This is a genomic window from Methylobacterium dankookense, from assembly GCF_902141855.1.
In the GTDB taxonomy this organism is placed as follows: domain Bacteria; phylum Pseudomonadota; class Alphaproteobacteria; order Rhizobiales; family Beijerinckiaceae; genus Methylobacterium; species Methylobacterium dankookense.
On record NZ_CABFVH010000028.1, the window covers coordinates 1 to 57,453 of the forward strand.

The 57,453-nt window shown below is 69.5% G+C and carries 46 protein-coding genes, 2 tRNA genes and 1 pseudogene (1 of these 49 only partly in view); 32 read left to right on the forward strand and 17 right to left on the reverse strand.

The features are described 5' to 3' along the window. The coding region (locus MTDSW087_RS18975) for an EF-Tu C-terminal domain-related protein (protein ID WP_452305326.1) at positions 1–99 on the forward strand (99 nt) is incomplete at its 5' end. A gap of 146 nt (positions 100–245) precedes the next feature. Here MTDSW087_RS18975 and MTDSW087_RS30900 read toward each other — a convergent pair. Further along, a pseudogene (locus tag MTDSW087_RS30900) lies at positions 246–486 on the reverse strand (IS481 family transposase); the annotation flags it as partial. A 265-nt stretch (positions 487–751) separates the two neighbouring features. Between MTDSW087_RS30900 and MTDSW087_RS18980 the strand changes: the two are divergent. The 11 genes from MTDSW087_RS18980 to rpoC all read left to right on the forward strand — a co-directional run bounded on the left by MTDSW087_RS18980 (position 752) and on the right by rpoC (position 16,262). Continuing rightward, positions 752–1,669, forward strand: coding sequence for a DUF1444 family protein (locus tag MTDSW087_RS18980; RefSeq protein ID WP_144766478.1), 918 nt, complete (start codon positions 752–754; stop codon positions 1,667–1,669). Positions 1,670–1,722: 53 nt separating this feature from the next. After that, positions 1,723–1,799, forward strand: a tRNA-Trp gene (locus MTDSW087_RS18985). A 220-nt stretch (positions 1,800–2,019) separates the two neighbouring features. After that, positions 2,020–2,316: a preprotein translocase subunit SecE gene (gene secE, locus MTDSW087_RS18990; RefSeq protein WP_144766479.1), complete on the forward strand. Its 297-nt coding sequence runs from the start codon at positions 2,020–2,022 to the stop codon at positions 2,314–2,316. Between the two features lie 49 nt (positions 2,317–2,365). Continuing rightward, entirely contained in the window at positions 2,366–2,899 is a 534-nt protein-coding gene (gene nusG / locus MTDSW087_RS18995) for a transcription termination/antitermination protein NusG (RefSeq protein WP_142583013.1), read from the forward strand. Between the two features lie 227 nt (positions 2,900–3,126). After that, entirely contained in the window at positions 3,127–3,576 is a 450-nt protein-coding gene (rplK, locus tag MTDSW087_RS19000) for a 50S ribosomal protein L11 (protein WP_142583014.1), read from the forward strand. Positions 3,577–3,586: 10 nt separating this feature from the next. Next, positions 3,587–4,285, forward strand: a complete 699-nt coding sequence (gene rplA, locus MTDSW087_RS19005; protein WP_144766480.1) for a 50S ribosomal protein L1 — start codon at positions 3,587–3,589, stop codon at positions 4,283–4,285. 127 nt (positions 4,286–4,412) lie between these two features. Beyond that, a complete protein-coding gene (locus MTDSW087_RS19010) occupies positions 4,413–6,056 on the forward strand; it encodes a B12-binding domain-containing radical SAM protein (RefSeq protein WP_144766481.1) in 1,644 nt (547 codons plus the stop codon). A 508-nt stretch (positions 6,057–6,564) separates the two neighbouring features. Further along, entirely contained in the window at positions 6,565–7,083 is a 519-nt protein-coding gene (rplJ, locus tag MTDSW087_RS19015; protein ID WP_144766482.1) for a 50S ribosomal protein L10, read from the forward strand. Positions 7,084–7,139: 56 nt separating this feature from the next. Beyond that, a complete protein-coding gene (rplL, locus tag MTDSW087_RS19020; protein WP_144766483.1) occupies positions 7,140–7,514 on the forward strand; it encodes a 50S ribosomal protein L7/L12 in 375 nt (124 codons plus the stop codon). 243 nt (positions 7,515–7,757) lie between these two features. After that, positions 7,758–11,885 (forward strand): DNA-directed RNA polymerase subunit beta, encoded by a 4,128-nt coding sequence (rpoB, locus tag MTDSW087_RS19025; RefSeq protein WP_144766484.1) that lies wholly within the window; start codon positions 7,758–7,760, stop codon positions 11,883–11,885. 168 nt (positions 11,886–12,053) lie between these two features. Continuing rightward, complete coding sequence (rpoC, locus tag MTDSW087_RS19030; RefSeq protein ID WP_144766485.1) at positions 12,054–16,262, forward strand: DNA-directed RNA polymerase subunit beta'; 4,209 nt, start codon at positions 12,054–12,056, stop codon at positions 16,260–16,262. An 81-nt stretch (positions 16,263–16,343) separates the two neighbouring features. On the opposite strand, the gene glpK is transcribed toward rpoC, so the two are convergent. Both glpK and glpD read right to left on the reverse strand, forming a co-directional pair. Continuing rightward, the gene (glpK, locus tag MTDSW087_RS19035) at positions 16,344–17,837 is read right to left on the reverse strand and encodes a glycerol kinase GlpK (RefSeq protein ID WP_144766486.1); all 1,494 of its coding nucleotides are present in this window, start codon (positions 17,835–17,837) and stop codon (positions 16,344–16,346) included. Between the two features lie 19 nt (positions 17,838–17,856). Next, positions 17,857–19,383: a glycerol-3-phosphate dehydrogenase gene (gene glpD / locus MTDSW087_RS19040; RefSeq protein WP_144766487.1), complete on the reverse strand. Its 1,527-nt coding sequence runs from the start codon at positions 19,381–19,383 to the stop codon at positions 17,857–17,859. A 252-nt stretch (positions 19,384–19,635) separates the two neighbouring features. Here glpD and garD point away from each other — a divergent pair, with 252 nt between their 5' ends. Further along, positions 19,636–21,198: a galactarate dehydratase gene (garD, locus tag MTDSW087_RS19045; protein WP_144766488.1), complete on the forward strand. Its 1,563-nt coding sequence runs from the start codon at positions 19,636–19,638 to the stop codon at positions 21,196–21,198. Positions 21,199–21,286: 88 nt separating this feature from the next. Then, positions 21,287–22,414, forward strand: coding sequence for an L-talarate/galactarate dehydratase (locus MTDSW087_RS19050; protein ID WP_144766489.1), 1,128 nt, complete (start codon positions 21,287–21,289; stop codon positions 22,412–22,414). 14 nt (positions 22,415–22,428) lie between these two features. Here the strand turns inward: MTDSW087_RS19050 and MTDSW087_RS19055 are convergent, their stop codons facing one another. Genes MTDSW087_RS19055 through MTDSW087_RS19070 form a run of 4 tightly spaced genes read right to left on the reverse strand, consistent with a single transcriptional unit; the run spans position 22,429 to position 26,459 of the window. Then, positions 22,429–23,505 carry an ABC transporter permease gene (locus MTDSW087_RS19055; protein ID WP_186383904.1) on the reverse strand — a complete coding sequence of 359 codons (1,077 nt, stop codon included), beginning with the start codon at positions 23,503–23,505 and terminating at the stop codon, positions 22,429–22,431. Then, positions 23,502–24,425 (reverse strand): ABC transporter permease, encoded by a 924-nt coding sequence (locus MTDSW087_RS19060; protein ID WP_144766490.1) that lies wholly within the window; start codon positions 24,423–24,425, stop codon positions 23,502–23,504. The genes MTDSW087_RS19055 and MTDSW087_RS19060 overlap by 4 nt, the downstream gene beginning before the upstream one ends. A 10-nt stretch (positions 24,426–24,435) precedes the next feature. Continuing rightward, positions 24,436–26,022 carry a peptide ABC transporter substrate-binding protein gene (locus MTDSW087_RS19065; protein ID WP_144766491.1) on the reverse strand — a complete coding sequence of 529 codons (1,587 nt, stop codon included), beginning with the start codon at positions 26,020–26,022 and terminating at the stop codon, positions 24,436–24,438. Then, complete coding sequence (locus MTDSW087_RS19070) at positions 26,022–26,459, reverse strand: GlcG/HbpS family heme-binding protein (protein ID WP_144766492.1); 438 nt, start codon at positions 26,457–26,459, stop codon at positions 26,022–26,024. Before MTDSW087_RS19070 ends, MTDSW087_RS19065 begins: the two co-directional genes overlap by 1 nt. Positions 26,460–26,548: 89 nt before the next feature. Here MTDSW087_RS19070 and MTDSW087_RS19075 point away from each other — a divergent pair, with 89 nt between their 5' ends. Continuing rightward, positions 26,549–27,673 carry a hypothetical protein gene (locus MTDSW087_RS19075; RefSeq protein WP_144766493.1) on the forward strand — a complete coding sequence of 375 codons (1,125 nt, stop codon included), beginning with the start codon at positions 26,549–26,551 and terminating at the stop codon, positions 27,671–27,673. Between the two features lie 9 nt (positions 27,674–27,682). On the opposite strand, the gene MTDSW087_RS19080 is transcribed toward MTDSW087_RS19075, so the two are convergent. Both MTDSW087_RS19080 and MTDSW087_RS19085 read right to left on the reverse strand, forming a co-directional pair. Beyond that, complete coding sequence (locus MTDSW087_RS19080) at positions 27,683–29,545, reverse strand: ABC-F family ATP-binding cassette domain-containing protein (protein WP_144766494.1); 1,863 nt, start codon at positions 29,543–29,545, stop codon at positions 27,683–27,685. A 60-nt stretch (positions 29,546–29,605) separates the two neighbouring features. Then, positions 29,606–30,514, reverse strand: coding sequence for a UDP-3-O-acyl-N-acetylglucosamine deacetylase (locus tag MTDSW087_RS19085; RefSeq protein ID WP_144766495.1), 909 nt, complete (start codon positions 30,512–30,514; stop codon positions 29,606–29,608). Positions 30,515–30,842: 328 nt separating this feature from the next. Here MTDSW087_RS19085 and MTDSW087_RS19090 point away from each other — a divergent pair, with 328 nt between their 5' ends. The 5 genes from MTDSW087_RS19090 (at position 30,843) to MTDSW087_RS19110 (ending at position 34,667) form a co-directional block, all read left to right on the forward strand. Next, entirely contained in the window at positions 30,843–31,529 is a 687-nt protein-coding gene (locus tag MTDSW087_RS19090) for a Crp/Fnr family transcriptional regulator (protein ID WP_144766496.1), read from the forward strand. A gap of 4 nt (positions 31,530–31,533) precedes the next feature. Then, complete coding sequence (locus MTDSW087_RS19095) at positions 31,534–32,598, forward strand: ABC transporter ATP-binding protein (RefSeq protein ID WP_186383905.1); 1,065 nt, start codon at positions 31,534–31,536, stop codon at positions 32,596–32,598. Further along, positions 32,595–33,512: an ABC transporter permease gene (locus MTDSW087_RS19100; protein WP_144766498.1), complete on the forward strand. Its 918-nt coding sequence runs from the start codon at positions 32,595–32,597 to the stop codon at positions 33,510–33,512. The genes MTDSW087_RS19095 and MTDSW087_RS19100 overlap by 4 nt, the downstream gene beginning before the upstream one ends. Beyond that, positions 33,509–34,273 carry an ABC transporter permease gene (locus MTDSW087_RS19105; protein ID WP_144766499.1) on the forward strand — a complete coding sequence of 255 codons (765 nt, stop codon included), beginning with the start codon at positions 33,509–33,511 and terminating at the stop codon, positions 34,271–34,273. The genes MTDSW087_RS19100 and MTDSW087_RS19105 overlap by 4 nt, the downstream gene beginning before the upstream one ends. A 232-nt stretch (positions 34,274–34,505) precedes the next feature. Then, positions 34,506–34,667, forward strand: coding sequence for a Flp family type IVb pilin (locus MTDSW087_RS19110; RefSeq protein WP_144766500.1), 162 nt, complete (start codon positions 34,506–34,508; stop codon positions 34,665–34,667). A gap of 129 nt (positions 34,668–34,796) precedes the next feature. Here MTDSW087_RS19110 and MTDSW087_RS19115 read toward each other — a convergent pair whose 3' ends face one another. Beyond that, a complete protein-coding gene (locus tag MTDSW087_RS19115; RefSeq protein ID WP_238178873.1) occupies positions 34,797–36,959 on the reverse strand; it encodes a glycosyltransferase family 2 protein in 2,163 nt (720 codons plus the stop codon). Between the two features lie 2 nt (positions 36,960–36,961). Continuing rightward, on the reverse strand, positions 36,962–38,008 hold the full coding sequence (locus MTDSW087_RS19120) for a hypothetical protein (protein ID WP_144766501.1): 1,047 nt from the start codon (positions 38,006–38,008) through the stop codon (positions 36,962–36,964). Between the two features lie 306 nt (positions 38,009–38,314). Here MTDSW087_RS19120 and MTDSW087_RS19125 point away from each other — a divergent pair. After that, positions 38,315–38,389 (forward strand) — tRNA-Val (locus tag MTDSW087_RS19125). Positions 38,390–38,662: 273 nt separating this feature from the next. Here MTDSW087_RS19125 and MTDSW087_RS19130 read toward each other — a convergent pair. Together MTDSW087_RS19130 and MTDSW087_RS19135 are read right to left on the reverse strand one after the other, a co-directional pair. After that, positions 38,663–39,376 carry a GntR family transcriptional regulator gene (locus tag MTDSW087_RS19130; protein ID WP_144766502.1) on the reverse strand — a complete coding sequence of 238 codons (714 nt, stop codon included), beginning with the start codon at positions 39,374–39,376 and terminating at the stop codon, positions 38,663–38,665. Between the two features lie 79 nt (positions 39,377–39,455). Then, the gene (locus MTDSW087_RS19135; RefSeq protein ID WP_373321934.1) at positions 39,456–40,754 is read right to left on the reverse strand and encodes an MFS transporter; all 1,299 of its coding nucleotides are present in this window, start codon (positions 40,752–40,754) and stop codon (positions 39,456–39,458) included. A gap of 271 nt (positions 40,755–41,025) precedes the next feature. Here MTDSW087_RS19135 and MTDSW087_RS19140 point away from each other — a divergent pair, with 271 nt between their 5' ends. The 4 genes from MTDSW087_RS19140 to MTDSW087_RS19155 all read left to right on the forward strand — a co-directional run bounded on the left by MTDSW087_RS19140 (position 41,026) and on the right by MTDSW087_RS19155 (position 45,174). Next, positions 41,026–42,291 (forward strand): CaiB/BaiF CoA transferase family protein, encoded by a 1,266-nt coding sequence (locus tag MTDSW087_RS19140; RefSeq protein ID WP_144766504.1) that lies wholly within the window; start codon positions 41,026–41,028, stop codon positions 42,289–42,291. Next, positions 42,288–43,073: an enoyl-CoA hydratase/isomerase family protein gene (locus tag MTDSW087_RS19145; protein WP_144766505.1), complete on the forward strand. Its 786-nt coding sequence runs from the start codon at positions 42,288–42,290 to the stop codon at positions 43,071–43,073. The genes MTDSW087_RS19140 and MTDSW087_RS19145 overlap by 4 nt, the downstream gene beginning before the upstream one ends. A 39-nt stretch (positions 43,074–43,112) precedes the next feature. Then, positions 43,113–43,643 (forward strand): gamma carbonic anhydrase family protein, encoded by a 531-nt coding sequence (locus MTDSW087_RS19150; protein WP_144766506.1) that lies wholly within the window; start codon positions 43,113–43,115, stop codon positions 43,641–43,643. 235 nt (positions 43,644–43,878) lie between these two features. Continuing rightward, entirely contained in the window at positions 43,879–45,174 is a 1,296-nt protein-coding gene (locus MTDSW087_RS19155; RefSeq protein WP_144766507.1) for an MFS transporter, read from the forward strand. 103 nt (positions 45,175–45,277) lie between these two features. Here MTDSW087_RS19155 and MTDSW087_RS19160 read toward each other — a convergent pair whose 3' ends face one another. The 3 genes from MTDSW087_RS19160 to MTDSW087_RS19170 all read right to left on the reverse strand — a co-directional run bounded on the left by MTDSW087_RS19160 (position 45,278) and on the right by MTDSW087_RS19170 (position 47,541). Then, entirely contained in the window at positions 45,278–45,772 is a 495-nt protein-coding gene (locus MTDSW087_RS19160) for a DUF2478 domain-containing protein (protein ID WP_238178875.1), read from the reverse strand. 173 nt (positions 45,773–45,945) lie between these two features. After that, the gene (locus MTDSW087_RS19165; RefSeq protein WP_144766508.1) at positions 45,946–47,187 is read right to left on the reverse strand and encodes a DUF2325 domain-containing protein; all 1,242 of its coding nucleotides are present in this window, start codon (positions 47,185–47,187) and stop codon (positions 45,946–45,948) included. A gap of 117 nt (positions 47,188–47,304) precedes the next feature. Then, entirely contained in the window at positions 47,305–47,541 is a 237-nt protein-coding gene (locus tag MTDSW087_RS19170; RefSeq protein ID WP_144766509.1) for a hypothetical protein, read from the reverse strand. 450 nt (positions 47,542–47,991) lie between these two features. Between MTDSW087_RS19170 and MTDSW087_RS19175 the strand changes: the two genes are divergently transcribed. Further along, the gene (locus MTDSW087_RS19175) at positions 47,992–48,354 is read left to right on the forward strand and encodes a hypothetical protein (RefSeq protein WP_144766510.1); all 363 of its coding nucleotides are present in this window, start codon (positions 47,992–47,994) and stop codon (positions 48,352–48,354) included. 261 nt (positions 48,355–48,615) lie between these two features. Further along, positions 48,616–48,870, forward strand: a complete 255-nt coding sequence (locus MTDSW087_RS19180) for a hypothetical protein (RefSeq protein WP_238178876.1) — start codon at positions 48,616–48,618, stop codon at positions 48,868–48,870. Between the two features lie 76 nt (positions 48,871–48,946). Here the strand turns inward: MTDSW087_RS19180 and MTDSW087_RS19185 are convergent, their stop codons facing one another. Further along, the gene (locus MTDSW087_RS19185) at positions 48,947–50,077 is read right to left on the reverse strand and encodes an acyltransferase family protein (protein WP_144766512.1); all 1,131 of its coding nucleotides are present in this window, start codon (positions 50,075–50,077) and stop codon (positions 48,947–48,949) included. Positions 50,078–50,711: 634 nt separating this feature from the next. Between MTDSW087_RS19185 and MTDSW087_RS19190 the strand changes: the two genes are divergently transcribed. The 5 genes from MTDSW087_RS19190 to MTDSW087_RS19210 form a co-directional block, all read left to right on the forward strand. Further along, complete coding sequence (locus MTDSW087_RS19190) at positions 50,712–51,125, forward strand: sugar 3,4-ketoisomerase (RefSeq protein ID WP_144766513.1); 414 nt, start codon at positions 50,712–50,714, stop codon at positions 51,123–51,125. Then, entirely contained in the window at positions 51,122–52,222 is a 1,101-nt protein-coding gene (locus tag MTDSW087_RS19195; protein WP_144766514.1) for a DegT/DnrJ/EryC1/StrS family aminotransferase, read from the forward strand. Before MTDSW087_RS19190 ends, MTDSW087_RS19195 begins: the two co-directional genes overlap by 4 nt. Then, positions 52,219–52,875: an LbetaH domain-containing protein gene (locus MTDSW087_RS19200; RefSeq protein ID WP_144766515.1), complete on the forward strand. Its 657-nt coding sequence runs from the start codon at positions 52,219–52,221 to the stop codon at positions 52,873–52,875. The genes MTDSW087_RS19195 and MTDSW087_RS19200 overlap by 4 nt, the downstream gene beginning before the upstream one ends. Then, entirely contained in the window at positions 52,872–55,034 is a 2,163-nt protein-coding gene (locus tag MTDSW087_RS19205) for a glycosyltransferase family 2 protein (protein ID WP_144766516.1), read from the forward strand. Before MTDSW087_RS19200 ends, MTDSW087_RS19205 begins: the two co-directional genes overlap by 4 nt. A 493-nt stretch (positions 55,035–55,527) precedes the next feature. Further along, positions 55,528–57,453 carry the 5' portion of an autotransporter domain-containing protein gene (locus MTDSW087_RS19210; RefSeq protein ID WP_144766517.1) on the forward strand. Its footprint extends 1,875 nt past the window's final position, so 1,926 of the gene's 3,801 nt are visible here — the first part of the coding sequence; the start codon lies at positions 55,528–55,530; its stop codon lies off the right edge, out of view.

Below are 57,453 nucleotides of genomic sequence, written 5' to 3' on the forward strand. Positions count from 1 at the left end.
CTGATCGTGCCGGTGGCCATGGAGGAGAAGCTGCGCTTCGCCATCCGCGAGGGCGGACGCACCGTCGGCGCCGGCGTCGTCGCCGCCATCAACGACTGATCGAAAGCAGCCCGCATCGGACGATGCGGCGCGCAACGGGATTGAAGCCGGCCTACGGGCCGGCTTCTTTCATGTGTGCCGAAGCGTTCGAACGGTTTTCGTACAGGGATGATACCGCGTCCGGTCGCTCAGACCGGACGCGGTATCAGATGCGGAACGGTGGCCTGAAGCGCATAGAGGCAACCGTCCAGCGGCGGCTTCCCGCGGCGGCTTCGGCCCGGTGCGTCGATCGGCGACCGAGCTGCGCGCTTTCCGTCTGGCCGCGGTCTCCGGATCGATGCCGTAGCGCTTGGCCGCCGCTCTCACACGCCCTTGACGGAGCGGCATGGCCCGATGGACCGCCTCCGTCGTGCGGGCGCTGCCGTCGAGGATCTCGCCCTGAGCCATGCCCCTCCGCGCAGGCGTGGAATCGCCACCATCAAAACCGGGGATCGAACGGTTAGAGCATTGTCCGCGGAAGTGGTCGCCGGTTCCGCAATCCAACGACCATGAAAAATGTTCGAAAGCGTTAAAATTCTTCCATAAATCTTGGAACTGAGATTTGGCCGCGCAAGAATCAAATATTTAGCCTGCTGAATTTTGATACAATATTGACTTTCCGAGCGTGGTCCGGGGATGATCGGGATGTCCCTGCACCCGATGGAACGCTACGATGGTATTCCCGTCCGTCCCCGGCTTCCTCTCGCGCCGCGCCGTCATCGGGGCTTGTGCCGTCGCGTTGTCGACGAGGACGGCCGGCGCCGACGCGCTCCATGACGGTCGATTCCGCGACGAGGTGGTCGCCGTCCTGCGGGTGCTCTACCCGGGCGCGCCCATTACTCTCGGCGGCGATACCCGCGAAGTGACCGTCGGCACCTCGACCCTCTATCTCGGCAACCTCTATGCAATGGTCGATGGGCTCGCCGGCGAGCCCCGGCGACGCAGGCTCGCCACCTATCTCACGGAGGCGATGCCGTCGGGACCCTCGCCGGCTGGAGGCAGCAGCGACGCAAGTCCCACCTTCGAGCCGTTCACCACCGCACAGCGGCGCCTGCGCATTCAGATCATTCCAGGCGATTATCTGAAGCAGGAGGCGAGCATCGTGCACGCGCCGCTGTCCCAGCGGCTCCTCATCGCTTACGCCCTCGACGAAGCGAATCGCTACCAGGTCGTCACGGAGCCGATGTTCGCCAGCTGGGGCGTGGACCGGACGGTGCTCGACCGGATCGCGCGCCGGAATTCGGAGGCCGAGGCGGTGCGCGTCCCGATCGAGGTCTCGCCGACGGGCGAGCGGGGCCGGTTCGCCAGCTCAGCCACGGAGGACGGCTACTCCGCCGCGCGCCTGCTGCTGCCAGGATTCATGGACCGGATGCGTGAACGCCTCGGAACTGCCGCGATCGTCGCGGCGGTTCCGACCCGCGAGATCGTCATCGGTTGGACACCCGACAGCGTCAGCCGCCAACCGCTCGCGTCCGCCGTCCGCAAGCTCTTTCGGAACGGACCCTACGCGCGCAGTGACGAGTTGTTCCGGTACGACGACGCGGGTCTACGCCCGCTCGATGTCCGCGAGCGGGCCGAGTACGAGCCCTGATGCGGAAGGCCCCTTGCGTCCGGGCTCGCGATCGGGCAAGGAGCGTCGCGCCTAGGAGTGTAGCTCAACTGGTCAGAGCGCCGGTCTCCAAAACCGGAGGTTGCGGGTTCGAGTCCCTCCACTCCTGCCATCCCATCCTGTCCTGCTCTTCGCGACGTCGGGCCCTGTCGACAAGGCGCGCGACTTGCGCTAGAGCGGGCGCAATCCGAGATCGCTGTTGACCGTCGGTGCGGGCTGGGCACGAGCCCCCGGCACCCGATGGCCCGTTCCCGGAGACGGTGTCCGGGCCGGCTCGACCACCGACGTTTTGAGAACAGACAGTCTCTGAAAGAGCACGAAGCCCCGGCGCCATGGCATCGAACGAAGCAACCAAGAAGGTGGATCAGGCCCGCGGCACGCCGCGCGGTTCCGCCGTGCCGACGCCGCCCCGTCAGGTTCCCCCGCAGCGGCCCGCGCCGAAGCGCGTCGGCCCGGTCGAGTTCCTGTCCCAGGTGCGCGACGAGGGCCGTAAGGTCACCTGGCCGACCCGCCGCGAGACCACGGTCACCACGATCATGGTCTTCGTGATGGTGGTCCTGGCGAGCGTGTTCTTCACCGCGGTCGACCAGGCCATGCGCTACGCCGTCGGCCTGATCCTCGGCCTTTGAGTTTCAGCGCGGGGCCTCGCTGCCCCGCCGTCCGGAGTTGAACCGAACCGTGTCGAAGCGCTGGTACATCGTCCACGCCTACTCGAACTTCGAGAACAAGGTCGCCCAGTCCATCAAGGATCAGGCGGCCCAGCGCGGGCTGACCGACCTCTTCGACGAGGTGATGGTGCCGACCGAGAAGGTCACCGAGGTGCGCCGCGGCCGCAAGGTCGATGCGGAGCGCAAGTTCTTCCCCGGCTACGTGCTGGTGAAGTGCGACCTCACCGACGAGGTCTACCATCTCATCAAGAACACGCCCAAGGTCACGGGCTTCCTCGGCGCCGACAAGTCGAAGCCGGTTCCGATTCCGGATGCCGAGGCCGAGCGCATCAAGGGTCAGGTCGCCGAGGGCGTCGACCGGCCGAAGCCCTCGATCTCCTTCGAGGTCGGCGAGACGGTGCGCGTCTCGGACGGTCCTTTCGCCAGCTTCAACGGCACCGTCGAGGAGGTCGACGAGAGCCGCTCCCGCCTCAAGGTCGCCGTGTCGATCTTCGGGCGCGCCACCCCGGTGGAGCTGGAATACGCCCAGGTCGAGAAGGCCTGATCGCTTTCGGACTTTCGCGGCCGCCCGCCTTCGGGTAGGTCGCCTTTCCTTCCGGTGGGGTCCTGCCCCGCCGCGAACGCCGTCGCCGGCCTCGTCCGGCTGCGGCACCATACGCGGGAGGCCCGCCCGGTTCGCCGCCGGGAGCATCGGTCCGCACCGCGACCTGCAACCGCCCGTCCGCCCGCGCCTAGGCAGTGCGGCGACGCGCATTTCTTGGGAGCAGTCCCATGGCGAAGAAGATCACGGGCTACGTGAAGCTTCAGGTCCCGGCCGGCGCCGCCAACCCGTCGCCGCCGATCGGCCCCGCGCTCGGTCAGCGCGGCCTCAACATCATGGAATTCTGCAAGGCCTTCAACGCGAAGACCGCGCAGATGGAGAAGGGCACCCCGATCCCGGTGATCATCACCGCGTATCAGGACCGCTCCTTCACCTTCGAGATGAAGCAGCCCCCGGTCACCTTCTTCCTGAAGAAGGCGGTGGGCCTGAAGCTCGGCAAGAAGCCGGCCTCCGGCTCCAAGACCCCCGGCAAGGGCCCGACCGTCGGCAAGATCACCGAGGCGCAGCTTCGCGAGATCGCCGAGAAGAAGATGCCCGACCTGAACTGCGACTCGGTCGAATCGGCCGTCGCGATGATCCGTGGCTCCGCGCGAGCCATGGGCCTCGAAGTCGTCGCGTAAGGAGGGCAGCATGGCTAAGGAAGGCAAGCGCATCCGCGCCGCCCGCGAGGGCATCGATCCGACCAAGCTCTACGGCTTGTCCGAGGCGATCTCGATGGTGAAGGCCAAGGCCAACGCCAAGTTCGACGAGACCGTCGAGATCTCCATGAACCTGGGCGTCGACCCGCGTCACGCCGACCAGATGGTCCGCGGCGTCTGCAACCTGCCGAACGGCTCCGGCCGTACGGTCCGCGTCGCGGTCTTCGCCCGCGGTGCCAAGGCGGACGACGCCAAGGCGGCCGGTGCCGACATCGTCGGCGCCGAGGATCTCCTCGAGATCGTCCAGGGCGGCAAGATCGAGTTCGATCGCTGCATCGCGACCCCGGACATGATGCCGCTCGTCGGCCGCCTCGGTAAGGTGCTCGGCCCGCGCGGCCTGATGCCGAACCCGAAGGTCGGCACCGTCACCATGGACGTGAAGGGTGCCGTCGGGGCTGCCAAGGGCGGCGCCGTCGAGTTCCGCGTCGAGAAGGCCGGCATCGTCCATGCCGGCATCGGCAAGGTCTCCTTCGACGAGCAGAAGCTCGTGGAGAACATCAAGGCCTTCGCCGACGCCGTCGCCAAGGCGAAGCCGGCGGGCGCCAAGGGCACCTACATCCAGCGCATCGCCGTCACCTCGACGATGGGCCCGGGCGTGAAGGTCGAGCCGAGCACGGTCCTGACCGCCTGAGCCGAAGCGCTCACCGCATGCGATGAAGCCCGGCCGGCGACGGCCGGGCTTTTTCGTGTGCGCCTTCTCACATGGAACTGTCTCCGAGGGGGGCGCCTTCCGATGCGGCTGTGCTAGATAGCGGCCCATGAGATGCACCCTGCCGGTCTCCTCCACGCGACGCATCCTCTGCGTCTTTCCCGCCTATACGCCGTCCTTCGGCACCTTCTCCCACGCCTACCCCCTGATGGGGGGGGTGAAGGCCTTCATGCCGCCTCAAGGCCTGCTCCTGATTGCGGCCTACATGCCCGAGGGCTGGGAGTGCCGCTTCGTCGATGAGAACATCCGCCGCGCCGGACCCGAGGAATTCGCCTGGGCGGACGCGGTCTTCGTCTCCGGCATGCACATCCAGGAGCCGCAGATCCACGAGATCCGCGACCGGGCGAAGGCGGCCGGCAAGGTGACGGTGCTCGGCGGCCCCTCGGTCTCGGGCGCGCCGGAGAAATACGCCGATTTCGACTACCTCCATATCGGTGAGATCGGCGATGCCACCGACCGTCTGGTCGAGATCCTCGACGCCGGCCTCGGCGCGCCGCCCGCGCAGGTCGTGCTGGAGACGAAGGACCGGCTTGCCCTCTCCGATTTCCCGGCACCGGCCTACGACCACGTGCCGCTGAAGCGCTACCTGATCGGCTCGCTGCAATTCTCCTCGGGCTGCCCCTATCGCTGTGAGTTCTGCGACATCCCGCAGCTCTACGGGCGCCAGCCGCGGCTGAAGAGCCCCGAGCAGATGTGCGCCGAGCTCGACCAGATCGTCAGCCAGCCGGGCCATCCGGCGGTGGTCTACTTCGTCGACGACAACTTCATCGGCAACCGCAAGGCCACGCGCGAGATGCTGCCGCACCTCGTGGAATGGCAGAAGCGGAACAACTATCCGCTCCAGTTCGCCTGCGAGGCGACGCTCAACATGGCCAAGCAGCCCGAGATCCTCGAGCTGATGCGGCAGGCCAACTTCATGACGGTCTTCGTCGGGATCGAGACGCCGGAGGCCGACGCCCTCAAGAGCATCGACAAGACCCACAACGCCGCCGTGCCCATGTACGAGGCGATCGAGATCCTCAATTCCTACGGGCTCGAGGTGACCTCCGGCATCATCCTCGGCCTCGACACCGACACCGACCGTTCCGAGCAGAACCTGATCGACTTCATCGACCGCTCGGCGATCCCCGTTCTGACCATCAACCTGCTCCAGGCCCTGCCGAAGACGCCGCTCTGGGACAGGCTGGAGCGCGAGGGTCGCCTCGTCCACGACGCGAGCCTCGAATCGAACGTGCTGTTCAAGCGGCCCCACGACACCGTCGTCGGGAGCTGGCGCCGGGCGATCAGCCACGCCTACGCGCCCGAGAAGATCTTCGAGCGCTTCAAGCACCAATGCGACATGACCTATCCGAATCGGATCACGACGCCGACCGCGGGCAAGCTCACCGCGACGAACCTGCGCCGCGGCCTGGTGCTGGGCTTCAACATCATCACGCGGGTGGGGCTGTTCTCCGACTATCGCAGGCCGTTCTGGCGTGCGGCCGGCTATGCCCTGAGGCGAGGCCAGATCGAGGCGGTGTTCAACATGGGCTTCGTCGCCCACCACCTCATCCGCTTCACCCGCGAGGCGCTGCGGGGCGAGCACAACGCCTCGTTCTACGCGGCCAAGGCCGCTGAGGCGAAGGCGGCGCAGGGGCGGAGCTGGTGGGACACCGCGCGGCGCAGGCTCGCGCCGGAGCGGGAGGCCGCCTGAACGGACGGGACGGGGCCCCTGCGCGCGGGCCTCTTGCCTGCGGCAGAAAAGTCGCGCTTCGGCCCTTGGCAGGCGGCTTGCCAGCCTCTATACAGCGCCACGCAATCATAGGATTCCCGGAGCGGAGCCGAGAGGCCACGCTCCGAAAGACGATCCGCCCGGGTAACCGGGTGGTTTTGGCCGGAAGGCGACGATGGGCGAGGAAGCCCGGCGGCGCCCTGTCCGGCCATGTCCTGTCCGAGACTGCAGGTGCCGGTCCGCCGGCTTAATCCCCCAGCCTGCACAGACGGGGAAGACCGAATTCCAATACCCTCGCCATGGCCGGCAGGCTGCGGAGAGGCATCGGTTTGAACCATCTCACCCGTAGGCCCCTCCGGGGTCCTCCGGGGACAGGGCCGTGAGACGTCGCACGAGGACGTTCCCGGTCTTACCCAAGGCCTGCGACCGTTCCCGGCGGCATGTGCAACCGGCGGACCTGCAACGGGTTCCGCCAACCGGAGAGAGCCCAGTGGACCGGACAGCAAAAGCTGATCTTGTCTCGACGCTCAACGGCGTGTTCTCGAACAGCGCCGTGGTCGTCGTGGCCCACTACAAGGGCCTCACGGTCGCCGACATGCAGAAGCTGCGCTCGCAGATGAAGCAGGCCGGCGCCACCGTGAAGGTCGCCAAGAACAGCCTTGCCAGCATCGCTCTCGATGGCACGGACGTCGCCTCCATCAAGCCCCTCCTGAAGGGTCCGACCCTGCTCGCCTATTCGGGTGATCCGGTCGCGGCCGCCAAGGTGGCGGTGGATTTCGCCAAGGCTAACGACAAGCTCGTGATCCTGGGCGGCGCCATGGGGAAGACTGCCCTGAATCCGGACGGCGTGAAGGCGCTCGCCTCGCTCCCGTCCCTCGACGAACTGCGTGCCAAGATCGTGGGCCTCATCCAGGCTCCCGCGACCAAGGTCGCCCAGGTCGTCAACGCGCCGGCGGCCAAGCTCGCCCGCGTGTTCGGGGCCTATGCCAAGAAGGACGAGGCGGCCTGAGGTCGTTTCCCCCTTTAAAACCCTTCCGTTCAAACCGATATCAAGGACAGTGAATCATGGCTGATCTCGCCAAGCTCGTCGACGACCTCTCGTCGCTGACCGTTCTCGAGGCCGCCGACCTCGCCAAGATGCTCGAGGAGAAGTGGGGCGTCTCCGCCGCCGCTGCCGTCGCCGTGGCCGCCGGCCCGGCTGCCGGCCCGGCCGCCGCCGTCGAGGAGCAGACCGAGTTCACGGTCGTGCTCGCCTCGGCCGGCGACAAGAAGATCGAGGTCATCAAGGAGGTCCGCGCGATCACCGGCCTCGGCCTCAAGGAGGCTAAGGATCTCGTCGAGGGCGCTCCGAAGCCCGTCAAGGAGGCCGTCGCCAAGGACGAGGCCGAGAAGCTCAAGGCCCAGCTCGAGAAGGCCGGCGCCAAGGTCGAGCTCAAGTAAGACCAGAGGTGGGCCGGCCCCGGCCCACCACCCCACGGCGGTCCTTGCGGGCCGACCGTGACCGCAGCCCGCGGGTGTTCGCACCCGCGGGCTAAGGTCGCTTCAGAGGCGGCCGGGGGGTCCTGGAACGGATCCGGCGAGATTTCGAGACGGGTGGCGCGGTCCGGCGGGGCGCGTGCCACGTGCCCGGTGCGGGAGCATCGCTTCCCCGGGCAACCAGGACGCGGGTAGGAGCGAGGTCACATGGCCAACACGCTGGTCGGTCGCAAGCGCATTCGGAAGTTCTTCGGCAAGATCAAGGAAGTCGCCGAGATGCCGAACCTCATCGAGGTTCAGAAGGCGTCCTACGACCAGTTCCTGATGGTGGACGAGCCCGAGGGCGGCCGCGCTGAGGAAGGCCTCCAGAACGTCTTCAAGTCCGTGTTCCCGATCTCGGACTTCGCCTCGACCGCGCTGCTCGAGTTCGTGCGCTACACCTTCGAGCCGCCGAAATACGACGTCGACGAGTGCCGCCAGCGCGGCATCACCTTCGCCGCCCCGCTCAAGGTGACGCTGCGCCTGATCGTGTTCGATGTCGATCCGGATACCCAGGCGAAGTCCGTCAAGGACATCAAGGAGCAGGACGTCTACATGGGCGACATGCCCCTGATGACGGAGAACGGCACCTTCATCGTCAACGGCACCGAGCGCGTCATCGTCTCGCAGATGCACCGGTCGCCGGGCGTGTTCTTCGACCACGACAAGGGCAAGACGCACTCGTCCGGCAAGCTGCTCTTCGCCGCGCGCATCATCCCGTATCGCGGCTCCTGGCTCGACGTCGAGTTCGACGCCAAGGACATCGTGCACGTCCGCATCGACCGCAAGCGCAAGCTGCCGGTGACCGCGCTCCTGTTCGCGCTCGGGCTCGATGGCGAGGAGATCCTCTCGACCTTCTACAACCGCGTGGTCTACGACCGCGACGGCGCCGATTGGCGCGTGCCCTTCGATGCGGAGCGGCTGAAGGGCTTCAAGGCGACCGTCGATCTGATCGACGCCGATTCCGGTGAGGTCGTGCTGGAGGCGAGCAAGAAGCTCAACGCCCGGAACGCACGCCTCATCGCCGAGAAGGGCACCAAGTTCCTCAAGGCGACGGACGAGGATCTGGTCGGCCAGTACGTGGCCGAGGATCTCGTCAACATGAAGACCGGCGAGATCTGGGCCGAGGCCGGCGAGGAGATCACCGACAAGCTGCTCAAGGCGCTCGACGATGTCGGCGTCACCGAGCTGCCGGTGCTCGACATCGATCACATCAACGTCGGCCCCTACATCCGCAACACGCTGGCGGTCGACAAGAACTCGGCCCGCGAGGGTGCGCTGTTCGACATCTACCGGGTCATGCGCCCGGGCGAGCCGCCGACGCTCGAGACCGCCGAGGCGATGTTCCACTCGCTGTTCTTCGACTCCGAGCGCTACGACCTCTCCGCGGTCGGCCGCGTGAAGATGAACATGCGCCTCGACCTCGATGCCGCCGACACCGTGCGCACGCTGCGCAAGGAGGACATGCTGGCGGTGGTCAAGGCGCTGGTCGAGCTGCGCGACGGCAAGGGCGAGGTGGACGACATCGACCACCTCGGCAATCGCCGCGTCCGCTCGGTCGGCGAGCTGATGGAGAACCAGTACCGGCTCGGCCTGCTCCGCATGGAGCGCGCCATCCGCGAGCGCATGAGCCAGGTCGACATCGACACCGTGATGCCGCAGGACCTGATCAACGCGAAGCCCGCTGCGGCCGCGGTGCGCGAGTTCTTCGGCTCGTCGCAGCTCTCGCAGTTCATGGACCAGACCAACCCGCTCTCCGAGGTGACGCACAAGCGCCGCCTCTCGGCGCTTGGCCCGGGTGGCCTGACCCGCGAGCGCGCCGGGTTCGAGGTGCGCGACGTGCACCCGACCCATTACGGCCGCATCTGCCCGATCGAGACGCCGGAAGGTCCGAATATCGGCCTGATCAACTCGCTCGCCACCTTCGCGCGCGTGAACAAGTACGGCTTCATCGAGACCCCGTTCCGCCGGGTGCGCGACGGCGTGGTCACCGACGAGGTCGCCTACCTCTCGGCCATGGAGGAGGCGAAGTACTACGTCGCGCAGGCGAACGCCGCGATGGACGAGAGCCGGAAGCTGACGGAGGACCTCGTGGTCTGCCGCCGCGCCGGCGAGGTCATCGTCGTCGGTCCCGAGCGCGTCGACCTCATGGACGTGTCGCCGAAGCAGCTCGTCTCGGTCGCCGCGGCGCTGATCCCGTTCCTTGAGAACGACGACGCCAACCGCGCGCTCATGGGCTCGAACATGCAGCGCCAGGCGGTGCCGCTGGTCCGCGCCGACGCGCCCTTCGTCGGCACCGGCATGGAGGCCGTGGTCGCCCGCGATTCCGGCGCGGCCATCGCCGCGCGCCGCACCGGCATCATCGACCAGGTGGATGCGACCCGTATCGTCATCCGCGCCACCGAGGAGGCCGACGCCAACAAGCCGGGCGTCGACATCTACCGCCTGCAGAAGTTCCAGCGCTCCAACCAGTCGACCTGCATCACGCAGAAGCCGCTGGTTCGCGTGGGCGAGTTCGTGAAGAAGGGCGAGATCATCGCCGACGGTCCCTCGACCGAGTTCGGCGAGCTCGCGCTCGGCCGCAACGTGCTCGTCGCGTTCATGCCGTGGAACGGCTACAACTTCGAGGACTCGATCCTGCTCTCCGAGCGGATCGTGAAGGATGACGTGTTCACCTCGATCCACATCGAGGAATTCGAGGTGATGGCCCGCGACACCAAGCTCGGGCCGGAGGAGATCACCCGCGACATCCCGAACGTCTCCGAGGAGGCGCTCAAGAACCTCGACGAGGCCGGCATCGTCTATATCGGCGCCGAGGTCCATGCGGGCGACATCCTCGTCGGCAAGATCACGCCGAAGGGCGAGAGCCCGATGACGCCGGAGGAGAAGCTCCTGCGCGCGATCTTCGGCGAGAAGGCCTCGGACGTGCGCGACACCTCCCTGCGGGTGCCGCCCGGCGTCACCGGCACTATCGTCGAGGTGCGGGTGTTCAACCGGCACGGCGTCGACAAGGACGAGCGCGCCCAGGCCATCGAGCGCGAGGAGATCGAGCGCCTCGCCAAGGACCGCGACGACGAGCAGGCGATTCTCGACCGCAACACCTATGCCCGCCTCGCGGACGTGCTCATCGGCCAGTCGCCGATCGCCGGACCGAAGGGCTTCCGCAAGGACACGACGCTCACCCGGGAACTCATCAGCGAGTACCCGCGCTCGCAATGGTGGCAGTTCGCCGTCGTCGACGACCGTCTCATGACCGAGATGGAGGCGATGCAGAAGCAGTACGACGAATCGAAGAAGCGCCTCGAGCAGCGCTTCCTCGACAAGGTCGAGAAGCTGCAGCGCGGCGACGAGCTTCCGCCCGGCGTCATGAAGATGGTCAAGGTCTTCGTGGCGGTGAAGCGCAAGATCCAGCCCGGCGACAAGATGGCCGGCCGCCACGGCAACAAGGGTGTCGTGTCGCGGATCGTGCCGATCGAGGACATGCCGTTCCTGGAGGACGGGACGCATGCCGACATCGTGCTCAACCCGCTCGGCGTGCCCTCGCGCATGAATGTCGGCCAGATCCTGGAGACGCATCTGGGCTGGGCGGCTGCGGGCCTGGGCCGCAAGGTCTCCAAGGCGGTCGATGCCTATCTGAAGAACCAGGACATCGCGCCGCTGCGCCAGGAGATGGAGGCGATCTACTCGCCTTCCGAACTCGCCGGGCTCTCCGACGAGGATCTGGCGGAGGCGGGCAACAACGTCCGCCGCGGCGTGCCGATGGCGACCCCGGTGTTCAACGGCGCCAAGGAAGCCGACATCGAGACGATGCTGGAGATGGCCGGGCTCGATCGCTCGGCGCAGTCGACGCTCTATGACGGGCGCACGGGCGAGCCTTTCGACCGCAAGGTGACGATGGGCTACATCTACATGCTGAAGCTCCACCACCTCGTGGACGACAAGATCCACGCGCGCTCCATCGGCCCGTACTCGCTCGTCACCCAGCAGCCGCTGGGCGGCAAGGCGCAGTTCGGCGGCCAGCGCTTCGGCGAGATGGAGGTCTGGGCGCTGGAGGCCTACGGCGCGGCCTACACACTGCAGGAGATGCTCACGGTGAAGTCGGACGACGTGGCCGGCCGCACCAAGGTCTACGAGGCGATCGTCCGCGGCGACGACACCTTCGAGGCCGGCATCCCTGAGAGCTTCAACGTGCTCGTGAAGGAGATGCGCTCGCTCGGCCTCAACGTCGAGCTGACGAACTCCAAGCAGGGCGCGGCCAACGACCAGCTGGAGCCGCCGGCCAACGCGGCCGAGTAGCCTCGATAACGACACCTCCCGTGCCGGCGTGGTCCGCCGGTACGGTCCGAGCGGGGAGGGGCGGGGCCTCCGGAACGGCGGACGGCGGCAGGGTGGCGCCGGGCGCTTCGATTTTTTCCAGACGCGGCGGCGCAAGGCGCGGCGCGGCCCGTCAGCAAGGAGCGGATCATGAACCAAGAGGTCATGAACCTTTTCAACCAGCAGGCCCAGCCTCAGAGCTTCGACCAGATCAAGATCTCGATCTCGTCGCCTGAGAAGATTCTGTCCTGGTCTTATGGCGAGATCAAGAAGCCCGAGACGATCAACTACCGGACCTTCAAGCCCGAGCGCGACGGCCTGTTCTGCGCGCGCATCTTCGGGCCCATCAAGGACTATGAGTGCTTGTGCGGTAAGTACAAGCGCATGAAGTACAAGGGCGTCATCTGCGAGAAGTGCGGCGTCGAGGTCACCCTCGCGCGCGTCCGGCGCGACCGCATGGGCCATATCGAGCTCGCGGCGCCCGTCGCCCACATCTGGTTCCTGAAGTCGCTGCCGAGCCGCATCGGCCTGCTGCTCGACATGGCGCTCAAGGACCTGGAGCGCATCCTCTACTTCGAATCCTACTGCGTCATCGAGCCGGGCCTCACCCCCCTGAAGGAGCGTCAGCTCCTCTCGGAGGAGGAGTACCTGCGCGCCCAGGAGGAGTACGGCGAGGATTCCTTCACCGCCATGATCGGCGCCGAGGCCATTCGGCGCATCCTGCAGGAACTCGATCTCGACAAGATCGCGAACGACCTGCGCGAGGAGATCGCCGTCACCACCTCGGAGCTGAAGCCGAAGAAGCTCCTGAAGCGCCTCAAGATCATCGAGGCCTTCCAGCTCTCCGGCAACCGTCCCGAGTGGATGATCCTGACCGTCGTGCCGGTCATCCCGCCGGACCTGCGCCCGCTGGTCCCGCTCGATGGCGGCCGCTTCGCCACGTCGGATCTGAACGACCTCTACCGCCGCGTCATCAACCGCAACAACCGCCTGAAGCGGCTGATCGAGCTGCGCGCGCCGGACATCATCATCCGCAACGAGAAGCGCATGCTTCAGGAAGCGGTCGATGCGCTGTTCGACAACGGCCGCCGCGGCCGTGTCATCACGGGCGCCAACAAGCGCCCGCTGAAGTCGCTCGCCGATATGCTGAAGGGCAAGCAGGGCCGCTTCCGCCAGAACCTGCTCGGCAAGCGCGTCGACTACTCGGGCCGTTCGGTCATCGTGGTCGGCCCCGAGCTGAAGCTGCACCAGTGCGGCCTGCCGAAGAAGATGGCGCTGGAACTGTTCAAGCCCTTCATCTACGCGCGCCTCGACGCCAAGGGCTTCTCCGCCACGGTGAAGCAGGCGAAGAAGCTCGTCGAGAAGGAGAAGCCGGAGGTCTGGGATATCCTCGACGAGGTGATCCGCGAGCACCCGGTGATGCTGAACCGCGCGCCGACGCTGCACCGCCTCGGCATCCAGGCGTTCGAGCCGAAGCTGATCGAGGGCAAGGCGATCCAGCTCCACCCGCTGGTCTGCGCCGCGTTCAACGCCGACTTCGACGGCGACCAGATGGCCGTGCACGTCCCCCTGAGCCTCGAGGCTCAGCTGGAGGCGCGCGTGCTGATGATGTCGACGAACAACATCCTGCACCCGGCCAACGGCCAGCCGATCATCGTGCCCTCGCAGGACATCGTCCTCGGCCTCTACTACTTGTCCATCGTGGCCGAGGGTGCGCCGGGCGAGTACAAGCCCGGCAACACCGAGAACCCGATGCAGGGCGTCTACGGTGATCTCGGCGAGCTGGAGCACGCGCTGGCCGCCAAGGCCGTGTCGCTGCACTCGAAGATCAAGTGGCGCTGGAAGGGCCTCGGCCCGGACGGCGAGCCCGTCACCCGTCTCTACGACACCACCCCGGGCCGCGTGATCCTCTCGGGTGCGCTGCCGCGCCACCGGAAGGTTCCCTTCGACGTCGTCAACAAGCTGATGACCAAGAAGGAGATCTCGGCGATGATCGACACCGTCTACCGCCATTGCGGTCAGAAGGAGTCGGTGATCTTCTGTGACCGCATCATGGGCCTCGGCTTCACCCACGCCTTCCGTGCCGGCATCTCGTTCGGCAAGGACGACATGGTGGTGCCGGACAACAAGTGGTCGATCGTCGACACCACGCGCGCTCTGGTGAAGGACTACGAGCAGCAGTACAACGACGGCCTGATCACTCAGGGCGAGAAGTACAACAAGGTCGTCGACGCCTGGGCGAAGTGCTCCGACAAGCTCGCCCAGGAGATGATGGGCCGCATCTCGGCGGTTCAGAAGGACGAGAACGGCGCCGACAAGCAGGTCAACTCGATCTACATGATGAGCCACTCGGGTGCCCGTGGCTCGCCGGCGCAGATGAAGCAGCTCGCCGCCATGCGCGGCCTCATGGCCAAGCCGTCGGGCGAGATCATCGAGACGCCGATCATCTCGAACTTCAAGGAAGGCCTCGACGTTCTCGAGTACTTCAACTCGACCCACGGCGCCCGGAAGGGTCTGGCGGACACGGCGCTCAAGACCGCCAACTCCGGCTACCTCACCCGCCGCCTCGTGGACGTGGCGCAGGACGCCGTCATCCGCGAGACGGATTGCGGCACCACGAACGGCATCCGCATGCGGGCCATCGTCGATGCCGGCCAGGTGGTCGCGTCGCTGGCGACCCGCATCCTCGGCCGCGCCACGGCTGAGGATCTGGTCGCGCAGGACGGCACGGTGATCGTCGCCACCGGCGAGACCATCGAGGAGAAGCACCTGCCGGCGATCACGGCCGCCGGCATCCAGGAGGTGAAGATCCGCTCCGTGCTCGTCTGTCAGACGAAGAGCGGCGTCTGCGCCACCTGCTACGGGCGCGACCTCGCCCGCGGCACGCCCGTCAACATGGGCGAGGCCGTCGGCGTCATCGCGGCGCAGTCGATCGGCGAGCCGGGCACCCAGCTCACCATGCGCACCTTCCACATCGGCGGCGCGGCCCAGATCGCCGACTCGTCCTTCATCGAGTCGAGCTTCGAGGGCACGATCAAGATCCGCAACCGGGCTCTTGCCAAGAACTCGGACGGCGATCTGGTCGCCACCGGCCGCAACGTGGCGGTCGTCGTGGTCGGTTCGGACGGCGCCGAGCGCGCGGTGCACCGTCTCCAGTACGGCGCGCGCGTGCGCGTCGACGAGGGTGACAAGATCAAGCGCGGGCAGCGGATCGCCGAGTGGGATCCCTACACCCGTCCGATCCTCACCGAGGTCGACGGCATCGTGGCCTACGAGGACCTGTACGACGGTCAGTCGATCACCGAGACGGCCGACGAGTCGACGGGCATCTCGAAGCGCGTCGTCATCGACTGGCGCGGTTCGGCTCGGACCTCCGACCTGAAGCCGGCGATGGTCATCGTCGATCAGGACGGCAAGGCGATCAAGCTGCCGCGCGGCTCGGATGCCCGTTACCTCCTGCCCGTCGATGCCATCATCGGCTTCGATCCGGGCGGCAAGGTGAAGGCCGGCGACATCCTCGCCCGCGTCTCCACGGACTCAGCCAAGACCCGCGACATCACCGGCGGTCTGCCGCGGGTGGCGGAGCTGTTCGAGGCGCGCCGTCCGAAGGATGCGGCGATCATCGCCGAGAAGTCGGGCACGATCGCCTTCGGGCGCGACTACAAGAACAAGCGTCGCCTGACGCTGACGCCGCACGACGGTTCGGAGCCGGTCGAGTACCTGATCCCCAAGGGCAAGCACATCCACTTGCAGGACGGAGACGTGGTCGAGCTCGGCGACTACATCGTCGACGGCAACCCGGCGCCGCACGACATCCTGGCGATCAAGGGCGTGGAGGAGCTTGCCGCCTACCTCGTCAACGAGATCCAGGAGGTCTACCGGCTCCAGGGCGTGTCGATCAACGACAAGCACATCGAGGTCATCGTCCGGCAGATGCTGCAGAAGGTCGAAGTGACCGAGAGCGGCGATTCCGACATCATCCCGGGCGACCAGATCGACCGGACCGAGCTCACCGACATCAACGAGAAGCTGATCGCGGAGGGCAAGAAGCCGGTGGTCGGCGTCCCGGTGCTGCTCGGCATCACCAAGGCATCGCTGCAGACGAAGTCGTTCATCTCGGCGGCCTCGTTCCAGGAGACCACCCGCGTCCTCACCGAGGCGGCGGTCAACGGCAAGGTCGACACCCTGGAAGGCCTCAAGGAGAACGTCATCGTCGGCTCGCTCATCCCGGCAGGCACCGGCTCGATGGTGGCCGACATCCGCTCGATCGCGCGGCGCCGCGACGGTCTCATCCTGCAGCAGAAGCAGGCCGAGAGCGGCGCCCAGCCCATCGAGGAGCTTCCGCCCGCGGCGGAGTGACCCGCGATCGGGTGACAGAACTTGGAGAGGGCGGCCCTGCGGGGCCGCCCTTTTCGTTTCTACGATGTCGGGCGTCGCCGGCTATCCGGCGCTGGCGAGCAGCCCCTTCACTGCCCGCCGCCACCCCGCGAGCTTCGCCTCCCGCGTCGGCGCGCTCATGCCCACCCGGAAGCGGCGCTCCAGGCGCCAGAGGTCGGCGAAGCGCTCGGGCTCGGGGTAGAGCCCTGCCGAGAGGCCGGCGAGATAGGCCGCGCCGAGCGCGGTGGTCTCCAGGATCCGCGGCCGGTCGACCGGTGCGTCGAGAAGATCGCAGAGGCGCTGCATCGTCCAGTCCGAGGCGACCATGCCGCCGTCGACCCGCAGCACGGTGCCGGCCTCGGCGCACCAATCGGCGCGCATCGCCTGAAGCAGGTCGACGGTCTGGTAGCAGACACTCTCCAGGGCCGCCCGCGCGAACTCGGCCGGGCCGCTGTTGCGGGTGAGGCCGAACAGGGCGCCGCGCACGTCGGGGTTCCAGTGCGGCGCGCCGAGGCCCACGAAGGCGGGAACGAGGTAGAGGTCCTGCTCGGGATCCGCCTCGGCGGCCAGGGGCCCGGTCTCGGCCGCGTGCCCGATGAGCCCGAGCCCATCGCGCAGCCATTGTACCACCGCGCCCGCCACGAAGATCGAGCCTTCGAGCGCGTAGGTCCGCTCGCCGCCGAGTTGGTAGGCGATGGTGGTGAGCAGGCGGTTCTCGGAGGCGATGGCCTCGGTGCCGGTATTCACCAGGGCGAAGCAGCCGGTGCCGTAGGTGGACTTGATCATGCCCGGCCGGAAGCAGGCTTGTCCCACCATCGCCGCCTGCTGATCGCCGGCGACGCCGCGGATCGGGATCGGCGCGCCGAACCATTCCGGCAGGGTCTCGCCGAAATCGCCGGCGCAGTCGCGCACCTCGGGCAGCAGGCTCTCGGGCACGTTGAACAGGGCGAGCAGGTTGCGGTCCCACGCGCCGCGATGGATGTCGTAAAGCAGGGTGCGTGAGGCATTCGTCGCGTCGATGGCGTGGACCGCGCCGCCCGTGAAACGCCAGAGCAGGTAGCCGTCGACGGTGCCGAAGGCGAGTTCGCCCCGCTCGGCCCGGGCGCGGGCGCCCGGCATGTTGTCGAGAATCCAGGCGATCTTGGTGGCGGAGAAATAGGGGTCGATGATGAGCCCCGTCCGCGCGGTGACGAGCGCCTCGTGCCCCTCCTGCCGCAGCCGGGCGCAGGTCGGCGCCGTGCGCCGGTCCTGCCAGACGATGGCGCGGCCCACCGCCTCGCCGCTCGCCCGGTCCCAGACGAGGGTCGTCTCGCGCTGGTTGGTGATGCCGATCCCGGCAATGGCCCGGGCCTCCAGCCCGGCATGGGCCAAAGCGGTGCGTGCGGTGGCGAGCGTCGTCTCCCAGAGGTCGTCCGGCTCGTGCTCCACCCAGCCCGAGGCCGGGAAGTGCTGGGGGAACTCCTCCTGGGCCTGGGCCACGGCCTGCGCCTGCGCATCGAAGACGATCGACCGCGTCGAGGTGGTGCCCTGGTCGATGGCGAGGATGAAACGCGGCATCACGGCGTCTCCCACTGTTCTACTGAGGCGCGGCCTCTTCGCGGACCGCGTCCATTCCGGTCTGCGCGGCCATGAAGGCTTCGAGCGCCGCCCTGTCGTCGGCGCCGATCCGCAGGCCGAGCTTCGTCCGGCGCCAGAGCACGTCGGCGGGCTCGTGCGCCCATTCCACCTGCATCAGGTAGCGCAGCTCCGCCTCGGTGAGGTCCGCTCCGAAGGTGCGGCCGAGATCCGGCAGCGAGGATGCACCGGCCAGAATCCGCTCCGCCCGGGTGCCGTAGGCGCGCGCGAGCCGCGCGGCGAGCGCCTCTGGAAGCCAGGGGCGGCCGGCGCGCAGCCGCGCGACCAGGGCAGCGTAGCCCCGTGGCGGGAAGTCTCCACCGGGGAGCGGCGCCGAGGCGGTCCAGCCCGCGCCCTGCCGTATCGCGGGCAGGTGGGGACCGAGCTTCGCGAGCGCCGATTCGGCGAGCCGCCGGTAGGTGGTGATCTTGCCGCCGTAGACGGAGAGGAGCGGGGGGCCGTCCGCTGGCGCGTCGAGGGCCAGCACGTAGTCGCGGGTCGCGGCCTGCGCCTGCGAGGCGCCGTCGTCGTAGAGCGGGCGCAGGCCCGAATAGGTCCACACCACGTCGGCCGGCGTCACCGGGGCACGGAAATAGGCGCTCGCCGCCGCGCAGAGATAGGCGACCTCCTCCGCGCTCGCCTCGACGCGCGCGAGATCTCCGGTGAAGTCGCGGTCGGTGGTGCCGATCAGGGTGAAGTCGCGCTCGTAGGGGATGGCGAAGACGATGCGGCGGTCCGGATTCTGGAAGATGTAGGCGCGGTCGTGCGCGAAAAGCCGCTTCGTGACGATGTGGCTTCCCTGGACGAGGCGCACCGCAGGCGCCGCCCCGCCGAACAGGCGCCCCACGCGGGGCCCCGACGCATCGACCAGGGCGCGGGCGGCGATCTCCGAGCCGCCCTCCGGTCCCGCGACGCCGAGGTGCCAGAGGCCGCCCACGCGCTCCGCCCGCTCGACGCGGGTCCGCACGCGGATGTCGGCGCCCCGCTCCGCGGCATCCACCGCGTTGAGCACGACGAGACGGGAATCCTCCACCCAGCAATCGGAATAGGCGAAGCCGCGGGTGAAGGCCGCGCGCAGCGGCGCGCCGGCCGGGTCCTGCCTGAGGTCGAGGGTCTCGGTGCCCGGCAGGTCGGAACGGCCGCCGAGATTGTCGTAGATCAGCAGGCCGAGGCGCAGCAGCCAGGCGGGGCGCATGGCGCGGTGGTAGGGCAGAACGAAGCGCAGCGGCCAGACGATGTGCGGGGCGTTGCGCCACAGCACCGCGCGCTCGGCCAGGGCCTCGCGCACCAGGCGGAAGGCGTATTGCTCCAGGTAGCGCAGGCCGCCATGGATCAGCTTGGTCGAGGCCGAGGAGGTGCCTGCGGCGAGGTCGCCCTGCTCGAACAGGACGACACGGGCGCCGCGGCCCGCGGCGTCGCGGGCGATGCCGCAGCCGTTCACGCCGCCGCCGATCACGGCGAGGTCGTAGGTCGTCCGAGGCCCGTCCAAGGCGCCCTCTCGTCCTGGTCCTGGCACGATATAGGGCGGGTATCCGGGATGGGCCTCCCCATCTCGGGTGTGATGCGCAGCGACTGATGCGCGGATGCTGTTGCCAAGCCTCGATCGAGACCGGTTCGGCAACAATCAAGCCAAACTCAACATTGGATCGGGAGCGGCGCGCACCGTAACGTCCGATTCAACAGGCTCGACCGACATGGTTTCGGGACAGGGCCGGCACCGCAGATCCAGCGGGAGGAACCAATGCTGAGCGCCGAGACCGCACCGCGCGCCGAGGGCGACGCGCCGCGTACCATCCGTCTTCACGCCGACGACAACGTCGCCATCGTCGTCAACGCCTTCGGCCTGCCCGCCGGCACGGTCTTCCCCGATGGCCTGACGCTGCGCGAGTTCGTGCCCCAGGGCCACAAGGTGGCGCTCGCCGACATTCCGGAAGGCGGCCATGTGCGCCGCTACGGCGAGGTGGTCGGCATCGCGTTGCGCGACATCGCCCAGGGCACCTGGGTCGAGGAATCCTGCGTCGAGACCCCGACAGCGCCGGCCCTCGACGCCCTGGAGAAGGCCACCCGCATCCCCGCCGCCCTGCCGCCGCTCGACGGCTACACCTTCGAGGGCTTCCGCAACCCGGATGGCAGCGTCGGCACCAAGAACATCCTGGCGATCTCCACCAGCGTGCAATGCGTGACCGGCACCCTCGACGTGGCGATCAAGCGCATCCGCGAGGAGCTGCTGCCGCGCTTCCCCAACGTTGACGACGTGATCGGCCTCACCCATGCCTATGGCTGCGGCGTGGCCATCAACGCCCCCGAGGCCGTCATCCCGATCCGGACGCTCCAGAGCCTCGCCAAGAACCCGAATTTCGGCGGCGAGGTCATGGTGGTCGGCCTCGGCTGCGAGAAGCTCGTCTCCGAGCGCCTCGTGCCGGCTGACAAAGGGGCCGCCGAGGACAGCGTGGTCCGGCTGCAGGACGAGCGCCACCAGGGCTTCGGCAGCATGATCGACAGCATCATGACGATGGCCGAGGCGCGTCTCGCGGTGCTCAACCGGCGGCAGCGCGAGACCTGCCCGGCCTCCGAGCTGGTGGTCGGCCTGCAATGCGGCGGCAGCGACGCCTTCTCCGGCGTCACCGCCAACCCGTCGCTCGGGTTCGCCGCCGACCTGCTGGTGCGCTGCGGCGCCACCGTGCTGTTCTCCGAGGTGACGGAGGTGCGCGACGCGATCCACCTCCTCACCCCGCGGGCCGCGACCCCCGAGGTCGCCGACGCGCTGATCCGCGAGATGGCCTGGTACGACGACTATCTGGAAAAGGGCGGCGCCGACCGCCGCGCCAACCCCTCGCCCGGCAACAAGAAGGGCGGGCTCAACAACATCGTCGAGAAGGCCCTCGGCTCGGTGGCGAAATCCGGCACCAGCGCCATCGCGGGCGTGCTCGCCCCCGGCGAGCGGGTGCGCGAGCGGGGGCTGATCTTCGCGGCGACGCCCGCGAGCGACTTCGTCTGCGGCACGCTGCAGCTCGCCTCCGGCATCACCGTGCAGGTCTTCTCCACGGGCCGCGGCACGCCCTACGGCCTCGCCCAGGCGCCCGTGATCAAGGTGGCGACGCGGACCGAGCTGAGCCAGCGCTGGTCGGACCTGATCGACCTCGATGCCGGCCGCATCGCGACGGGCGAGTCGACCATCGAGGAGATGGGCTGGGAGCTGTTCCAGCTGATCCTCGACGTGGCGAGCGGGCGCAAGCGTCCCTGGTCCGACCGCTGGGGCCTTTACAACGACCTCACGCTGTTCAACCCGGCGCCGATCACCTGACCGCCTGACGGCCTCTCCCATCAGCCGAACCCGACGCTGCGCCCCGAGGTGGGCGCGGCAACGACACCCTCTGCCCGGAGGACTCGCGATGCACGACACGGTCACCGGAATCCGGCTGCGCTCGGTGGCGCTGCCGCTGAAGACGCCGATCAGCGACGCCAAGGTGCTCACCGGCCGCCAAAAGCCGATGACCGAGATCGCGATCCTGTTCTGCGAGGTCGAGACGCGCGAGGGCCATCGCGGCCTCGGCATCAGCTATTCCAAGCGGGCCGGCGGCTCGGGCCAGTTCGTCCATGCCCGCGAGATCGCGCCCGCTTTGCTGGGCGAGGATCCGAGCGACATCGCCAGGGCCTGGGACAAGCTCGCCTGGGCCGGGGCCTCTGCCGGCCGCAGCGGTCTCGCCGTCCAGGCCATCGGCGCCTTCGACGTCGCGCTCTGGGACCTGAAGGCGAAGCGGGCCGGGCTCTCGCTCGCCAAGCTGCTCGGGGCGCAGCGCGATTTGGTGCGCTGCTACAACACCTCCGGCGGCTTCCTGCACACGCCCCTCGACGAGGTTCTGGTCAACACCGACCGCTCCCGGGCGAAGGGCATCGGCGGCATCAAGCTGAAGGTCGGCCAGCCGGATTGGGCGGAGGATATCCGCCGCGTCGCGGCCGTGCGCGAGCATCTGGGCGAGGCGTTTCCGCTGATGGTCGACGCCAACCAGCAATGGGACCGGCCGACCGCCATGCGGATGGGCCGGATCTTCGAGCGGTTCAACCTGATCTGGATCGAGGAGCCGCTCGATTGCTACGACGCCGCCGGCCATGCGGCGCTCGCCGCCGCCCTCGACACGCCGATCGCCACCGGCGAGATGCTGACGAGCGTCTCCGAGCACTGGGACTTCATCCGCCAGAACGGCGCCGATTTCCTGATGCCGGACGCGCCCCGCGTCGGCGGCATCACGCCCTTCCTCAAGGTCGCGACGCTCGCCGAGTTCGCGGGCCTGACCATCGCGCCGCATTTCTCGATGGAGCTGCACATCCACCTCGCCGCAGCGATGCAGCGCGAGCCCTGGGTCGAGCATTTCGAGTGGCTGGAGCCGCTGTTCAACGAGCGGCTGGCGCTTGAGAACGGCCGCATGGTCGTGCCGACACGGCCCGGCCTCGGCATCTCGCTCAGCGAACAGGCGCTTGCCTGGACCCGCGAGACGGTGGCGTTCGGCAGCCTGGGCTGAGCGACCGGCCGCGGTCATCTCCGCAAGTCGAGCGCGTCGGCCAGCCGATCGCCCAGGGTGTTGAGCGCGACAAGGGTCGCGACCAGGAAGGCCGCCGGTGCCGCCAGCATGTGCGGGGCCGATTCGATCGCCCGCGCGCCCTCGGCTACCAGCACGCCCCAGCTGGTCTCCGGCTCCTGCACGCCGAGGCCGAGGAAGGACAGGAAGCTCTCGGTGAGGATGACCCGCGGCACGATCAGCGTCGCGGCCACAGCGATCGGCGCGAGCGCATTCGGCACGATGTGGCGGGTGAGGATGGCGCGCGGGCCGAGGCCGAGGGCGCGGGCCGCGCGGACGAAGTCGCGGGCGCTCAGGGCCAGCGCCTGGCCCCGCACGATGCGGGCCATGTCGAGCCATTCGACCGCGGCGATGGCCACGAGGATCAGCGCGAGGCCCGGCCGGAACAGGACCACCAGCACGATCACGAAGAACACGAAGGGCAGGGCGTAGAGGATGTCGACGATCCGCATCATCAGCGCGTCGACGAGCCCGCCGGCATAGCCGGAGACCGCGCCGTAGAGGACGCCGACCACGAGGGCGGCAAGCGTCGCCGTCAGCCCGATCAGGAGCGAGACGCGGCCCGCCACCAGGCTGCGGGTGAGGAGGTCGCGCCCGTGCACGTCGGTGCCGAGGAGGAAGTGCAGGCGCCGCACGGGCGCCTCGACCACGAGGCGTCGATCGCCCGCGGCGGCCTCGACCACGCGGGGCTCGCCGACGAGGTCGGAGCGGGGCAGGTAGACGAGGCTGCGCCGGTCGATCCCGCCTTCCGCGGCGAGCACGAGGCGTAGGGTGCCTTCCGTGACCACGGCCTCCTCCACCCGCGCGCGCATGCGGAAGGCGATGCGGTCGAGGGCTGCGCGCAGCCGCTCGGGGCCCGGCTCCGCGGCGAAGCCCGCCGGGAGCTGGCGCAGGTCCGGATAGCTCCGCTCCGGTGCGTGGCCGGTGAGCAGGGGCCCGGCGAGACAGGCGAGCGCCACCAGGGCGAGCACGGCGAGGGAGGCGAGGGCGCCCGGATCCTTCAGCAGGCGCCGCAGCGGTCGTTCGGCGCTCACCGGTTGAGCCTCAGGCGCGGGTCGGCCCAGGCGGCCAGCAGGTCGGCGACGAGGTTGAAGGCGATCACGAGCACGCCCACCAGCACCACGGTGCCCATCACCAGCGTGTAGTCCCGGTTCAGCGCGCCCTCGACGAAGTAGCGGCCGACACCCGGCAGGCCGAAGATCGTCTCGACCACGACCGAGCCGGTGAGGAGACCCGCGGCGAGCGGCCCGGCCAGCGCGATCACCGGCAGGAGCGCGCCGCGCAAGGCGTGGCGGAGCACGCGCAGGGGCGGCAGGCCGAGGCTGCGCATGGTCCGCACCGGCTGGGCGGAGAGCGCCTCGGCGAGCGAGGCCCGGGTGAGGCGCGCCACCGCGCCGACCTGCGGCAGCGCGAGGGTCGCGACCGGCAGGATCAGGTGCGCGGGACTGCCGCCCTCCCAGCCGCTCAGCGGCAACCAGCGCAGGGTAAGGCCGAAGGCGATCTGCAACAGGGGCGCCACGACGAAGCTCGGCAGGGACAGGCCGAGCGCCGCCCCGAATCCGACCGCGCGGTCGACGAGGCTGCCGCGATGGAGCGCCGCGAGGCTGCCGAGCCCGATGCCGAGGCCGAGCGCGAGGACGAGGGCGAGGCCGCCGAGCGTCATCGATACGGGCAGGCCGCGGGCGAGGAGGTCGCTGACGGTGAGGTCGCGGAAGGAGAAGGAGGGGCCGAGATCGCCCCGCATCAGCGCGGCGAGGTAGCGGCCGAACTGCACGGGCAGCGGCTGGTCGAGGCCGTAGACCATGCGCAGGTTCGCCATCGCGGCCGGCGCCAGCGGACGCTCCAGATCGAACGGACCGCCGGGGGCGAGCCGCATCAGGAGGAAGCTTCCCGCCACCACGACGAAGAGGGTCGGCACGGCCTGGGCGAGCCGGCGCAGGACGAGGCCGATCATGCGGCGCCCGTCACGGGTCCAGCCTCAGGAAACGGGTCGGGGCGACGTTGCGCAGGTTGGCGTGGTAGCCGTGCAGGCGTGGGCTGATCAGGGCCTTGGAGCGGGTGTGCATCACCGGGATCCAGGGCAGGTCGCGCATCAGGATCGCCTCGGCGCGGGCGAGCAGGCCGGCCCGCGCGGCCACGTCGCGCTCGCCGGCCGCCGCATCGAGAAGGGCGTCGTAGTCGGGATTGGCGTAGCGGCCCGGATTCAGGCCGTCATTGCCGGAGCGCAGCAGGAACAGGAAGTTCTGCGGGTCGGCATAATCGGCGATCCAGGACATCCGGGCCACGTCGAAATCGCCGCCGTCGCGCAGATGGGCGAAATGGGTCTTGGCGTCGGTGTAGACGAAGCGGGTCTCGATGCCGAGGTCGCGCCACATCTCGGCGATCGCGATCGCCGTGTTGCGGTTGTTGTCGGTGGTGTTGAAGCGATACTCGACGCGCAAGGGGCGGCCCGGCCCGAAGCCGGCCTCGTCGAGCAGGCGCCGCGCCTCGGCCTCGTGGTCGATGGGCAGTCCCGCGCGTCCCTCCGTCTCGGGCGGGTCGCGGTAATGGTCGAGGCCCGGCGGGCAGAGCGAGAAGGCGGGGCTCATCGTGCCGCCCCAGAGCGCCTCGGCGAGGTAGGCCCGGTCGATGACGAGCGAGAGGGCGCGCCGCACGCGCTGGTCGTCGAAGGGCGCCTTGCGCGTGTTCACGGCGAGCGCGTAGAGGCCGAGCGCCGGCCCCAGGACCACCTGATCGCCGAAGCGGCGCTGCAGCGAGGCCATCTGGTCGCCGGGCAGGTCAGCGAGCGAATCGAGCTCGCCCGCCGCGAAGCGGCGCACCGCGCCGGCGAGGTCCGGCGTCGGGATGAACGCGACCTCCGGGATGCTGGCTTCCGCCGCCGCGTAGTGGTGCGGGTTGCGCGCCAGGGTGATGCGGTCGTTCGGCACGAGGTCGCGCAGGGCATAGGCCCCGTTCGAGACGAGATTGCCCGGCCGGGTGAAGGCGTCGCCGTGGCGCTCCACCGAGGGCGGGTGCACGGGCAGCGTGGTCTGGTGCGTGAGGAGTTCGAGGAGATAGGGCGTCGGCTTCTCGAGGGTGATCACCAGGGTGCGCGGATCCGGCGCGGCGACACCGAGCGCCTCGGGCGGCGCCTCGCCGCGGTTCAGCGCGGCGGCGTTGCGGAGCGGATGGAGCATCTCGGCATATTTCGCCGCCGTCTCGGGCTTCAGGATGCGCCGCAGGGCGTAGACGAAGGCGCCGGCCTCCACCGCCTCGCCATTCGACCAGCGCCCGTCGGGGCGCAACTTGAAGGTGTAGGTGAGGGCGTCCGCCGAGACGGTCCATGAATCCGCCGCGCCCGGGATGATGGCGCCGTGATTGTCGTAGGTGAGCAGGCCCTCGAACAGGTCGCGCAGGATATGCGCCTCGGCCACCGTCGAGGAGCGGTGCGGGTCGAGCGTCTCCGGGTCGGCGTCGTTGCCGCGCCGGTAGAGGGATGCGCCCGCGGCGCGGGCGGGGAGGGCGGCCGAGGCCGCCGCGCCGAGCAGCCAGTCGCGGCGGCGCAGGCGGATCAGGCGCCCGTCTCCGCCACGAGGCCGGCCGCCTCGATGCCGGTGACGGCGCAGATCTCGTCGTTGTCCGAGGTGTCACCCGAGATGCCGACCGCACCGAGGAGACGGCCCTCCCGATTGCGGATCAGCACGCCGCCCGGAACCGGCACGAGGCCGGCGGGGCCGGCGATTTCGGCGACGGCGGTCACGAAATAGGCCTGCGTCTCGGCCCGCGCGTGGAGGGCGCGCGAGCCGAGCCCGAGGGCGAGCGCCCCGTTCGCCTTGCCCTGCGCGACCTCGACGCGCCGCAGGGAGGTTCCGTCCTCCGCCTGGACACATTTCAGAGAACCGCGTGCGTCATATGCAACCACGGCGAGTGGTTTCAGTCCACGCGCCCGCGCCGCCTCAAGGGCGGCCGAGACGATGGTCCGGGCGGCTTCGAGCGTCAGGTCGGTCATCGGCTCACGATCCGAGGGGGAAGACGAGGGGGAACGACACGCCTCCGCGGCCAGGCCGCGGCGGTCAACGGGTCTCGAGGTTCAGGCGCATGCGTCGCGCGATCATCCATATCGGAATGCCCCGCACGGGGTCCACCTCGCTGCAGGAGGTGCTGGCCTCCCTGCGGCCGAAACTGGAGGCGGCCGGCCTCCTCTATCCGGAGCTTGCCCCACCGGGCTCGCCCCCGCAGGCGAACGTCAACCACCAGCCCCTGGGCGAGGCCCTCGACGGCCGCCGTCCGCGCACCGAGCGGGCCGCCGCCCTCCGACGGCTCGACCGGGCGCTCGCCGCGACCGCGGCCGACACGGTGATCCTCTCCTACGAGGATTTCTCCGTGCAGCGCGCCGCCTTTCGCGTGCCGGAGACCCTGCGGGCCGCCTTCGCCCGGCGCGGCTTCGCGCTGGAGGTGCTGATGATGGTGAAGCCGCCCTTCGCCTTCCTCAATTCGGCCTATGCCCACCGCGCCCAACTCGTGCGCGAGGGCGGCAGCTTCCGCGACTACCTGCGCCTGCACTGGCGCTCGGCCCGGCTCGACTACCGGGCCCTCGTCGCCCCCTGGGCCGAGGCGGCGGACGGGCGCGTCACGGCCGTCCCGCTCGCGGACCGCCGCTCTGACGCGCCGCTGGTCGCCCGCGCCGTCGAAGCGCTGGGACTTCAGGACCGGCTCGGGCCGCTTCTCGGCCAGGATGTGCGCGGCTACGCCACCAACCGCTCGTCCGGCCCCGTGGCGGTGGAGGCGTCGCGGCGCCTGCGCCGGCTGGGCCTGCACCGGCACACGCCGGGCCATCCGCGCGAGATCGGGCATGTCATCGACCGTGCCGCCTGGGCGCGGGGCCTCGACCCGGTCCCCTTCTGTGGCGACGCGCCCGACTACCGGGCGCGGGTGGAGGAGCGGACCTTCGAGAGCCGCGAGCGCTTCGCGCGCCTCGCCTGGGGCCAGCCCTGGGACGCCGTGGTCGCGCCCGGCCGGAACCTCGCCCCGAACGAGCTGGCGCATGGTCCGATCGAGACCGCGACCGAGGCCGAGGTCGAGGCTGTGATGCGCGAGACCATGTGCCATTTCGGCTTCCGCCCGCCCGCGCCCTGGCTCGGCGGCGCGGCGGCCTGGATCGAGGGGCGGGCGCAGGAGGCCCTGTGCTGGGCCGGGTTCGAGAGCCGCTGGCGCGTGTGCTGAGGCGCGCGCTTAGGCCGCCTCGATCTCCGCGCTGAGCTCGAGCCACTCCTCCTCCGCGGCGCCGAGGGCGTCCGCGGCCTCGGCGCGCATGCGGGCGATCTCACCGGCCTTCGCGGCGTTCTCGCGGAAGGCCGTGCCGTCCTCGAGCGCGGCGTCGATCTTGGCAATGGCGGCGGTGAGCTTGGCGATGCGCGCCTCGGTCGCCTCGAGCTTCTTGCGCAAGGGGGCGAGCGCGGCGCGCCGCTCGACGCCTGCGCGGCGGGCCTCGGCCTGCTTGCCGCCGCTCGGCTCGGAAGCACGCTCGTCGCGCTCCGGGCCCGCCAGCACGAGGCGGCGGTAATCGTCCATGTCGCCGTCGAAGGTCTTCACGGTGCCGTTCGAGACGAGCCAGAGCCGGTCGGCGCAGGCCTCGACCAGGAAGCGGTCGTGGCTGACCAGGATGACCGCGCCCTCGTAGTCGTTGATCGCCTCCACGAGCGCCTGCCGGCTCTCGATGTCGAGGTGGTTGGTCGGCTCGTCGAGGATCAGCAGATGCGGCCCATGGAAGGCCGCGAGCCCCATCAGCAGGCGCGCCTTCTCGCCGCCGGAGAGCTTCTCGACCGGCGTGTCGGCCTTGTTCGCCCCGAAGCCGAGCCGGGCGGTGGCGGCCCGGGCCCGCGCTTCCGGTACGTCGGGCATCAGGGTGCGCACATGTGCGTAGGCGCTCTCCGCGGGGCGCAGCTCGTCGAGCTGGTGCTGCGCGAAATAGGCGACCTCCATCTTGGAGGAGCGTTTCACCTCCCCCGTAAGCGGCGGGAGGCGCCCGCCGATCAGCTTGCAGAAGGTCGACTTGCCGTTGCCATTGGCGCCAAGCAACGCCACCCGGTCGTCGGGGGCGAGGCTGAGATTGAGGCCCGAGAGCACGATCCGGTCGGGATAGCCGGCCTGCACCCGCTCCATCGCGACGATCGGCGGCGAGAGGGGCTTCTCCGGGCTCGGCAGGTGGATCACCGGCACGTCGTCGTCGATCAGGCCGGCGATCGGCTCCATCTTGGCGAGGCGCTTCATGCGCGACTGGGCCTGCCGGGCCTTCGTGGCCTTGGCCTTGAAGCGGTCGATGAAGCTCTGGAGATGGGCGCGCTCGGCGTCCTGCTTGGCCTTCGCCTTGGCCTGGAGCGCCCGCTTCTCGGCATATTGCCGGGCGAAGCTCGTATAGCCGCCGCGATAGATGGCGAGCTTGCCCCGGTCGAGGTGGAGGATGTGGTCGACGCTGGTGTCGAGCAGGTCGCGGTCGTGGCTGATGATGATCGCGGTGCGCGGATATTTCTCCAGGTAGTCGTAGAGCCAGAGCGTGCCCTCGATGTCGAGGTAGTTGGTCGGCTCGTCGAGAAGCAGAAGGTCGGGCTCGGAGAACAGAACCGCAGCCAGCGCCACGCGCATGCGCCAGCCGCCGGAGAAGTCCGAGCACGGCCGTCCTTGGGCCTCCGCATCGAAGCCGAGGCCGTGCAGGATCGCCGCGGCGCGAGCCGGGGCCGAATGTGCGCCGATATCGACGAGCCGCGTCTCGATCTCGGCCCGGCGCAGCCCGTCCGCGGTCTCGGCCTCCGCCAGCAGGCGGGCGCGCTCGGTATCGGCGGCGAGCACGACGGAATGCAGCGTCTCCGGCCCGGCCGGCGCCTCCTGGGCAACGGCACCGATGCGCATGCCTTTCGGCAGCGACACCGCCTTGGCGTCGACGGGCAGGTCGCCGAGGATCGCCTTGAACAGGGTGGTCTTGCCGGCGCCGTTGCGGCCGATGAGGCCGACGCGCGCCCGGTCCGGAATCGAGAAGCTCGCCCCGTCGAGGATCAGGCGGTCGCCGATGCGGTAGGTGAGGTCGTTGACGCGCAGCATGGTCGGCGTTCTGGCGGCGCGCGCGCTGAGTGGCAAGATGCTGCGGCGCGCAGGCGCCTCTCAGGCCAGCTCCCAGGCTCCTGCGTCGTTCATCAGCGCGGCCACCAGCGCGTGGTTCAGCTCATGGCCGGTATGGGCGGCGCTGACATGGCCGAGGATCGGGTGGCCGGCGAGCGCCAGGTCGCCGACGAGATCCATGGCGCGGTGGCGCACCGGCTCGTCCGGCACCTTCATGCCGCCGACGACGCGGCCGCCGACGATGCCGGCGGTGGTGGAGAGGTTGGCGCCCCGCAGCACCGGCTTGCGGGTGAGGAAGGTGTAGATCTTGAGCGGCACCGCCCATTTGAGGCGCCCGAAGCTGCGCGAGGGCGCGAGGTCGCGGTCGAAACTGTCCGGATCGACGATGCCCGACCAGCGCATCGGGCCGAGATGCGCGAGTTCGAGGAAGGCGGAGATGCGCAGGGCGCCGTCCGGCTCGATCCGCAGGGTGCGCCGCCCGTCGCGGACCTCCACCGGGCGCCGGACCCGGATCGCCGGCCGTGCCGCGTCCTGCTCGCGCCGGCCGGCCGCGCGGATCCCCTCGCACCAGGGGGTCGCGCTGCCATCGAAGATCGGCAACTCCTCGGTGTCGATCTCCACCAGCGCGTTGTCGATCCCGTGGGCGCTGAGCGAGGCCATCAGGTGCTCGACGGTGCGGATCAGGACACCCTCGGGCGAGCGCAGGGCCGTGCAGAGCGGCTGCGATTCCCGATAGCGCCAGAGGGCGGCCACGTCGGCCGTGCGCCCCCGCCTCAGGCTGCGCCGGAACAGGATGCCGTGGCCGGCGGGCGCCGGGCAGACCCGCACCCGCGCATGCCGGCCGGTATGCAGGCCGGGACCGCTGCGCTCGAAGGCCGCGGCCAGGGTGCCCTGGCGCGACCGCACGGCCGGCCGGGTGGGCGTGGCTGCATCCAGCGTCGGGTCAGGCATCGGCGCGGGCAGCCGGCATGGGCGCGATCTCCCGGCCTCTTCGTTCGAATCCGGGCCGTTGGGTATCCGAACGGTGCTGTCCGGGACAAGCCCGGGGCGGTCACGTTGCCGCGCGGTGCCATCCACGCTTTCGACGCGGATCCGGCTTGACCGGGCTTGCACCGCCCGTCACGATCCCCTTCGTAGCTCGGCCCTGTCCTCACGCCGGCCTGCCGGCGTGACGGTGCGGGCCCACCCGGTCGAACCACGACGGGTGGGCTCTCGCGACGATCCGGCTCCGATCCGTGCTGTCGCGCGGGGCCGGCGAACGACTGAGGGGCTGATTGGGATGGCGCGGCTATCCACCATACCGTTCTTCAAGGAGCCGGGCATCGAGCTCGGCGCCTACGAGACCCGCTGCCACTGGCGCCGCTTCGACGAGAACGAGGTGCTGGTCGATTTCGACGATATCTCCACCGACGTCTACTTCCTCGCGACCGGCGAGGTGCGCATCCTCAACCGCACCCAGTCGGGCAAGGAGGTGATCCTCGGCGAGATGCGCGGCGGCGCCTTCTTCGGCGAGTTGGCGGCCATCGACGGGGTCGGTCGCTCGGCCAACGTCACGGCGCTCACCCGCGGCGAGGTCTGCGTGGTGCCGGCGGCCGTGTTCCGGCAGATCGTCTACGCTTCCGAGCCCATCGCCGACCGCCTGCTGAAGCTTCTCGCCAAGCGCGTGCGCGAGCTGAACACCCGGCTCATGGAGCACGCGCTCTTGGATCTCCGGCACCGCCTCTACGCGGAGCTGCTGCGCCTCTCGGTGCCGCGGGCGGGCGGGGGCGAGGAGCGGGTGGTGAGCCCGCCGCCCTACCACCACGTGCTGGCCGCCCGCATCGGCTGCCGCCGCGAGCAGGTGACCCGCGAGTTCACCGCCATGGCGAACGAGGGCCTCGTTGACCGCACGCGCGGTGCCCTGGTGATCCGCCGGCCGGACCTCCTGGAGGCGCGCGTCGCCGAGGCCCTGCGCGAGGACAGCTAGGATCTTGTCCGGGTCATCCGCGCCGCTCCTGCGGCTCGAAGGCGTGACGAAGCGCTTCGGCGGGACGCGCGCGGTCGACGGCGTCGACCTCGCGCTCGCCCGGAACGAGGTCTTCTGCCTGCTCGGCCCCTCGGGCTGCGGCAAGAGCACCCTGCTACGCCTGATCGCCGGGTTCGAGCACCCGGATTCCGGGACGATCCGGCTCGACGAAGCGGACATCACGGCCCTGCCGGCGCATCGGCGGCCGATCAACATGATGTTCCAGTCCTACGCGCTCTTCCCGCATATGAGCGTCGCGCGGAACGTCGCCTACGGGCTCGACCGTCTCGGGCGCGTCGAGCAGGCGCAGCGCGTCGAGACCCTGCTCAGGCTCGTGCGCCTCGACGGGTTCGGGGAGCGCCGGCCGGACACCCTGTCGGGCGGCCAGCGCCAGCGCGTGGCGCTGGCCCGGGCGCTCGCCCGGGAGCCGCGGGTCCTCCTCCTCGACGAGCCGCTGACCGCCCTCGACCGGGCGCTCCGCGAGGAGACGCAGAGCGAGCTTCGCGCGCTTCAGCGGCGCCTTGAGACCAGCTTCGTGGTCGTGACCCACGATCCGGACGAGGCGATGCGGCTCGCCGACCGCGTCGGCGTGATGGATCGCGGCCGGATCGTGCAGATCGGCCCGACGAGCGAACTCTACGAGCAGCCGGCGAGCCGCTACGTCGCCGGGCTCCTCGGCGACGTGAACCTGATCCCCGGCACGCTGGGACCGGACGAGCCGGGACCGACGCGCGCGGTCGAGACGGCCTTCGGCGAACTCCGCGCCCGCGCGCCGGCCGAGCCGCTGGAGGCGGGCGCCGCCGTGGTGGTGGCGCTGCGCCCCGAGCGGATCGTCCTCGCCGAGCACGGCCTGCCCGCCACGGTGGCGGAGCGCATCTTCCTCGGCGGCCGCATCAGCCGGACGCTGCGCATGGCCGACGGCAGCACCCTGCGCGCCAGCGGATCGGCGGAGAGCGCGGAGGCCGATCCGGCCGGCGCCCCGGTCCATCTCAGCTTCGCCGCGGAAGCGGCCTCGATCCTGCCCGCATGAGCGCGCCGGGACCGGGCAGCTCCGGCGGCTGGCGGGCCCGCCTGGTCCGGCTGCCCCCGCTCCTGTGGCTGACCGCCTTCTTCCTCGTCCCCTTCCTGATCACCCTGAAGATCAGCCTGTCGGACGCGGCCACCGCCATGCCGCCCTACCTGCCCGTGCTCGACTGGCAGGCCGGGCTCGAAGGCTGGTCGAGCTTCCTCGAAGCGCTCGATTTCGAGAATTACGCGATCCTCTGGTTCGACAGCTTCTACCGGGAGGCGGCGCTCAGCTCGCTCGCCTATGCGGGCGCGGCAAGCCTCGTCCTCGTCCTCGTCGGAACGCCGCTCGCCTACGCGCTCGCCCGCGCCCCCGCGCGCTGGCAGGCCTTGCTGGTCGCCCTCGTGGTGGTGCCGTTCTGGACGAGCTTCCTGATCCGGGTCTACGCCTGGATCGCGATCCTGAAGCCCGAGGGCCTGCTCAACGCCGCGCTGCTGCGCCTCGGCCTGATCGCGGCGCCGCTGGAGATCCTCAACACGCCGACGGCCGTGATGATCGGCCTGGTCTACGCCTATCTGCCCTTCATGGTGCTGCCCCTCTACGCGGTGATGAGCCGCCTCGACGGGACGTTGCGCGAGGCCGCAGCCGATCTCGGAGCGGGACCGGTGCGGGTATTCCTCACCGTGACGCTGCCGCTTGCCGCCCCCGGCATCGCCGCCGGCGCGCTGCTCTGCTTCATCCCGATGATCGGCGAGTTCATCATCCCGGACCTGCTCGGCGGATCCGACACGCTGATGCTCGGCCGCGTGCTCTGGAGCGAGTTCTTCTCGAACCGCGACTGGCCGCTCGCCTCCGCGGTGGCGGTGCTGATGCTCCTGATCGTGATCGGCCCGGTCGTGCTGTTCCGCGACGCGGGCGCGCGGGAGGCGGGGCGGTGAGCGGCTTCCTCCGCGCGGTGCTCGCGCTCGGCCTCGCCTTCCTCTACGCGCCGATCCTGGTGCTCGCCGTCTACTCGTTCAACGCCTCGAGCCTCGTGACCGTGTGGGGCGGGTTCTCGACGCGCTGGTACGCGGCGCTGTTCGCGGACGAACCGCTGATCGCCTCCGCCTGGGTGTCCCTGCGCGTCGCTCTCCTCTCGGGCGCGATCGCGACCGTGCTCGGCACGCTCGCGGCCCTCGCGCTGGGGCGGCACGGGCGCTTCCGCACGCGCAAGCTCCTCACCGGCCTCGTCTTCGCGCCGATGGTGATGCCGGAGGTGATCATCGGCCTGTCGCTGCTGCTGCTCTTCGTCGGGATCGGCCTCGACCGCGGCATCCTGACGATCGTGATCGCGCACGCGACCTTCTGCACCGGCTTCGTCGCCGTGGTGGTCGGTGCGCGCCTGCGCGGGCTCGACCGGACCCTGGAGGAGGCGGCGGCCGATCTCGGGGCCGGCCCGCTGCGGGTCTTCGCCACGGTGACCCTGCCGCTGGTGGCGCCCGCCATCCTGGCCGGGTTCCTGCTCGCCTTCACCCTGTCGCTCGACGACCTCGTCATCGCGAGCTTCGTCTCGGGACCCGGCGCCACCACCCTGCCGATGCGGCTCTACAGCCAGGTCCGGCTCGGGGTGAACCCGGAGATCAACGCCGCCTCGACGCTGCTCGTCGTCGCGGTGACCGCCGCCGTTCTGGCGGCCTCGCGGCTCACCGCCCGCCGATAGGGGTCGATGGCCACCAATCAATTGCGCGCTATTGATTTGGGAACGGATTCTAATCTGGATCAACAAGAAAGGCTGATTGTCCGTCAGCTCTGACCGAAATTCGCACCTGAACGATATTTTTTCCTCGCACGATCAGACTCCTTTAACGCGCACCATCACAAGTTCGTCAGGTGGCCGAGATTGGAGACCCGATCGTTCCGGCGTCACGTTCCTCCTCATGAAACCTTGGACCATGAAGCTGATCGCCGCATTCCTGAAGGATCGCCGTGGAGCAACTGCCATCGAGTACGGGATGATCGCGGCGCTGATCGCCGTCGTCATCATCGGCACGTTGAAGATCATCGGAACCCAGCTCGACGCCAAGTTCAACAGCATCTCGGCGCAGTTGAACTGATTTGAGGGCGAGCCGGGACCCGCCGGCTCCGTCATCGGAGGACGACAGCCACGGGCGCGGGCCTGCCCTGCGCCCGAACATGCACACTGTGAGGCACTTTCCCACGGCCTTCGCGCCGTGGGATTTTTCCTACAGCCGGTAGTGCGCCGAGATCCGCGAGAGGTTGATGTTATAGTAGGGGTCGGCCCGCAGCAGGGCACCCCAGCGCTCCTGCATCACCGCCGTCTCAGCCTGGAACCGGGCGCGCTTCTCCGGGGTGTCCTCCGGCCCGCGGCTCTTCGATTCGTGGTGGACGAGCTTGGCGAAGGGCGTCCACAGGACGCGGTAGCCGGCCGCGCGGATCTTCAGGCAGAGGTCGATGTCGTTGAAGGCGACCTTCAGCGCCGCCGCGTCGAACCCGCCGACCTCCCGGAACACGTCGCTGCGCATGGCGAGGCAGGCGCCCGTCACCGCCGAGACCTCCTGCACCAGCACCATGCGCGCGAAGTAGCCCGGATCCTCGTCCGGCACGCCGTGGTGGCTGTGTCCGGCCACGCCCCCGATGCCGAGCACGACGCCGCCATGCTGGATCGTGCCGTCCGGATAGAGCAGCTTGGCGCCGACGGCCCCGATCTCCGGGCGTACCGCCTGGGAGACGAGTTCCGTGAGCCAGCCCGGCTCGATCACCTCGATGTCGTTGTTGAGGAACAGGAGGATAGGTCCGCTCGCGGCGGCCGCGCCCCGGTTCGACAGGTCGGAGAAGTTGAACGAGCCTGGCGCCGCAACCACCCTGAACCGCCGATCGTCCCGGTAGCTCTCGAACAGGGCCCGCGTCTCCGGCTCGCGGCTGTCGTTGTCCACGACGACGACCTCGATGTCCGGGTAGTCGGTAGCGCCGAACAGCCCGTCGAGGGTGACGCGCAGGAGTTCCGCCCGGTCGCGGGTCGGGATGATCACCGATACGCGGGGGGCCGGGTCGGGCAGGGGACGGACGACACGGGTGAAGCCGAAGGGCCCCCGCTCGGCGCGCGCGCCGCGGCGCTCCGCCACCTCGGAGACAGCCTGGAGGCGTGCCGCCTCGGCGCGGGCGAGCGCCCGGTCCGAGAAGGTGCCCGAGCCGCCCGCGGCCCGCCAATGGTAGAGCACCATCGGGATGTGCCGGATGCGGGCGGGATCGAGATTCTCGGTCAGCCGCAGCAGCAGGTCGTGGTCCTGGCTGCCCTCGAAGCCCGGGCGCAGGCCGCCCAGCGCCCGCACCGCCTCGGTGCGGATCACGGTCAGGTGGTTGATGTAGTTCTGCCCGTAGAGCAGCTCCCGGTCGAAGCCCGACTTGAAATGCGGCTCGAACCGGCGCCCGCGCCCCTCGATCTTGTCCTCGTCGCTGTAGATCAGAACGAGGCGGGGATCGTCGCGCACGGCGCGGGCGACCTCGTAGAGGGCCTGCTCGGCGAGGGCGTCGTCGTGGTCGAGGAAGGCGACGTAGGGGCCGCGGGCGAGCGCCAGCGCGTCGTTTGTGGCCCGGGCGATGTGTCCGTTCTCGGGCCGGTGCACGACCCGGATCCGCGGGTCCTCGGCCGCGAGCCGGTCCGTGAGCCGGATGATGCGGGCGTCGCGCGAGGCGTCGTCGCACAGGCACAGCTCCCAGTTCGGATAGAGTTGCGCCTGGAGCGAGCGGATCGCCGCCCGCAGCACCTGCGGCGCCGGATCGTGGACCGGCATCAGCACCGAGATCAGGGGGGCGTCGGGCCAGCCCGCGACCTCGGTCCGGATTCGGGCGCGGTCGGCCTCGCTGAGGGAGGCGCTGCGGCGGATCCAGCTGCCGTAGCCGCTCTCGCGGCGATGGCGCAGGGCCCGGTCGAGAAAGGCGCGCCCGCGAACGCGCTTGCCGAGGCTGCGCCAGTAGACGGCGCGGATCGTCAGGCTCGGATCGCGGGCGAGGCCGCGCGCCACCAGCGCCGGCCGGCCGCGCCGGCGAATCTCGATGCGGGCCAGCGACATCGGCCGCCCGGGCACGAGGCCGGCGATGCGCAGCTCCTTCACGTCCTCGGGCAGGCGCCCCGTCCAGGCGAACAGGCCTCCGCCGAGCGCCTCCTCGGCAAGCGGCGGCCCGGGACGCTCGGCGGCGCCCGCGACGAGGCTCATCAGGATCCGCGCGTTGCGCGCGGCGCCGGGATCGTCGGTGAGGAGGATCGTCACCCAGGCCCCGCCGAGCCCGGCCGCGGCGAGATCGAGGCCGAGCCCGTCCGGGCCGCTGCGGACGGGGAGGGCGCGGGCGGCCCCGAGCCCCCCGGAGAGGATCGCGGAGATCGCCACGACTAGCCGGCCCAGCCCTTGGCGAGGGAGGCGGTCACCGCATCCGCCATGGCGATGTCGAAGACCAGCATGTCCTCGACCCCCCGCACCGTGCGCAGGCGTTCGGCGAGGGCGAGCGCCTCGGCCGGGATCGGCGTCGGGATGGGGAGCGGCGCGTTCAGGCCGAGATGGTGGAACAGGGTCGAGGCGAAGGCCTCGAAGTAGCTGCGATGGCCGACGATGCCGACGCGGGCCAGGATCTCGATGGCGACGATGGAATTGCCGGGGTTCAGCCGGTCGTCCGGCAGGCGCGTGCCGAGCTGGCGCGTCAGCGGATTGTAGAGCAGGTGGTAGGCGGGCTCCGGCAGCATGCGGAAGTAGCGCTTGAGGCTGCGCATGTCGGTGTAGTCGTAGTCCTGGCTGAACAGGGCCGCCTCGGCGCGGCGACCCAGGCGCCAGGCCCTGGCCGGGTCGGCGGCGGCCTCGCCCAGGGCCTTCAGCAAGAGCATCCGGGTCGCCATCTCGACATAGGGGTCGTGCACGAGGATCGCGGAGAGCGCGAGGTCGGGCGTGAAGAAGCCCTCGTAGCGCGGCACCGTGATCGCCCCCGAGACCAGGGCCGAGTCGACGAAGCGGCAGGCCAGCGTGCTCGTCAGGATCTCGTCCGAGAGGCGCTCGAGGCCGAAATGGCATTGCTGGAAATGGCGGAACAGGGCCGCCTGCAGCACCGTCTCGGGGTGGATGCTCGTGTTGATGAGCACGAGGCGCTGCTGCACCCGCCCGTCCCGCGGGGCGCGGCTGTAGACGAGGACGTTGGTGTCGGCGTCATAGAGGTCGAGCCGCGGCAGGCCGGCGAGGCCCGGCACCTCCGCATCGGTGAGCTGGAAGGTGCATTGCCCGGTCGAGTGCCAGCCGTTCTCCTTGAAGGTGACGTCGGTGAGCTGGGCCGGCACCTCGGCGACGCGCCGGCCATCGACCGAGACGACGACCCGGCTCACCGCGAGCGGATTGTCGGGCACGATCCATCCGCGGATCATGTCGCCCTGGTCGAGATCGATGAAGAAACGCATGTCCCCGTCGCTGAGGCGTTCGTCCGGAGCCGCGATCCTTCGCGGCCCATGAGTGCCCTCCGCCGAAACGGACGTTGGTCCGTCGTGAATGAGCGCGTCGAAACAATGGCCTGGAGCCGCACCCGGCCGCAACGCCACCGGCTGCGGCTCCAGAGATCCTTGAGGCCGGCCCATAGCGCATTTCGTGCGCGCATGCAGCGGCGACGAGGGGAGCGGCCCGCACCCTCAGATCATTGCAGCAACCCGCTTGCGCCCCCGCCCGACAGCGGCTATAGCCGCGCCACACCGGAGCTGCGGCTCTGGCCCGGGCGCGTAGCTCAGCGGGAGAGCACTACCTTGACATGGTAGGGGTCACAGGTTCGATCCCTGTCGCGCCCACCATCCTAAGCTTCTGCTAGGATTGGTGATTTCGAGGCCCCGGCAACGGGGCCTTTCTCGTTTCCGATCATGATTTTTCGCTCAGGCCAGGCCTGCCGGGCGAGGCTCGCAAGTGCAGCCGGCCGCAGCGATGCGCGGGGCGTCCCGTGCCGGGGGAACGGCTGTCCGCAGGGCCTAGAGCCGTTCCCGATCGCGTTGCAATCAGGAACGGCTCTAAGCTCTTGTTGTGACGCGCTCTCTTGCGCCGAACCGGTGTCCACTTCGGCGGAGAGCGCTCTAGTCGGACCCTGCCTCCACCAGCCGCATGGCGCTCGCTCCCTGTCCGGCCGAGTCGGCGAGAGCGTCGCGGGCGATCTTAACGGTCACGCCCATCACGTGGCGCCGCAGCAGGCGCGACAGGCGGCTGGCATTGCGGGCCGCGAGCGCTTCCATGATCTGCTGGTGATCCGAGACGGCCGCCCGCCAGTTCTCGGCGCTCTTGCGCGCCACGAAGCGGAAGGCGCGGGTGCGCAACAGGATCTGCATGTAGGTGGATTGCAGCGTCGCGTTGCCGGCGGCGGCCACGAGCGTCTCGTGGAAGCTGCGGTTCGCCTGCAGGTAGGTCGGCTCGTCGCCGGCCTCGTAGGCGTCCATCATACGGTCGTGGATCGCGCGCAGCTGCCCGATCTCCGCGTCGCTCGCGCGCCGGCAGACCAGCTCGCCGGCGAGCGCTTCGAGCGCGCCCATGACGGGGAACAGCTCGTCGATCTCCTCCGGGCTCACCCGGGCCACGATGGCGCCGCGCCGCGGCAGGAGCTGCAGCATGCCCTCCGCGGCCAGCACCTTCAGGGCCTCACGCAGGGGCGTGCGCGAGACCCCGAACCGCTGGCAGAGCTCCTGCTCGGGCACCTTGTCGCCGGGGCGCAGGGTGCCGGCCACCACCATCTCGCGGATGCCGGCAACGAGCGCGTCGTGGAGGTTGTAGCGGAAGAGCGCGGTCGAGGTGGTCATCGGGCCAGGCGATGCTTCGGTTCCGGCAAGTCATAGCAGGGTCCGCGCGCCGTCACAGCGGCGCGCGGGGAGAAGGCGGTCAGGTCGCCGCCCGCGAGGCGGCTCCCGCCGGCAGCGACGGCGCCGGCGCCTTGGCCGATACCGTGACCTCGCCCTTCGGCAGGGCGCGCCAGGCGAGGATCGCGCCGACGAGCAGCAGGGCGATCGAGCCGAGGAAGGGCAGCGCGTAGCTGCCCGAGAGCTGGGCCACCACGCCGAATGCCAGCGGCGAGACGATGCCGGCGATCGCCGAGCCGGTGTTCATGATCCCGCTGGCCGTGCCGGCATGCTTGGGCGCGACATCCATGGGAATCGCCCAGATCGGCCCGACGGTCAGTTCGAGGAAGAAGAACGCGCCGCTGAGGCAGACCGCGATCACGCTGAGATCGTGCAGGAACAGCACCGGCACGAGGCAGAGCATCGATCCGAGCAGGCTCGTCACGATCACCGTCCGGCGCGCCCGGGCGAGGTCGCCGGTACGGCGGTAGAGCCGGTCGGCCCAGATGCCGCCGAGCGTGTCGCCGATGACGCCCGCTCCGAACACCCCGAAGGCGAAGAGCGCCGACTTCTTGATGTCGAGACCGTGCGCCTTGACGAAGTAGCTCGGCAGCCAGGTCACGTAGAGCCACAGGGTCCAGTTGTAGCAGAAATAGACCACCGTCGTCGGCAGCATGCCGCGCAGCAGCGCGCCCCACGGGGTCGGCTCCGTCGCTGCCGCCACGGGCCCGCGCGACGGCGGCAGCGCCGCCAGCTCCTCCGCGGTGCAGCCCGGATGCGTCTTCGGATCGTCCCGGAAGTACAGGCCCCAGACCACGACCCAGCACAGGCTCACCGCGGCGAGCGCGATGAAGGTGCCGCGCCAGCCGAGATAGGCCGCCATCAGCACCACCAGCGGCGGCGTCACGGTGTTGGCGAGCCGCGAGCAGGAATGGACGACGCCCTGCGCGTAGCCGCGCTCCGCGGCCGGCACCCAGCGGGTCATCGCCGTGGTGGCGGCCGGGAAGGTCGCGCCCTCGCCGATGCCGAGGAGCAGGCGCGCCAGCACCAGGGAGAGGAGACCGCCGACATAGCCCGTGAGCAGCGTGCCGATGGTCCAGACGATCCCGCAGGCGACGAGCGTGCGGCGCGCGCCGAGCCGGTCGGCGGTCAATCCCCCGAGGATCTGGAACAGGGCGTAGGTGTAGCCGAAGGCCGAGAGGGCGAAGCCGAGCTGGATGGTGTCGAGATGCAGGTCCGCCGCCATCAGGGGCGCCAGCGTCGAGAGGTTCACCCGGTCCACGTAGGTGATGAAATAGACGAGGCAGAGCAGCGCGAAGACGCGCCCGCGCGTCGTGGTCATCGTCGTTCGGAGTGCGCGGGCGAAGCCGCCGGATCCCAGGCCCATCGGGCATTTCTCCCTCATCAAGCAGTTTTCTGCCGGAAGTTGCATATCGTCGTATGCCTGCCGCGAAACTGCGCGGCTTCCGACGCGTCCGCAAGGCGCATTCTGCATGCAGAACGCAATTTTTTGCATGCAGAGCGGACAGATGTTGCGTTGGCCAAAAAGCGCTTTATGCATGCAGAATGCGAATGCGACGCCCTCGAGGTGTGCGAGCTGAGGAGACGGCCAGATGGACACTCACCGACATGGCGCTCGGCCGGATCCGGCTACGGAGGCAGGCGGCGGCCCGGCTGCACAACGCCCGCTGCCCCTCGCGGGCCTGCGCGTCCTCGACGTGACGCAGGTGATGGCGGGGCCGTTCTGCAGCATGCTGCTCGCCGATCTCGGCGCGGACGTGATCAAGATCGAGCCGCCGGGCACGGGCGACCAGACCCGCGGCGCCATGGGGTTCAAGATGAAGGGGCCCGACAGCATGGGCTTCCTGAACATGAACCGGAACAAGCGCAGCATCGCGATCAACCTGAAGAGCGAGGCCGGACGCGCGCTGTTCATGAAGCTCGTGGCCACAGCCGACATCCTGGTCGAGAACTACCGGCCGGGCGTGATGAAGAAGCTCGGCCTTGGATACGAGGTGCTGCGCGAACACAACCCGAAGTTGATCTACGCCAGCATCTCGGGCTTCGGGCAGTCGGGTCCCTGGGCCATGCGGCCCGGCTACGACCTGATGGCCCAGGCCATGTCGGGGGTGATGAGCGTGACCGGCCATCCCGGCGGCCCGCCCGTGAAGGCGGGCGTTCCCGTGGCCGATATCGGCTGCGCCCTGTTCACCATCTACGGCATCCTCAGCGCCTATATCGGCCGCCAGACGAGCGGCGAGGGGCAGTATATCGACGCCTCCCTGTTCGACTCGGCGCTCGCTTTCTCGATCTGGGATATCTCCGAATACTGGGGCACCGGCCGGATTCCGGAGCCGCTCGGCACCGCAAACCGGATGAGCGCGCCCTACCAGGCCGTGCGCGCCTCCGACGGCTATTTCGTGATGGGCGCGACCAACCAGAAACTCTGGCGCCTGCTCTGCGATGTCCTGGCCCGACCCGATCTCGTCGAAGATCCGCGCTTCCTCGACATCCCGGCGCGGCTCGCTAATCGCGAGGTGATGATCGAGGAACTGGAGAAGAGCTTCGCCGCCAAGACCGCGGAGGAATGGGTTACGCTCATGCTCGATGTCGGCATACCGGCAGGCCGGATGAACACCTACCCCGAGGCCTTCGAGAGCGAGCACGGCCAACACCGGCGGATGCGGATCGAGGTTCCGCATCCGATCGAGGGCAGCGTGCCCAATATCGGCTTCCCGGTGAAGTTCTCGGAGACGCCGCCGCGGACCCGCATGCACGCTCCCCTGCTGGGCGAGCACACCGACGCGCTGCTGGCGGAGCTCGGCATGGGCGAGGACGAAGTCGAGACTTTGCGCCAGGGGGGCGCGTTCGCGCCGTGAGCGGGGCCGAGCGGGAGGGCGCGGTCCGCTACCGCGCCGAGGGCGGGATCGCCCATCTCACCTTCGACCGGCCGGCCGCGCGCAACGCCATGACCTGGCGCATGTACGAGGAACTGGCCGATTGCCTCGCCCGGATCACGGCGGATCCCGAGATCCGCGTCGCCGTCCTGCGGGGCGCGGGCGGCAAGGCATTCGTGGCCGGGACCGATATCGAGCAGTTCGTCGGCTTCACCGGCGAGGACGGCGTCGCCTACGAGGCGCGGATCGATGCCTATGTCGAGGCGCTGGAGCGCGTGCGCGTGCCCACGATCGCGGTGGTCGAGGGGCTCGCGGTCGGCGGCGGTCTCGCCATCGCGAATGCCTGCGACCTGCGCGTCGCGACGCCGGGCGCCCGCTTCGGCGTGCCCATCGCCCGGACGCTCGGCAATTGCCTGTCGCCGGCCAACCTGCGCCGCCTCACCGCGACGCTCGGGCTGCCGACCGTGAAGCGCATGATGCTGCTGGCCGAGATGCCCGAGGCCGAGACCCTGGCGCCGCTCGGCTATCTCGCCGCGATCGCTCCGGCGGAGACCCTCGACGCGACGGTCGCGCGACTGTGTGACCGCCTGCTCGGCCACGCACCCGTGACGATGCGCGTGACCCGTGAGATGCTGAACGCGCTCGCGGTCGATCCGGAGGCCGACGGCAGCGCCGGCATCCGGGCCTGCTACGGCAGCCGGGATTTCCGGGAGGGCGTCAGCGCCTTCCTGGAGAAGCGCCCGGCCGCCTGGTCGGGGACCTGACGCGGGCCCAGCCGAGTCCTTCCACCTTCGGAACCGCCGATGTCCCTCTACGCCCTCGACGATCATGCCCCGGTTCTTGAGGATGACAGCGTCTGGGTCGCGCCCGGCGCGCACGTCATCGGGCGGGTGCGCCTCGGTGCCGGTGCGAGCGTCTGGTTCGGCGCGGTCCTGCGCGGCGACAACGAGGAGATGCGCGTCGGCGCCCGGACCAACATCCAGGACGGCGCCGTGCTGCATTCCGATCCCGGCTTCCCGCTGACGATCGGGGAGGGCGTCACCATCGGCCACAGGGCGATCGTGCATGGCTGCACCATCGGCGACAACGCCCTGATCGGCATGGGCGCGACGGTGCTGAATGGGGCGCGCATCGGCCGGAACTGCATCGTCGGCGCCAACGCGCTGGTGAAGGAGGGGGCCGAATTCCCGGATGGCAGCCTCATCGTCGGGATGCCGGCCAAAGCCATCCGCAGCCTCGACGAGGCCGGCGCCGCCGACCTCCAGCGGCTCGCCGAGCACTATGTCAGCAATGCGCGCCGCTTCGCCGCCGGACTCACCCGCCGCGATGGATGAACCGAGGCGAGATAGTGCTTGCGAAAGCGCATTATGAATGCACAATCATGCTCGCTCGCCGCGCCTCCAAGAGGGTGGCGGGTGAGCCGCAGGGTCGCGCCCGTCGAATGGCGCCGCGCTCAGGGACCCGGCTCGGACGGCTGACCACGATCGGTCGGGCGCGGCGTCGATAGCGCGTCGTCCCGGCGGAAAACCCGGCGCTCAGACCGGGCCGATCCTTGCGGGAGGACGCCGGATGATCACGATACCCAGACGCATCACGGCACCCGGCATGGTGCTGTTCCTGCTCTGCCTGATGTACTTCATCACCTATGTGGACCGGGTGAACGTCGGCACCGCCGGCCCGGCGATCAAGGCGGAGCTCGGCCTATCGAACATCGAGCTCGGCCTCGTCTTCTCGGCCTTCGCCTATCCCTATGCCGTGTTCCAGATCGTCGGCGGCGCGATGGCCGACAAATGGGGCGCGCGCCGCACGCTCTTCATCTGCGGGCTGATCTGGGCAGCGGCCACCGTCGCGACGGGCTTCGTCGGCGGCATGCTCTCGCTTTTCCTCGTCCGCTTCGCCCTCGGCTTCGGCGAAGGCGCCACCTTCCCGACCGCGACGCGCGCCATGCAATCCTGGGTGGCGTCCGACCAGCGCGGCTTCGCCCAGGGCATCACGCATTCCTTCGCCCGCTTCGGAAACGCGGTGACGCCGCCCCTCGTCGTCCTGATGATGGCGTTCGTCGGATGGCGGGGCGCCTTCGTCGTGCTCGGCGTTCTCAGCTTCATCTGGGTCGCGGTCTGGGTGCTGTACTACCGCGACGACCCGCGCGAGCATCCGGGCGTCACGCCTGAGGATCTCGACCGCCTCGCGATCAACACGCGCAAGGCGACCGGCCCGCGGCCGGCCGTGCCGTGGAGCCGGCTGGTGCCGCGCATGGCCCCGGTGACGCTGACCTATTTCTGCTACGGCTGGTCGCTCTGGCTGTATCTCAACTGGCTGCCCTCCTTCTTCAAGGAAGGCTACGGGCTCGACATCAAGAACTCCGCCCTGTTCGCTTCGGGGGTGTTCTTCGCGGGCGTCGTCGGCGACACGCTCGGCGGGGTGATCTCCGACCGGATCCTCAAGAAGACCGGAAACCTGCAGAAGGCGCGCCGGGACGTGATCTGCGTCGGCATGCTGGGGGCCGCGATCTGCCTGGCCGGCGTGTTCCTGACGAAGGAGCTCACCCTCGTCGCCCTGCTGCTCAGCGCGGGCTTCTTCTTCCTCGAACTCGTCATCGGGCCGATCTGGTCGGTGCCGATGGACATCGCGCCTCAGTTCGCCGGCACGGCGAGCGGCCTGATGAATTTCGGCTCGGCCTTCGCGGCGATCGTCTCGCCCCTGACCTTCGGCCTCATCGTGGACATGACCGGCAACTGGATCCTCCCCTTCGCGGGCTCGATCGGCCTGCTGCTGCTCGGGGCGGCGCTCGCCTTCCGGATGCATCCGGAGCGCCCGTTCGAGGTCGAGCCGGAGGCGCCGCCGCGCATCCTCCCCGCCGAGTAGCCGGACGGCGCGGGGCGCCTCCCGGATTGCGGGGGCGCTCCGCGCCGTCCCGAGCCTGAATCTCCGTCTCGTCCGGCGCGGCGCCGGCGGGACGAGGCGCGGATCAGGATTTCGGTGGCAGGTTCGCCGCGAGCCAGCTCGCGATGATCGCCTGGTCCGGCAGGACGATCGCCGAGAGCGGCGCGCTGAACGCGTCCCATGCCTGATCGTAGCCGGATGCGACGGCGGTCAGGATCGGGAACCGTTCGACGATGGCAGCCGCAAAGGCGGCCGTGAGGCCACCGCGTCCGGCCTCCAGCTTGCCGAACTTGCTGAGGATCGCGAGGTTGCAGCCGGCCTCGATCTGTCGCCGGACGGCCTCGCAGGCCTCGGCGATGCCGGCCCCGCACAGGCGGCAGGCCGTCGATCCCGAGCCGAGATCCTGATGGATGTCGTAGCGCGCGCCGGTCGCGACATCCTCCAGCCGGTGATCGCTCCCGTCCGTCACCTCGACGAGGCCGGCGACGCGCAGCCCCGCGCCCTGACAGCGCCGCGCGCATTCGAGCAGCAGGCGCTGGATCTCGGAGCTCGGCGCGCCCTGCAGGGCGAGGATCGGCACGGCCAGTTCGTAAGCCGGGACCGACGCGCCATCCGCACCCGTCGCGTGTGCGCCTCTCAGCGCAGGGTCGGTGCCGAGGATATGCTGCATGGGCCCGGACCCTACCGATTCCGGTGGCTCGGGGGAACGGCCCGGCATGCGCCCGTGCCCGGCCGGCGGGAGGTCAGCTCCATTCAGGCCGCCGGCGGGGCCTGCATCACGGCCTGGACGAAGCTCGCGAGGCTGGCGCTCCTCACAGGCCGGAACGGCGTGCCGCCGGCCTCGCAGTGGCGCTTCAGCAGGCCGGTCGCCTCGTGGCTGACGCATTCGACCGGGAACAGCACAAGGTCGCTGCGGCTCACCAGGCCTGCGAGCAGGCCCATGCTGTCCTCGATGCCGCCGTCATGGCTGAGAAGGCGGCCGCCGCGCCGCTCGACGAAGCGGCGCAGATGCGCGACCTGACGGGGGCGACCGCCCACATACAGAAAGGTCGCCTTCGCCAGACGGCCGGCATCCTGCCGCGTGCCGGCGTCGACATCCGCGCCCTCGCTTCCGAGCAGGGACTCGATCGCGGCCAGCTCGCTTTCGGCCGCGCGGCGGCGCCCGACCTCGCTCTCGAGATCGGCGCCGAGCCTGGCCGAGGCCTGGGTGAGGATGGCGAGCTTCTCCTCCAGCGCTTCCGCATGGGCGCGCTCGCGCGTCAGGCGCAGCTCCAGGCTCCGAACGGCCTCGCGCGCATGCATGTCCGGTGCGGTGGCGGCAGCCGGGATCGCGGCCCGGGCCGCGAGGGACCGGTTCTCCGCACCGATCTCGTCGCGCTGCTCCATCAGCGCCAGGATGCGCGCCTCCTGCGCGGCGATGCGCTCGTCGCGCTCGGCCAGATCCTCCTCGAGCTGGCGCAGCCGGCGGATGTCGGCGCGGTTCGACTGGCCGACGAGGTGCGAGAGCATGTGCACCTCGCCGAAGATGTCCTGCACCAGCCCCCAATCGGTGGCCGGATGGGTGATCGCGGCCCAATAGGCCCCCGGGATCTCGCCGCGTTCGAGGTACTCGCGCCAGAGGAGCCGCACCTCGTCGACCGTGCGCGCCTTGTCGAAGCGGCGGATCTCCCGCTCGTGGCGGCGGTCGAGCATCTTCTGGAGGAGCTTGGCGCCGGCATCGCGCCGGCCGGCGAGGTGGACGACCTGCCCGTGCAGCCGGTGCTCGCTCATCGTGCGGGCATCGGGCACGCCGAGCTTGCCGAGCAGCGCGCGCGCCTCGGCTTTGGTCAGGCAGGTGCCGACGATCGAGCAGTGCAGGGTCTCGGCGAGGTCCCAGATGCGGTCGCGCGGCTTGTCCGCGGGCGCGGCAAATTCCGCCGGGACGAAGGCCGGCTGGCCACGGCTGGCCGTGAGGGCGCGCAAGGCGGCGCCGTCGAGATGGGAACCGTGGGCCACGTCCTGACCTCGCATGGCTATATCCAGTTGGATATAGCCAAACTGGCGCAAAAGGCTGCCCTTGGCCAGAGGGGGCTCAGGCGTCCTGCTGCGATGGCGCTGCGCGCCGAGCCCGGATCACAGGGTCGGATGCATCAGCAGCGGCGTCCAGACATGGGAGGCCTCCATCGCCTCGGCGTGGCGCGGAGCGTGGATCTGGCCCAGGCGGCCGACATAGGCCGAGGCGAGCAGGCCGAGCAGCAGGACGAGAACCAGCGTCACCGCGTCGGGGTGCTTGCGTGCGCTCTGGATGCCGATGCAGCCGAGGGTGAAGCCGGCCGCGAGGGCGAAGGGAAGGACGGTGTCGCGCGACATCGCTGGCGGCGCCCTGCAAGTGGAAAGCGTGAGCGGGAATGCCGCAGCCACGGCCGCAACGTCTCCCGTAGCAGATAGACGTTTGAACCAGGCCATCGCATCCCGCACGCATGGGATGTTCGTGACCCGGAGCCATGGGATGGAGGGATGGGCGCGGCCATCGGTGGAAAGCGCCACCCGAACACGGTCCCCAGTCTTGCATACTGTATGCCAGTGGGCTAGAAGATGGACGACCTTCCTCTCGAAGGCCCACTCCAAACTGCGGCGCGCTCCCGACCGGGGCGCGCCTTTCTTCTATGCAGGCCCCCGATCGACGCCCCGCAGCCCGGACATTCCCCGCGGTTGCATCGGACATCGCGCGATCCGAGTGTTTCGGCCGGCTGGGTATAGAATGAGCAGGCGTCCCGCGACGCGGTCGGGATGCAGCTCCGTGGCGTTGGAGAGGATCGCATGCTGCGCGAGGTCCGGTACTGGAACAGCCGTCAGTTCTTCCGGGTCTATGGCCGCGATCCGTCGGCGACGGGCTTCCCGCGCCAAGACGCGGACGGGTGCTACCTGACGATGGGCTACCGGATCCGGCTCGATGACGGGCAGCCCGAGGATGGCGAGCCGAGCCCGCATCCGTCCGATCGGGTCGTGATCGATCCGCCCGTCCTTGCTCCGGATCCGGTTCCAACTCCGGTGGCCTGCGCGCCGTCATCGCCCGGACGCGTCTCCTTCCGGCATTTCGAGCATTCCGGCGGGTTCGACGGCTACGAGGGCCGCATGATGCGGCATCCCGATTCGTCGCGTCCCAAGGACGGGCGGCGCTGAGCCGCCGGATATCGAACCTTCCATCGCGGTGACGCAGTCCGGGACAGCGCCTCTGCCGGCGTTCCGATCTTTGGGAGCACATTTTGCGGTGACGTGCGTAGATTCCTCTGGTGCAACGTGATCGACAAACCGAGCATCGGAGAGGGATCGAGATGATGATCAAGTTTTTCCGCTCCGGCATGATGGCCGGATCGCCGCTGTACTGTCCTGCTACTCCTGAGACGGCGACTTCATCAGGTGCGGCAGTGGAAGGTCATGCGGATGTTCGAGACTATCATCGCGAGTGAGGCCAGGGATCGGATCCTGTTGCCGCCCGGAGCGGGCCGGTTCGAGGCCTGCATCCATGACCGCGCGGCCCGCGCTGCGGCCCTCGATGACGGGCTCCTCTCCGAAGAGGTCGACGAGGTGCTGGGCGGTCGCCGCATCGTCGATGCCTTCCCGGTGCGCCGGGGCGAGAGCCCGCCGGCCTATGCGGTGCGCGCCGTCGCGGAGATGATGGTCGCCTACCTGCGCTAGATCGCATCAACCCAAGCGGTTTGAAGCCACCGCCGATCGCAGCGTGATCGGCGGTGGCTCTCGCGTTACGGTACGATCACGCAGCCGATGCGCCGGCGGAGCGGCCGACAGAAGCGTTCGCCGGGCTTTCCGCGGGCGCGTTGTTGAGGCGACGGCCGCGCACGGTGTCGCGCAGGCGATCCACCGCCGGGTCGACGAGGGCGGACAGGGCGACGGCGGTGGCGAGGCTCAGCGCGACAGCGATGGCGAAGGAGACGACCGAGTTGCCGCCCGCCACCGACAGCACCGTGACCTGAACGCTCTGGTGCGTGAGGTAGAGCGGGAAGGTGAGCCTCCCGAGCATCTGGTCGAGGGCGGCGAAGCGGCGGCTTCGGATCGTTGCCGCCATGCACATCGCGGCCAGCAGCACGAAGAGCAGGATGATCTGCGCCATCCAGGCCTCGGCGACCTCCGGCGAGGCCTGCGCGGCGGCGCGGTGAGCGGCCGTCAGCGTGATCCCGGCGAGCGCGGCGACGCCGAGCAGGACGCTGCCGGCACGCTCCATGAGCGCGAGATAGGCCGCGACGCCGAACGCGAAGTGCGGCACGAACAGGAACATCGCGGGGAGGCGCCCCGCCAAAGCGAGGACGAACAGGGCCGTGGAGACGGTGACCGTCGCCGCCACGTCCACGCGGATGCCGAGCAGCCGATACCGGCTGAGACCGAGCGAGGGCAGCGCGATCGCGAGGCACGCCAGCACGTAGAACATCATCTCGACGCGGATCGTCCAGGCGATCTCGAGGAAGTTGTGGCTCATGCCGCGGTCCACCGCCGGCAGGAAGCTGAGCAGGTTGAGCACCACGTTGCCGAACGAGAAGGCCCCGTCCGGGAGCGCGCCGCTGTCCCGTCCGTAGAGCAGCGTGCCGAACTTCAGGAAGACGGCGTGAACGACGAGGCTGAGCAGCACCGCGACGACGAAATGCGGGACGATGCGCAGGAGGCGGTTGAGGAGGAAGGCGACCGGCCGTCGCCCGTAGAACCGGTCGATCGCCTCGCAGATCACGAAGCCCGACAGCGCGAAGAAGGCCAGCACGGCCACTTCCCCGATCGCGTAGGGGTGCGCCGCGCGCATCCACGCCACCGGGCCGATATTGGCGATGAAATGCTGCAGGAGCACGAGAATCGCGAGCAGCAGTCGGAAGGCCCCGAAGAACCGATAGGAGATCATCGCGCTTCGGCGGTCCTGCAAATCCAGACGCATCATGATTCGCTGTTTACGGCCCCCCCGTCGAGGCGATCCATCCGGTAATCTTACCGTCAGGTTTGCCGGATCGACCGGCCCGCGATCCCGTTCGCGGGCCGGCCACGCGCATCCTCCACGTTCAGAGAAGGAAGAGACCTGTCGTCGCGTGCCGTCCGTCGCCGACGCACAGGATCCCGAGGCTCGAGGCGCAATCGAGGACGGTCTGACGACAGGCATCGGATCGTTCGCAAAGGTCCCTTTAGCGAGGTCATCGCTCCGGTCCCGAAAGCCGGCGGCCGGAGACTGTCGCGTGTCTGCGCCTCGACGCTGATCGGAGGGGTCCCGCGGCGCGTGCGGCGGGCATGGACTGCTCCCCTGCCGGTCCCCGATAGCTGTTGATGACGCGGCATGATCCGTATCGCGACCTTGCGGGTGGATGTGCGCCGATCGCCGCCGCGCATGGGCAGCGGTTCAAGGCCGCCGGGCGGCCCTGCCGGCACAACCTCCTGCTTTTGGCCGGGATAATTAAGCAATCGTCCGTGCCAGTATTTCCTGAATTGCATCGCGATGACAGAGAATATATCGTCATGTAGGGGGAGCGCGTTGCTTGAGAAATATCATGCAATTGATCAGAGGGGTCGAGATTTTAAATTACCGCACCCACGTCGACGATCGCGGCAAGCTCGCTGCATTTGATGAATTCGACAATATTCCTTTTCCGCCGCGGCGGGTCTTTTTTCTGAAGGTCGACGATCCGGACCGCACTCGAGGCGGGCATGCGAATTCCTGCGACGAGTTCATCATGCCCTTGAGCGGCTCGGTCCTTGTCGAAGTCGACAATGGCCGCGAATGCTGCAGCGTGCATCTCGACACGCGCGATCGCGCGCTCTGGATCAAGTCCGGCATCGTCATCAACCTGCGCGAATTCGAGTCGAATACGGTTCTCCTGATCTGCGCTTCGGCGAGCTACAGAGACACGAGGCATTTCGACCACCCGCAGCCACACCTCTTCATGGCGGACGATTTCGTATGATCCTGCAGGCTGCGCCGCAGCTGCGGATCGCCCGTTTCCGGGGTGAGATCGACGCCGCGATCTCGGCCGTCCTCGGCGGCGACGCCTATATCCTCGGCGCCCCCGTCGAGGCGTTCGAGGCGGCTTTCGCGTCCTATGCCGGCTGCGCGCACGCGGTCGGCGTCTCCTCTGGCACGGAGGCCCTAGCCCTGGCGCTCCGCGCCCTCGGTGTCGGGGCCGGCGACGAGGTCATCCTGCCGGCGCTGAGCTTCGCAGGCTCCGCCCAGGCGGTGCTGCAATGCGGGGCCTCGCCCCGCTTCGTGGATGTCGACCCTCGGAGCCGCTGCATCGACCCTGCGGCCGCGGCCGACGCCGTGACCGTCCGCACGGCCGCGATCATGCCGGTCCACCTGTTCGGGTATCCGGCCGAAATGCCGGCCCTGATTGCGCTCGCCGACCGGCACGGACTCGCGATCGTGGAGGATTGTGCGCAGGCCCATGGCGCAACGCTCGTGGGGCGCCGCCTCGGCAGCTTCGGGCACGCCGCGGCCTTCTCCTTCTATCCCACCAAGAATCTCGGCTGCATCGGCGATGGCGGTGCGGTGACGACGAACGATGCCCGCCTCGCGGAGCGGCTGCGGTCCCTGCGGAATTACGGCTTCGCCGGATCCGAGCGGATCAGCCGCGAGCCAGGCTTCAATGCCCGCCTCGATACGCTCCAGGCGGCCATCCTGTCGGCGCTCCTGCCCTTCTGCGACGACGGCAATCGCGAGCGCCGGGCGCTCGCGGCGCGATATCGTGTGGCGCTTGCGGATTGCCTCGGCCTCGGCCTGCCTCCGGAGGCCGAGGGTGCGGTCCATCACCAGTTCGCCGTGACCCATCCGGACCGGGACGGCCTGATGCGCTGCCTCGCCGAGGCCGGGATCGGCAGCGCTGTGCATTACGAGCCCGGCCTGCACCGGCACCCCGCCTTCGCGTGGGGCGCGACCGAACCGCTGCCGGTCACGGATCGCCTCGCGGCGACGCTCCTCAGCCTGCCGATCCAGCCCGAGGTCGCCACCTTGGCCGTCGATCGGGTGGCCGCCGCCTTGCGGCGCTTCTGCACGACCCTGCGATGACCGGAATCATCCTGTTCGGCACCGGCTCGCCGGTGATCGTCGATGTCGAGGAGAGCCTTCACCGGGCCGGGCTCGCCGTCGCCGCCGGCATCCGGAACCGGCCCGGGCCCTGCCACCTGCCGGACGACGTGACCGTCCGCGATCTCGCGGCGGTCGACGCGCAATTGCGCGGCCTGCCCTTCCTGATCCCGCTGTTCACGCCCGCCCATCGGCAGGCCGCGTTGGGCGAGGCCCGGGCGGCTGGCTTCTCGGATGCGTGGACCCTGATCGACCCGAGCGTTCCCGCGCCGCGGCGCCTCGCGATCGGTGCGGGCAGCTACGTCAATGCCGGCTGCAGCCTCGGCAGCGCCTCGGAGATCGGGGCCTTCGTGTTCGTGAACCGCGGTGCCAGCCTCGGGCATCACGCCCGCATCGGCGATTTCGCCTCGATCGGCCCCGGTGTCGTGATCGCGGGGCACGTCACGCTCGGCCGCGGCGCCGTGATCGGGGCCGGCGCCACCGTGCTGCCGGAACTGACGATCGGCGCCAACGCCGTGGTCGGCGGCGGCGCGGTGGTCACGCGCGACGTGCCGCCCGCGAGCCTCGTCGTGGGCAACCCGGCGCGGATCGTGCGCAGCGCGATCGGGGGCTACAGGGGGCTCGCCGTCGGGTGAGCAAGCCGGTCGTCCATCTCTACACGGTGTGCTGGGACGAGGCCGACATGCTCGGCTTCTTCTTCCGCCACTACGACCCCTGGGTCGATCGCTACGTCGTCTACGACGACGGCTCGACCGACGGCTCGGTCGAGATCCTGCGGGCCCATCCCAGGGTGGAGCTGCGCCGCTTCGACCGCGTCGATCCGGATTCCTTCGTCCTCTCCCACAAGGCGATGCAGGACGAGGCCTGGAAGGAGAGCCGCGGCCGGGCGGACTGGATCGTCGTCACGGCGATCGACGAGCACCTGCATGTCCGCGGCCGATCCATGGCGGAGTACCTCGCCGCGCCGGAGACGCGGGCCGCGACCATCCTGCCGGCGCTCGGCTTCGACATGAACCATCCGGTGATGCCCGAGGATCGCGGGCTCCTCGTGGAGCGGATCACCCGCGGCCGGCCGCGCATCGCCTTCAACAAGCTCAGCATCTTTCGGCCCGATGCCGTGCGCGAGACCGGCTTCGGCCCCGGCCGGCACGCCGCCGAGCCCGTCGGCGACCTGCGCCTGCCGATGCGCGACGCGGTGATGCTCTGGCACTACAAGCATCTCGGCTTCGAGCGGAACGCGGCGCGCGAGGCGGAGCAGGCGCTGCGCCTCGGCACCACGGACGTCGCCCGCGATTACGGCCAGCATTATCGCTGGGGGAAGGCGCGCCTGCGCGCCTTCTGGGACGAGATGGATCGGGAGGCGACAGACCTCGCCGCGCCCGGTTTCGAGCCGGACCGAGCCTGCATCGGCCCGCTCTGGTGGACGGCGCGGCCGGACATCGTGCGCCGCGCCCCTCCGAGCCGTCCCGCGGCGGTGCCGGCGGCCGCGCCCACCGTCTCGGTCCTGGTCAAGTCCTACAACCACGCCGCCTATGTCCGGCAGACGATCGAGAGCGTGCTGAGCCAGTCGTTCCAGGATTTCGAGATCGTCGCGACCGATGACGGCTCGACGGACGGGACCCTGGAGATCCTGCGCGGCTTCGACGATCCGCGCCTGCACCTGGAGGCCTTTCCGAGCAATCGCGGGATCTCGGCGGCGATGAACGCCACGGTCGCCCGGGCACGCGGGCGCTACCTCGCGATCCTGAACTCTGACGACTGGGCCCTGCCCGGACGGCTGGAGCGGCAGGTGGCGTTTCTCGAGACCAACCCGCAGGTTTCGCTGGTTTTCGGCATGCCCCGGCCGGTCGATGAGGCCGATAGGCCGACCGCGCCCTTCAACGATTTCGGCGTTCCCCTGCGCTGGCCGGATTTCTCGCGCCGGACCTGGCTGCGCGCCTTCTTCTACGACGGCAACTGCCTCTGCGCCCCGAGCGCCATGATCCGCCGCGAGGCCTACGAGGCGGCCGGGCCCTATGATCCGAGGCTCACCAACCTGCAGGATCTCGACATGTGGATCCGCATGCTGGCGCAGGGACACGCCATCCACGTGCTGCCGGACGCGCTCACGGCCTTCCGGATCCATCCCGACGGCGGGAATACGAGCGCACGGCCGGAGGCGCGGCTGCGCAGCCCGTTCGAGACGATCCAGATCCTGCACCGCTTCGCCGCCTTCGACGACGCCCTGTTCGACGAGGTTTTCGGGGGCGAGGCGGCCGATGCCTTCGATCCGGCCGATTCCGTCCCCCTGCGCGTCGCCACCCTGGCCGCCGGGGTGCCGCGGGTCGCGTATGGACACGCCGCGCTGAACCTCTTCTTCGCGCATGCCCGGACGCCCGAGGATCATCTGCGCCTGCGTCACCTGTCCGGTGCGCTCGACGCGCTGAACGTCCGGGCGGTGGACGCGGGCGAGGCCCGCATCGCCGCGCTCGGGGCCAGACTCGCCGACCGCGAGGTTGCCCTGGAGATTGCGGAGGCGGGGCTGTCGCGGGCGGGTTCCGAGCGCGCCGAGCTGGAGGCGCGGATCCGCGACGCGGAGGCGGCGCTGGCACGGGCCCATGCCGAGCGCGCGGACTCGGACCAGCGGGCCGGCGCCGCGGAGGCGGCCCTCGGCAGCGATCGGGCGCAGGCCCAGGCGACGGCGCATGATCTGGAGATCCGCCTCGCCGCCGCGCTCGCCTCGCGTGCGCGCATGCGGAACTCGCTCTCCTGGCGCCTGACGACGCCTCTGCGCTGGATCGGACGGCCGCGCTGAGGCCTTGCGAGCAGGGGCGAGGGCCGAGTCGCGCATCGAGCCGAGGGCCGGTCGTAATCCGGCGGTCTGGATGCCCGGTGGGCTCTCCATCCGACCCGAGGACGGGCCGATGACCGAATTGCCGGAATCTCCCGGCCCGATGTGCCACATGGCAAGTTGAAATACGGGATCAATAAGATCCTAATTCGATCTAAGTTCCATAAGGCAGTGAAATACGTGATATATAAGCCACAATAATGTCCATTCATTGTGTGAATCTTTAGCAGTGGCGGGATGAAAGTTGAGCCGGGACAATTGCCCAATTACAAGGCTTCGAGCCGCATTTTCCAGATGCGGCATAATCATCATACAATTCGTGTCCTTGGGGGGAGCCGTGTCTCGTATCGGGTCGCAGCTGCGTCGGTCTCTATTGTTGAGCGTGCCCGCCTGGGCAGCGTTGCTCGGAGGTGCAAGGGCCGATTGCACGCCGGCTAGTCCGGCGAACGGCCAGACGGTGAATTGCGCCGGCTCATCGGCCGCCTTCATCGCTCCGCCGGGCGTCAACGGCCTGACGGTGAACGTGCAGGGCGGCGCGTCGGTCGCGTCCACCCAGACGAGCGCGGGCGCCAATCCGAGCTTCACCAACGTCCGGGTCAACGGGACCAGCATCGTCAACAATGCCGGGACGATCGCCAACACGGCGCCGCTCAACCGGGACAATTTCGGCGTCAACCTCGCCGGCGACCGCTCGACCCTCAACAACAGCGGCACCATCACCCTGACGGCGCCCGTCGGAAACACCACGACCCGCGTCTACGGCGCCTATTCGAGCGCGCCGAACGGGTCGCAGTACGAGAGCACGACTGTCAACAACAGCGGCACGATCAGCGTGACGCAGAACGGCAACGGCATCGCCCGCGGCATCTATTCGGGTGAGAACACCACGCTGTTCACCATCACCAATACCGGCTTGATCCAGGCGACCCGCGGGACGGGCGCCACCGCGACGACCTCCGTCGTGGCCGGCGTCGATTCCGACGACGACACCGACCGTCTCGTCCTGAACAACGGCACCGGCGGCCGCATCACCGCGACCGGCACGAATACCCGTGCGGTCAACGGGCGCGCGGCGCAGTTCGAGATCAACAACAGCGGCACGATCGGGAACACGACAGCCGGCGAGGCCGCGATCGCCACCTTCGCGCTCAACGCGGGCAATGCCGGCGACGCGACGACGGTGCGGGCCTACAACACCGTGATCAACAACACGGCGACCGGCATCATCAACGGCGACGTGCGCAACACCGACCAAGATCTCCAGACCGCCACCAGCGTGGTCAACCTGCGCCGCACCGGCACCCTCAACAATGCCGGCACGATCAACGGCAACGTCGCCTTCGGCGGCGGCAGCCAGACGGTGAACAATACCGGCCGGATCAGCGGCAATATCAGCTTCCTGGACGTGGCCGGCAGCGTCAACACGGTCAATCTCGGCACCGGCTCCAGCATCGGCGGCAACATCACCGCGCGCGGGCTCGGCACCAACGCTTTGAACCTCTCCGGCACCGGGACGCTCACCGGGACGCTCACCGGCTTCACCAGCCTGACCGAGACCGCGGGCGCCTGGACGCTGGCGGCCGGCTCGGCCCAGACCCTGTCGGGCAACCTCACGGTCGCGGGCGGCACGCTGACGCTGGCGGCCGGCTCCACCCAGAATGTCGGCGGCCTGATCCAGGTCACGGGTTCGGGCGCGCAGCTCGTCGTCAACAACACGCTGACGGACAAGACCGTCAACCTCTCCGGCTCGAACACCACCGTCGTCAACAACGGCACGCTCACCGGCACGGGTGCGGCAGGCCGTGCGAACAACGCGGCGACTCGCGTCTACGGCGTGCTCGCCAACTCCACCGGGGCCGACTTCCAGAACGTCCAGGTGGTCAACAACGGCACCATCGCCGTGACCGAGAACGGCATCGGCATCTCCCGCGGCATCTATGCGGGCGAGAACATCGCCTCGATGACGGTGACCAATACCGGCCTCGTCTCGGCGACGCGGGCGGCCACCAGCACCGGCACGGCGGCGGTCGCGGCCATCGACTCGGACGACGACGTCGCGGCGCTCACCATCAACAACCGGGCGGGCGGGCGCATCACCGGCACGGGCACCGGCGTGCGGGCGATCCAGGGCCGCGCGCAGAGCTTCACCATCCTCAACGAGGGCACGATCACTGGGCCCGCGGCCGGCCAGGCGATCGTGGTCTACGGCGCCGGCAACGCCACGCTCACCAACGCGGCCGGCGGCATCATCACCGGCGACGTGCGCTTCACCGACGCCGACCCGCAGAACGCCACCACGACGAACCGTCGCAACAGCACCACGACCAATGCCGGCCGCATCGCCGGTGCCATCGCCTACGGCATGGGCAACCACACCCTGACC

Bases quoted from the DNA above. Each gene is read 5' to 3' on its own strand.
- MTDSW087_RS19010 (WP_144766481.1), top strand. From the start codon at position 4,413: ATGAGATGCACCCTGCCGGTCTCCTCCACGCGACGCATCCTCTGCGTC.
- MTDSW087_RS19100 (WP_144766498.1), top strand. From the start codon at position 32,595: ATGAGCGCGCCGGGACCGGGCAGCTCCGGCGGCTGGCGGGCCCGCCTG.
- rpoB (WP_144766484.1), top strand. From the start codon at position 7,758: ATGGCCAACACGCTGGTCGGTCGCAAGCGCATTCGGAAGTTCTTCGGC.
- MTDSW087_RS19070 (WP_144766492.1), bottom strand. From the start codon at position 26,459: ATGACCGACCTGACGCTCGAAGCCGCCCGGACCATCGTCTCGGCCGCC.
- rplL (WP_144766483.1), top strand. From the start codon at position 7,140: ATGGCTGATCTCGCCAAGCTCGTCGACGACCTCTCGTCGCTGACCGTT.
- MTDSW087_RS19075 (WP_144766493.1), top strand. From the start codon at position 26,549: ATGCGTCGCGCGATCATCCATATCGGAATGCCCCGCACGGGGTCCACC.
- MTDSW087_RS19185 (WP_144766512.1), bottom strand. From the start codon at position 50,077: ATGATCTCCTATCGGTTCTTCGGGGCCTTCCGACTGCTGCTCGCGATT.
- rplA (WP_144766480.1), top strand. From the start codon at position 3,587: ATGGCTAAGGAAGGCAAGCGCATCCGCGCCGCCCGCGAGGGCATCGAT.
- garD (WP_144766488.1), top strand. From the start codon at position 19,636: ATGCTGAGCGCCGAGACCGCACCGCGCGCCGAGGGCGACGCGCCGCGT.
- MTDSW087_RS19190 (WP_144766513.1), top strand. From the start codon at position 50,712: ATGCAATTGATCAGAGGGGTCGAGATTTTAAATTACCGCACCCACGTC.
- MTDSW087_RS19135 (WP_373321934.1), bottom strand. From the start codon at position 40,754: ATGACCACGACGCGCGGGCGCGTCTTCGCGCTGCTCTGCCTCGTCTAT.
- glpK (WP_144766486.1), bottom strand. From the start codon at position 17,837: ATGCCGCGTTTCATCCTCGCCATCGACCAGGGCACCACCTCGACGCGG.
- MTDSW087_RS19120 (WP_144766501.1), bottom strand. From the start codon at position 38,008: ATGCGTTTCTTCATCGATCTCGACCAGGGCGACATGATCCGCGGATGG.
- MTDSW087_RS19130 (WP_144766502.1), bottom strand. From the start codon at position 39,376: ATGACCACCTCGACCGCGCTCTTCCGCTACAACCTCCACGACGCGCTC.
- MTDSW087_RS19195 (WP_144766514.1), top strand. From the start codon at position 51,122: ATGATCCTGCAGGCTGCGCCGCAGCTGCGGATCGCCCGTTTCCGGGGT.
- MTDSW087_RS19155 (WP_144766507.1), top strand. From the start codon at position 43,879: ATGATCACGATACCCAGACGCATCACGGCACCCGGCATGGTGCTGTTC.
- MTDSW087_RS19140 (WP_144766504.1), top strand. From the start codon at position 41,026: ATGGACACTCACCGACATGGCGCTCGGCCGGATCCGGCTACGGAGGCA.
- MTDSW087_RS19060 (WP_144766490.1), bottom strand. From the start codon at position 24,425: ATGATCGGCCTCGTCCTGCGCCGGCTCGCCCAGGCCGTGCCGACCCTC.
- MTDSW087_RS19110 (WP_144766500.1), top strand. From the start codon at position 34,506: ATGAAGCTGATCGCCGCATTCCTGAAGGATCGCCGTGGAGCAACTGCC.
- MTDSW087_RS19200 (WP_144766515.1), top strand. From the start codon at position 52,219: ATGACCGGAATCATCCTGTTCGGCACCGGCTCGCCGGTGATCGTCGAT.
- MTDSW087_RS19085 (WP_144766495.1), bottom strand. From the start codon at position 30,514: ATGCCTGACCCGACGCTGGATGCAGCCACGCCCACCCGGCCGGCCGTG.
- MTDSW087_RS19150 (WP_144766506.1), top strand. From the start codon at position 43,113: ATGTCCCTCTACGCCCTCGACGATCATGCCCCGGTTCTTGAGGATGAC.
- MTDSW087_RS19050 (WP_144766489.1), top strand. From the start codon at position 21,287: ATGCACGACACGGTCACCGGAATCCGGCTGCGCTCGGTGGCGCTGCCG.
- MTDSW087_RS19175 (WP_144766510.1), top strand. From the start codon at position 47,992: ATGCTGCGCGAGGTCCGGTACTGGAACAGCCGTCAGTTCTTCCGGGTC.
- MTDSW087_RS18980 (WP_144766478.1), top strand. From the start codon at position 752: ATGGTATTCCCGTCCGTCCCCGGCTTCCTCTCGCGCCGCGCCGTCATC.
- rpoC (WP_144766485.1), top strand. From the start codon at position 12,054: ATGAACCAAGAGGTCATGAACCTTTTCAACCAGCAGGCCCAGCCTCAG.
- secE (WP_144766479.1), top strand. From the start codon at position 2,020: ATGGCATCGAACGAAGCAACCAAGAAGGTGGATCAGGCCCGCGGCACG.
- MTDSW087_RS19170 (WP_144766509.1), bottom strand. From the start codon at position 47,541: ATGTCGCGCGACACCGTCCTTCCCTTCGCCCTCGCGGCCGGCTTCACC.
- rplK (WP_142583014.1), top strand. From the start codon at position 3,127: ATGGCGAAGAAGATCACGGGCTACGTGAAGCTTCAGGTCCCGGCCGGC.
- MTDSW087_RS19080 (WP_144766494.1), bottom strand. From the start codon at position 29,545: ATGCTGCGCGTCAACGACCTCACCTACCGCATCGGCGACCGCCTGATC.
- MTDSW087_RS19090 (WP_144766496.1), top strand. From the start codon at position 30,843: ATGGCGCGGCTATCCACCATACCGTTCTTCAAGGAGCCGGGCATCGAG.
- MTDSW087_RS19180 (WP_238178876.1), top strand. From the start codon at position 48,616: ATGTTCGAGACTATCATCGCGAGTGAGGCCAGGGATCGGATCCTGTTG.